Raw genomic sequence first — 55,845 nt, 5'->3', positions numbered from 1 at the left:
GCCGATGCACACGCGGCTGTTGAAGCGCGCCGCGAGCTATCCCGAAGTCGAGCGCATCCTGGTCAATCCAGGGATCAAGAAGAAGCTCTGCGACACGGTCAAAGGCGACCGCAGCTGGTTGCGCAAGGTCAGGCCGTTCTGGGGCCACGACTACCACTTCCACATTCGCATCGGCTGCCAGGCTGGATCACCCGACTGCAAGGCGCAGGAAGCGACGGCGCCGGGCGATGGCTGCGACCAGGCGCTGGCCTGGTGGTTCACCGAGGGGCCGTGGCGCCCCAACAAGAACCCGGACAAGCCGAAGGCACGCGACGTGATGACGATGGCGAACCTGCCCAGGCAATGCCAGTTCGTGCTCGACGCGCCGGCTCCGGCCACGGCCGAAGCAGTCACCTACTATGGCGACGGCGTACCGATCGCGGCAGAACCCGCTCTCGCGGCAGAACCTTCGCCGCCGCCGACGGTCGCAGCCGGCGCGGCAGCGCTTCCGGCCTCAGCGAACGCCTTTGTGGCGACCCCCGAGATCGGCATTCCGCTGCCGCGGCCACGACCGGGGCACTGATGCGGGCAGCGTGTTTGCTGTCTGCATCCGTGCATCTCCACTTCGAAAACCGATTTCCCTTTTTGCGGTCATGCGCTAGTCAACGAGAGAACGGCGATACGCGTCGGGAACGGACGAGAGCATGCCAGGCGTAAGCGACGACGACACTCTGTTGCGATTTCCGATCCTGATCGGTGACATAGGCGGCACCAATGCGCGCTTCTCGATTGTGCTCGACGCGAATTCCGAGGCCGGCGAGCCGACGATCGTCCAGACCGCCAACTTCAATACGATAGACGAGGCGATCCAGGCGGCCGTGCTCGACCGCTCGTCGGTCCGGCCGAATTCAGCTGTGCTGGCGGTAGCAGGCCCTGTCGAGAGCGACGAGATCCCGCTTACCAATTGCCCATGGATCGTCAAGCCGAGACAGATGTTCGCCAGTCTCGGTCTCAGCGACGTCGTGGTGCTCAACGACTTCGAGGCACAGGCGCTGGCTGTCGTCGCGCTCGGCGAAGAGCATATGGAAAAGATCGGCGGCGACGAGCCGGAACCGAATTCCGGGCGGGTGGTGCTCGGCCCGGGAACCGGGCTCGGCGTCGCCGGACTGGTCTATGCGCTGCATCACTGGATACCGGTGCCCGGCGAGGGCGGCCATATGGATATCGGGCCGCGCTCGCCGCGCGATTTCCAAGTGTTTCCGCATATCGAGAAGCTCGAGGGCCGCATCTCCGGCGAACAGATCCTGTCCGGGCGCGGCCTGGTCAATGCCTACCGGGCGGTAGCCAAGGCGGACGGCAAGCCGTCGCCCTTCACCACGCCGGCCGAGGTCACCGCCGCGGCGCTGGCAAAGAACGATCCGGTGGCCGAAGAGGCGCTGTCGATCTTCGTCACCTGCCTGGGACGCACCGCCGGCGACCTCGCTCTGGTGTTCATGAGCCGCGGCGGTGTTTTCCTCACCGGCGGCATCGCGCAAAAAATCCTGCCGGCGCTGCGCATCGGCAATTTCCGCGCCGCCTTCGAGGACAAGGCGCCGCACAGCGCCCTGATGCGCAGCATGCCGGTCTATGTCATCACCCATCCGCTGGCGGCGCTTTTAGGGCTGGCCGCCTATGCCAGAAATCCGTCGGTGTTCGGCGTGCAGACGGCGGGGCGGCGCTGGCGGGTCTAGAATACAAGCTGCGCCGCGACGAAGTTTCGCCGTCCTCGGCCATAGGCAAGCCGCCATTGGAGCGTTAAGAGGTTGCCGAATTGCAGCCCGGCCGGACCGAAACCACAAAGCGCTCCAACTTGACACTTCCAGCACCAACTAAAGGGAAAGTCCGTCCCAGCGAGATCGTGGCGGTGATTCGCCGCATCGTCGCCGAGAACAGCCGCGATTATCGCTGGTACTATGCTCTTGCCGTGCTTTGCCTGGTGACGATCGCGGCGACAACCGCCTTCACAGCCTGGATCATGAAGGATGTCATCGATCAGATCTTCTACCAACAGCGCGGCGATCTTATCGCGCTGATCAGCGTGTCGATCCTGGCCGCCTTCATGCTGCGCGGGCTGGCCAGCTACGGCCAGGCAGTGACGCTGGCCAAAATCGGCAACAATCTGGTGGCGCGCTATCAACGCCGCATCTTCGACCACCTGATGAAGCTCGGCGTCAGCTTCTTCAACGACACCCGCTCGGGCCGGCTCGCCGCGCAGATCAACGAGAACGTCAACGGCATCCGCGATCTCCTGTCGATGACGCTGACATCGCTGGCGCGCGATGCCGTATCGCTTGTCGCGCTGGTTGGCGTCATGATCTGGCAGGACCCGATGCTCTCGGCGATGTCGCTGCTGGTCGGGCCGCCCTTGATCTACAGTGTCACCTATCTGATGCGCCGGGTGCGTCGCATCACCCGTGAATCGGTGCAGATCAACTCGCGGCTGATCGGCGCGATGCAGGAAGCGACGCAAGGCATCGCTATCGTCAAGGCCTTCACCCTGGAAGACGAGCTGTCGCGCCGCATCGGCGGCCTCGTCGCGGGCGCCGAGCAGCGGGCAAACAAGATCGCCCGCGTCTCGGAACGGCTGACGCCGATCTCCGAAATGCTGGCCGGCTTCGCCGTCGCCGGTGTCATCGCCTATTCCGGCTACCGGGCGACCGTCGGCGGCCAGCCGCCGGGCGCGGTGTTTGCCTTCATCACCGCCCTGCTGCTTGCCTATGACCCCGCTAGGCGGCTGGCGCGTATGCAGGTCGGCATGGAAAAGTCGCTGGTCAATGCGCGCATGATCTACGAGCTTCTCGACCTCGAGCCGCAGCAGGGTGACGTGCCGGGAGCCGCCGAGGCGAAATTCACCTCTGGCGAAGTGCGCTTCAACAACGTGTCCTTCCGCTATGTCGAAGAGGCGCCGGTCCTGCAGGATTTGAGCTTTGTCGCCGCCGCCGGCAAGGTGACCGCCATCGTCGGCGCCTCGGGCGCCGGCAAGACGACGCTGGTTGCGCTGCTGCAGCGCTTCCACGACGTCGAGTCGGGCAGCATCGAAATCGACGGCCAGGACATTTCAAAGGTCACCAAGCATTCGCTGCGCGGCTCGATCGCCTATGTTTCACAGCAGCCTTATCTGTTCGAAGGCACCATCCGCGACAACATCCGCTACGGCAGGCTGAGCGCCACGGACGCCGAGATTGAACGCGCCGCGCAACAGGCCGCGGCCGACGATTTCATCCGCCAGCAGCCGCAAGGCTACGACACGCCGGTCGGCGAGAACGGCGTGACGCTGTCGGGCGGCCAGCGCCAGCGTGTATCGATTGCACGCGCTATCGTTCGGCAGGCGCCGATCCTGCTGCTCGATGAAGCCACCTCGGCGCTCGACAACGAGGCCGAGGCCCGCGTCCAGGAAGCGCTGACCCATGTCATGGAAGGGCGCACCACCATTGTCATCGCGCACCGGCTGTCGACGGTGGTCAATGCCGACCATATCATCGTGCTGGAGCAGGGCCGGCTGGTCGAACAAGGCACGCATGCCTCGTTGATGGCTGACCCGCACAGCGTCTATGCCCGGTTCCACCGGGTGCAAGGCAGGAAGGGGCTGGGGCTTGTCGATGACGGCGAGCCAATCCAGAGTGCGGCGGAAAATGGTCGCGCGAAAATGGCGGCCGGGAGACATTCATGAGTGACACGCCGACCGTTAGTGAAATGGGCCTGGTGGTGGTGGGCGCGGCCGGCCGCATGGGCCAGGCGCTGATCCGCGCCATCCACACGATACCGGGCGCCCGCGTCGCCGGCGCGATCGAGCGGGCCGGTTCGCCCCATATCGGCAAGGACGCCGGCGAGCTGGCCGGCGTCGGCAGGCTCGAGGTGGCGATCGGCGACGATCCGCTGCCGGCCTTCGCCAAGGCCGACGGCGTGCTCGATTTCACTACGCCGGCGGCGACCGTCGAATTCGCCGGCTACGCGGCGCAGGCGCGCATCGCCCATATCATCGGCACCACCGGCTGCTCGGCCGAAGACAATGCCGGGATCGCGGCGGCGGCACGGCACGCGACGATCGTCAAGTCAGGCAATATGAGCCTCGGCGTCAATCTGCTGGCGGTGCTGGTTGAGCAGGCGGCGCGCGCGCTCGATGCCGACGATTTCGACATCGAGATCCTGGAAATGCACCACCGGCACAAGGTCGATGCGCCATCGGGCACGGCGCTGCTGCTCGGCGAAGCCGCCGCTGCCGGGCGTGGCGTAGCACTTGCCGGCAACGATGTTCGCGTGCGCGACGGCCATATCGGCGTGCGCAAGGCAGGCTCGATCGGTTTCGCCAGCTTGCGCGGCGGCTCGGTGGTCGGCGACCACAGTGTGGTGCTGGCCGGTACCGGCGAGCGCATCACGCTCGCCCATCATGCCGAAGACCGGGCGATCTTCGCCCGTGGCGCGGTCAAGGCCGCCCTGTGGGCGCGCGGCAGGAAGCCGGGACTGTATTCGATGCGGGACGTGCTCGGCCTGACAAGCTGATCCACAAGATTGGCTGATCCACAAGATTTGAAGGAGCAAATATGTCGAGAACTCTCGTGCTCGTGCGCCACGGCCAGAGCGAATGGAACCTGAAGAACCTATTTACCGGCTGGCGCGACGTCGACCTGACCGAACTGGGCCATGCCGAAGCCAAGGCGGCCGGCGCCAAGCTCAGGGCGCGCGGCATGAAGTTCGACATCGCCTTCACGTCGTCGCTGATCCGGGCGCAGAAGACCTGCCAGCATATTCTCGACGCCGTTGGCCAGAGCGAGCTCGAGACCATTCGCGACCAGGCGCTGAACGAGCGCGACTATGGCGATCTCTCCGGCCTCAACAAGGATGATGCGCGCAAGAAATGGGGTGAGGAGCAGGTGCATGTCTGGCGCCGCTCCTATGACGTGCCGCCGCCCGGCGGTGAAAGCCTGAAGGACACCGGCGCGCGCGTCTGGCCCTATTACCTGCACGATCTGCAACCGCATGTGCTGCGCGGCGGCACCGTGCTGGTGGCGGCGCACGGCAATTCGCTGCGCGCGCTGATCATGGCGCTGGACGGCAAATCGGGCGAGGAGATCGTCAAGCTCGAGCTCGGCACCGGTGTGCCGATCATCTACACGCTCAACGCCGATTCCACGGTGGCGTCGAAGGAAGTGCTGGAGCATTGAGCCGGAGAAGGAACGCGGCTTTCAAAAAAGCGCGTTGACACTCATCCCTCGCCCGCTTAATGAGCGCGCACCAGCCCAGATGGCGGAATTGGTAGACGCGCACGGTTCAGGTCCGTGTTCCGCAAGGAGTGGAGGTTCGAGTCCTCTTCTGGGCACCAAATTCCCGCTTCGAACCGATTGATGCGGTTTCAGAGACCCAAGAAAAAGCCCGGTTTGCCGGGCTTTTTCTTGATCCAATGCTCTAGGCTGCCCTACCGTCAGCCATGGCATCCACAAGATATCTAACAATTATCCGTCCGGGTTAGGCAGCGATCTGTCGTTGCGACAGCGCAGCAGCGGAAGGACTTGGCCCGAGATCACTCTGGTGATCTTCTGTTGCTTGGCGTTGGTTACGACGTTCATGCACGCACATCCGTAGCGTGTGGCCCGAACCAGGCACATTGGTCTCGACGAATTGCCGCTCGTCAAAGGCCGGCACATTGTCGATGCCTTTGGGATCCGGGCGTCCCTGCATCTGGATCCACCAATCCCCGTCACTGTCGGTCAGGACGAGGTTGCCGGGTGTCGGGCTGGAGTACCAGCCACAACGGCGCTCGGCATAGGCGGCGGCAGACAAGGACATGATGGTCAGGCAGAAACAGATTGCGAACAATGGGCGCATGAAATCTTCACGTCCCTGAAATAAAGCAGGTCATGCCGTCAACGATCTGCGTTGACGCCGGTAACGAGGCGACATGACTTTGCAGCCCTTATGGCCTTAATTTCGTGTCCACATTTTCTTCAATCAACCCGCAATGAAGCGTCACAGGCTTCCTTTGGACATCACTTAGTGGACCGTCGATGAAATCGCAGCTGAGCAGATTGTCCGGACTGCTCTTGCGCGCCGACGCGACGTTGACGTTGACCTCGGGAGGGCCCGCGAGCCAGTCGAGACGCTTCGTGTCGACCTTTGTGCCGCTGATGCGGGCGTGGCCCGCTGTGCCCGCTATCTCGACCTCTTCGTCCTGCGGCGTGAGATCGATCTGGCCGACTTCGTTGGCATGCTTCTCGGCGCTCCGCTTCGGGTCACCGTAATAGGAGGCGAAGACAACGATCCTCTCTTTGTCAGCCGCGAGCTTGGCGGCTGCTTTCTTGGAAAGCGTGACGTTAACGTCGAAGCTCATGTCAGTCTGGGCTGTTGCCGGCACGGCACATGCCAACAGTACAGATGCCGCAATTGTCATTGCGAGCGACGATCCATAGCGTTTCACAATCCACCTCCCTCAAGTCCCTCACGCAATGATGATGCCCCTCGCATCCTTTCATGTCTGGCGGCGACGTCACGCTCGCCGCCGGCTTCATCGTGATCCGATCAGCTGTGGCATGTGTCAGTTCGCGGCCGGAACAGGGCAGCTCATGTCACCTTCCTGGCATTTCAGATAGCCTTCGAAACCTTTGACACGGGATTGTGTCAGGCCGTCCTTGCACTGCGCGATGAGCATTGGCATCATGCTTCCTCCGGCCGCGCCTGCGGTCTGGAAACTGCACTCCGCGTCGCGAAACTTGCCCCAATCCCGCTGTGCCTGAACAAGAAGCTTCTTGGTATCCGCATCGTCCTTCAGGCGGGCTTCGATCTGCTTGTAAAGCTCATTGAGCTTCTTGTCGGATTTTTGGAACTCGGCACCGAAGCACTGGTTCATGGTGGCCTGATCCTTGGCCTCGGCGCACTTGTCCTTGGCAAGGGCGAATGTCGGCGCAGCCAGAACCGCGGCAGCAGTCAGTATCGCTATTTTCATCGATTTCCCTTTCCGGTTGCAGTCAAGCTCTTAAGTTGCTCAGCCCCGCCTTATGTTCTCTTCAGCTATCCGTCATTGCCACGGTCGGCCGTGCCCATGGCCTGATTATCTGGTTTTCATTGGATCAGCTTTGCCACCTTCGGCGACCGTGACGGTGCCGACCTTTCCTGAGCCGGTCAGTCTGCCGCCCTCCTTGACCGTGACTTTGCCGGAGACCTCCCCGTCAACGACAAGCAGTCCCGAGACGGAAACGTCACCAGTCAACAATCCGGTCACGCGCAACTCCGCCCCAGACGCCACTTCGGTTATGCCCGAATATTTGTTCTTTCCGCTCAGCGTCAGCTTGCCGCCGGCGACCACGAGGCCGCCGCTGTCGCCGGCGTCATCATAGTTCGCGATGGTTCCATCAAATTGCCCGTCGGCTTCTGTCAGGATCAGTCTGCCCGCACCCAGATAGACCTCGCCTTTACCGCTAAGGTTGCGAATGGCCGTATCGTTCAGGGAGTGCGCCACCCCCCAGGGCTTCAGATAGTTTCCTTTCTGATCGATGTTGAGCACACCGTCGACCATGACGCGCGAGGAATGCTCGATGCTGCCCGGCCCGGCCAGAGTAAGATACCCATCGGCCGCGATATGGGTTGTGCCGGTGTAGGTATTGGCCCCGGTCATACGCACGTCCGCATCCTTCTCGATCGTGAAGTCGCCGGCGCCGGAGACGATGCCGGCCAGTCCGAGCCATCCGTTGCTTCCAGCATCGCTGGTCGCGCGATTCAACTGCACTTGATCCTTGGCAGCCGCGTCTGTCGTAAAGTTAGCACCGCTGACAAAATAGGGTGAATATGCGGTCGTCCTGTTTTCCAGATCATTCATTATTGAATTGGACTCGAAGAATGGCAGACCGAGAATGAGACCGCCGACTTTCATCTCATCGCTTTGGCGGAGAATGTTGACATCATCATATTCACGGTTATTTATACCATCATCGAATCCAAAAAACTTGAAGTCGACTATCTCATCACCAAATTCAGCAATATGAAATCCTCTCGACTGAAGCTTATTCAAAATAGATTCTGTTGTAATATAAATAAAGCTTGTCGTTCCTGTATCCAATAAAACAGGTCCACTGAAATCAACCGATTGCTTCTTTCCCTTATGGTCAAAGGAAATTTTATAACGGTAAGACCCTTCGTACTGACTGGATGCATTCGCGCCTGATCGCGGGAAGCGTCTCTGGAGGAATTCGTAATCCAGTTCGCCCCACGGTATCAGGGCCGTAAACTGGGATCTCAGACTGGGGGACAAATTCAGCGTCAGGCAGGGAGCGCAGCCCGGTGTCGTCCTCTTTCCAAGATTTGCATTGGCGGAGACCACATAGCCGCTTTGCGTCTGACTGCCAGGAGCGGCGGTCTGGTCCCCCTTGTCGATAAAATCGCCGGCTCCAAAGACGCCGTAAAACGGCGCCTCGTTACCGGGTTCGCCATTCTTCATGCTCTTGCGCGCATCAAGATCCGCATAAACCGGCGTATCGCCATGGTGGCCCACGGGCTTTTGCGTCACATTCGCATCCTCGAAGTCGCCGAAATCCTTGGTGAAGACGTAATCCACCACCCGACCTACGCTAAAGCCGCCGTCAATGGTTACGGCAGGCTCCGAGGGATCATCTGGATCGTAATAGGACAGGCTGTCGACCCGGGCCTGTTGTACCCAACCTCCGTAGGTGCCGTTTCCATAGGGGTACATTTCGGGCTTGCTGCCGCGCACCGGCTCTACGCCAGGGACACTCGAATCGATCTCAGCGTTGAACTCATCCGACCCGGTGTCGAATTCGAACAGACGAGGCTTGGCACCATTGATGCCCATCACGATCCCGAGTTTGTGGTAGATGACTTCATCACTGCCGGTTCCGAGGTGCCCAACAACATGTTGCAATGGAATGGGTATCGGGTCGGCAGCCTGGGCAAGGCCGGTCTGGCCGTTCTCCTCGGCCACGGCAGGTACGGCATGTGATGTGTTCGCTGCCGGAACGGGGCAGCTCGCATCGCCTTTCTGGCAATTCAGGTATCCCTCGAAATCTTTGACACGGGATTGCGTCAGGCTGTCCATGCACTCCGCGATGAGCGTTGGAATTGCGCTTTCTCCGGCCGCTCCTGCGGTCTGGAAACTGCACTCTGCGTCGCGAAATTTGACCCAATCCCGCTGTGCTTGAACGAGAAGCGTCCTGATATCCGCGTCGTCGTTCAGCCGGGTTTCGATCTGCTTGTAAAGCTCGTTGAGCTTCTTGTCGGATTTCTTGGACGCGGCATCGGCGCACTCGTTCGGGTCGGCCTGGTCCTTGGCGGCGTCGTAGCATTTGTCCTGGGCAAATGCGAAAGCCGGCATGGCCAGAACGATGGCAGCGGTCAGCATCGCGGTTTTCATCGATTGTCCTCGGTCTAGAACTGCCGGCACGGTCGGCCGTTAGTTGGCATCGTCATCGTCCGATCCGTCAGCGTCGTTACTGTCATCCGACGCATCGTCATTACTGTCGGTGCTGTTTTCGTCATCACCATCTGCCGACGGGTCGTCATCGTCATTCTGATCGCTGGAATCGTCCTGATCATCGGAATCATTGTTGTCAGTGCTGTCATCCGACGCATCGTCATCCGTGCTATCGTCGTCGGTGTCGGTGCTGTTCTTGTCATCATCACCGTCTGTTGAGTTTTCATCGTCGTTCTGATCGCTCGAATCGTCCTGATCGGAACTGTTGTCGTCGGTACTGTCGGCCGGGTTATTGTCGTCAGTGTCGGTGCTGGTATCGTCGTCGTCAGCATCGGGAGAAGACACATTTGCGTCCGGATTGGCGTCGCCAGGCTGCGAGTCGTCCGCGCGATAGCTCGTGTCATTGAGGCCCGTCTCCATCTCGTCGTCATACTCATCGACGATCTGTGTCCACACCTCTCGATTGTCGACGCTCGTCCATTGCGAAATATTGTCGACCGAGATGTTGGTGTTGAAGTTGTTGACGGTGATGTTGGTGTTGACCTCGACGACATCTGCGACTTCTGTCCCGCGGTTCACGCCAAACAGGAAACTGGTGGCACTCACGGCAAGGGCGGCCCAAACGAGTCTGTCGACATCAACCGGCGTCGAAATCGGTTGATGCCGCACTGTGGCAAGCACGTCACCCGGTCGGATGCCTTGCCGCGCGGCAACGCCATGGGGTGCAACGGCCAAGACATACACCCCGCGAAGCTTGGGCGGGATCTGGTAGCGGTGCCGAGAGGCGTGGTTGATGGGTATCAAAACCGCGTTAAGAGCCCGGGAAACATAGGGTTTCGGCAGATCATATTTGCTGGCATACGCAACATTGATCGTGTGCGGGACAGCTACACTCACAACAGCCGTCATTTTCACTGAAGTTGCCAATGCACGGGCGAACTGCATTATCAGTCTGGATTTTCGAACGGTTTGCATTTTGCACGTCCTGCAGCTGATGATTGGAGTCGATCTCAGAGCCCCGGCGCCCCGGAGCGCTCACCAATCATTCTCCCCCTGCACCAACGGTCAGCGGCAATCTCAATCGATCATCACCGTCGTTCCGTAACTGTCTCGGCAAAACACTTTGCCAGGTCTTGCGGCGCTCCGAGCTTCTTCGCCCAGGATACCAGTTCAGGTTTTTCCGACGGCTCGGCATAGCCGCCCCACACGTCGCGAAACTGCTTCTTTCCGTCGACTGTCTGGAAGAACATCACGCCGTCGTCGCTCACGGGCGTGGAGACGTAGGCGGCGCTCCAGCTGCCGCTCTCCATGATCGTGAAGAACTTTGCCTGAGCGGGCTTGAACTTATTGGTCATCGCCGAGACGACGAGAGGGGCATATTCCTGCTTGCGCGCCTTCGTCACTTCGACCTTTATACCGTCACAGGCGTTATTCGCAGCGAAAGCGGACGTCAGCGCCACTCCCAACCCCGCAAGGCCGACCATGACGATTTTGACACGTCGACGGATGAGACCGTTCAATTCAGACATGAGTGGCTATCCTCTTCGTTGTTCGCTGCAGGGGCCATTAATCGGAATCGTCGTCGTCTGATGAACTGTCGTCGTCCGGTGTATCGACCTCGCAGCCGATGCCGCGGCAGCCTTGGTAATTGCCTTGCATGTCGAAGTTCGGATTGCCTTCTCTGTCGTACTGCGGTCTGTCGTCGATGCTTTGATCCCCGTCATCAGGATCGTCGACTTTACATCCGAGCCCATGGCAGCCGATGTAACGGCCCCTGGTATCGAAGTTGGGATTGCCGCTCCTGTCGAACTGCGGCCGGTCATCAATCTTTCGGTCCCGTTTATGAGGCCGATCAACCAGGCAGCCCGATCCGCGGCAGCCATCGTAGCCGTCGTCGGTGGTACAACCGGCGATCGCCACCAAAGCCGTGACCAGGGTCGCATAGATTACGAATTTCATTGTTCATTCCTCCGACTGCCTGGCGGCGGACATCGTCCATATCGGAAGGCCATTGCAGGCGGCGATCCCCGCCTTTGCCGCGAAGGCTGGCGCCAATCGGAGGAGTGCAAAGCTTCGCCGGCCATCAAACGAGAGCTAGGCTGTGGGCGATGCATTCGACGACTTCGCCGACGGTTGCCGTAATCTCTTACGTGGGAGGGAACGCTCCCAGCGGGGGCCGCCGCATTAGCGAGTGTCAATATTCCTCTCCATGCTTAGTGCCCCGTCCGCCCAAGCATGTTTCAACGATCCGCTGACGCGGCTGTGCTTCCAAGAAATGCATCCGAGTCAGCCTATGACAAGGACAAATCCCAATATCGCAGGATTGAATTTTGCAAATGCTTAATAATTCGGAATCAACACGGACTATCTTAGCATATACTGAAATGTGATCAGTAGCACGATTTCGGAATGCTTCCTTAGTTTTGTTCTCATTAAGCCGAGTTAGTACAAGTAATATTCTATGTTGTTGTGAATTTTGTGCCAGCTCTACAAAAAAGGCGAGACGATACCACACCTTATACGATCGCCCTAATCGCGATCTATTGTGGTATTTTTTCGAACCCAGCCAACCGTTGCGAGGGCCGAAAGAAACGCGCCCCTTTGCCCGACTTTTCAACGCTGCGGCGTGCCAAATAGGGGCGCAGTGGGGGCGCCGCGGCCGCGTTGTGAGCATCTTCCCAGTCGGATTGTCATCGGGTAGCGTGCAGGGGCGGCACGTGAAGGCGCTCTCTTTGGCGAATGCACTGCTGCACCTTCAGCAGTTGCCCGTCAGAAGATGGGGCTGGTGTCACAACCAGGTGCTTGCCGCGACAGATTGTTCCCGTCGCGGTTCATTTCAGCACCGAAGCGAGGGGGAAGAGATGCACAACCGATTTCGGCAGTGCCTGCGGAAAGTGTCGCTGGCGGCATTGACGATGCTGGCGCTAAACATCCCGGTCCACGCGGCTGATCTCGTCATTGCAATGCCGAACTGGCCGTCGGGCCAGGCGACGGCAAATATCCTCAAGGTCAGCCTGAAGGAAAATTTCGGGCTCGATGCCGACGTGCGCGAGATGGGGACGCTTATTGCCTTTGCCGGTCTCAATTCTGGTGAGGTGGATATTCATCCCGAAATCTGGCTGCCCAATCTGGACAATCTGGTGAAGAAGTATGTGGACGGGGCCGGCACGGTGGCCATCAGCCCTATCGGTGTGCCGGCATGGCAAGGCATATGCGCTACGCGTGAGGCAGCCGACAAATTTGGAATTCACGACGTTTCCGACCTCAGCGATACGAAGAAAACCGCCGCGTTGGATACTGATGGCGACGGACGTGGCGAACTCTGGATAGGCGCTGAGGGTTGGTCCTCGACCGCTATCGAGCGCGTCCGCGCCAACAGCTATGGTTATGCCAAGACGATGACCTTGCTGGAGACGCCCGAGGATGCCGGAATGGCGGCTGTCGATGCCGCGGTCGCCACGGATCATCCAATGGTGTTTGCCTGCTACGCGCCGCACTACGTCTTTGAGCTGCACGACATTGTCCGGCTTACCGAGCCGCCCTTTGATCCGGCAAAGTGGAAGATCGTACTGCCGTCAGAGGACCCGCTCTGGGTCTCGAAGTCCAGCGCGCCGGTATCATGGGATACCGCACATTTCCATATCGCCTACGCCACCTCGCTACGCAATAAATATCCGAAGGTGGTGGCGTTCCTGGAACGGTTCGAGCTGAAGCCCGAGGAAATCACCAAGACGAGTTATGCGCTCCAGGTAGAGCGTCAGGATCCTTACGAATACGCCAAACAATGGGTTGCCGCACAAGGCGCACGGGTGCACGGGTGGGCAAATCCATGAGCGGAATCCTATGTTCGCGGAACGCGGCACCGTCCGGCGGCGCTCCCTCACGGCAGTCGTCGCCGCGGCGTTCGGTCTTGTCGCGGTGGCGGCGCTGGCTGCGGGAACACAGGTTTTCGACCCGAAAAGCCACAAATGGGTGGCCTACGATCGCACCAAGGCGCGCAAATACTACGCCGCGCATAATGAGGTGCCCGAGGCATTTCGTCCGCAGATGGTCAAATTCCGCACCGCGGAAGTGCCAGGCACGATCATTATCGATGGCAATCAGCACTTTCTCTATCTTGTGCAGCCGGGTCAGCGGGCCATGCGCTACGGCATCGGCGTGGGCCGGGAAGGGTTTGGATGGGCCGGCATCGTGCGCGTTGGCCGCATGGCGGAGTGGCCGACCTGGACACCTCCGGCCGAAATGGTCGCTCGCGATCCGAAGGCGGTGAAATACGCCGGAGGCATGGAGGGAGGGCCCGACAACCCGCTCGGCGCAAGGGCGCTCTATCTCTATGAGCGCGACCAGGACACGATCTACCGGATACACGGCACCCCGGAGCCCTGGACGATCGGGCTCGACGTGTCGTCGGGGTGTATCCGGATGAGGAACGACGACATCGTCGATCTCGCGTCCCGCGTCAAGGTTGGAGCCAAGGTTATCGTTCTCATGCAGGGGGCGGCACTTTACAAGGGTGTGTGAAGCGGCATTCGGAGAGGGACAAGCAATGTCGGCAAAAGATGCAGTGAGAAATTCGATCCTGGTGACGGCAATCGGATTCCTGGCTGGAGCCGTTAGCGCTTGCGTCAGCGCGCCGCCTCCTCAGAACCAGATGTCCAGGACCAAGGTCGAGACTGCCCCGGCGGACCTTCAGCTGCTTTGCGCCAGTGCAGTCGCCAAGGCGAGCGGCGTCGACAGCACGAAGATACTTCCGGTTTCGTCGAGCAAGCTCGATTCCAGGACCTATCAGGTCGAACTCGATGCCAGTGGCAAGAAGACAAGCTGCCTCGTGGATACCGACGGCAACGTCAAATCGGTTGAGCCCGTCTGATCCGCTCTGGTCGACGAATTCGCAACCAACCTCACGATGCGCCCTGGCTGCAGACATGACGATGTTTGGGGCGGCCAGCCGCGATGAGCGGTTTGGAGAGCCTGGCAAACCGCGCGCCTGCCTCACCCCAGCCCGATCCGCTTGGCGCCTTGCCGGAACAGCGCCTCGGCGTCCGGCTCGAAGCGAAAGGTGCCGATGAAATCGTCGGCGCAGTAGTTCGGCAGCATCTTGCGCAGCGCAGCGGCGAAACTTCGTGCCTCGTCCAGCCGCCCCGCCAGCGCAAGGCAATGCGCGGCAATCGCGAGGATGATGGCGTGGGCATTGGGACGCGCGGCTGCTTTCAGCGCCCATTCGGCGGCTTCGTCGAACTGGCCGAGCCGGACATGCGACATCGCCCTGGCGCCCAACATACCGAACAGCAGCGGATCGAAGGGGCTCAGATGCCTGGAATGGTCGGATGAGCCGATCGCAGCCTGCGGGTCGCCGGACTGCGAATGGACGAAAGATAGCGCATAGTGGCCGAGCGCGAAATTCGGGCTGAGGTCTACGGCGCGTTCCAGCTCGATGAGGGAGCCGTCCTGCTCGCCGCGCAGCCACAGCGCCCGCCCCATGGCCCAGTGAGCGGCCGGATTGTGATCGTCGACGAGCAGGCTCTGGCCGGCTGCCTCGAAGGCCAGGGCGCTTTCGTGGTCGCGGTCGCCCCAGCGCTGGAAGGCATTTTGCCAATGGGTGAAGGAGAGGCCGGCATAGGCGCGGGCGAACGTCGGATCGAGCTTCAAGGCTATGTCGAAGAAATGCCGGGCCTGCTCGTTTTCCGCGCGGGTGAAGCGATACATGTGCCAGAGACCGCGGTGGTAGGCTTCCCAGGCGTTCAGCGAATTGGGCGCCTTCAACATGGCGCGGTTGCGCTCGACCGTCTCGATCTCGGCCGAGATCGACGAGACGATGCTGTTGCCGATGTCGTCGAGCACGGCAAAGATGTCGTTCGGCTTGCGCTCGAACGTCTCGGCCCAGACGATCCTGGCCGTGCGCACTTCGACCAGCTCGACCGCGACGGTGACGCGGCCGGCCTGGCTGCGTACCGTGCCGGTGGCGACATAATCGACATTGAGCCGACGGCCGGCATCCTCCGGCCCAATGTTTTTTTCGGCGAGCGCAAACACCGAACCGCGCGCGATGACGAAGAAATCCCTGAGCTTGGCCAGGCGGGTGATGATATCGTGGGTCAGGCCATCGGCGATGCCTCCGCGTGGGCCGCCGTCAGCCGTCTCTTCGGCAAACGGCATCACCGCAAGCGAAGCCTTCTGCGATGCAGCAGTGTCGGAATTGGGAAGCACAATTGACGCGTGAGGGGCCGCGGGTACGAGTGACGGTCGCGCCCAGAGCGTAGCGGCAGGTCGTTCGTTGCGGATCGTGCGCCATGCCTCACGAACGGGTCCGAAATCCAGATCCTCCGAAGCAAACAGCTGCGCTGCGGAAGCGAGATGTTCCTCGCACGCATCAAACTGGCCGCGCTGCGCCAGCCCTTTCAGAAGAGCCACATGCGCGCGCCCGTCGAACGGAGCGAGTTCCAGCCATTTGTCCAGATGCGAAGACATTCTGTCGGCATCCACCGGAAGCTTGTTGACGAGATGTTCCAGGATTGCGGCGTGCCAAGAGCCGAAGCGGCGGCGCTGAGCGATCAGCCAGCTGTTGAAATGCGGGCTGCGGTCGATCTCCAGCCCATCGAGAAAGTCGCCGGCGAACATTCCGGAAAGAGCCTGCAGCCGCTCTAGACCGAGCGTCTCAACGCCCTTGGCGGCGGCCGAGGCTATGTCGACAGCGTCGACGGAAGCACCTCTCAGATCAAGCGCGATCGTGTCGCCTGGTGTCTCGACCCTGCGATGATGCGGTTCATCGAGGATGCCTCTAAGCTTGCTCAGGCACCAGCGAAGCTCGCCGCGCGGGTCGTTCGGCACATCCCACAAAAGCTCGCAGAGGCGGCTGCGGCCGACCGGATGCGGCGCCAGCGCCAGATAGGCGAGCAGCGCACACAGCTTGCGCGATTTTGGGAGCTGGATGATGATGCCGTTGCGTGCGATCGTCAGCGGTCCGAGCAGACGCACGGAAAAGCCGGCCACCTCGCCGTGGAGGCTCGATCGGGCGGATTCCACGTAAGTTTCCACGCCTGCTCCCACGCTGGCCAGTCGGCCTTTGTTTTATCACCAAACGCGACACGGTGCATCCGGCAGCGAATTCCCGCGCCGGATGCTGGCATTGCCGGGGGCAAATGTAGCGCGGCAAGGTCTCGAAACCTCGCCGCCCAAGCCACCGGTCTGTAACCGGCCCATGACGAAAAGAGACAACGACAAAGCGAGGAGATCGACATGTTGCATCAACAGAAAATCAGAACCACCGCCGGGCGCGGCCGCCTGTTCGACAGCATTCTCGACACGGTCGGCGATACGCCGGTGATCCGCATCAATAATCTCGGACCGGACCATGCCACGATCTACGTGAAGGCCGAGTTCTTCAATCCCGCCGCCTCGGTGAAGGACCGGCTGGCGCTCAACATCATCGAGGAAGGCGAGCGCAGCGGCGCTCTAAAGCCTGGCCAGACCGTGGTCGAGGCGACCAGCGGCAACACCGGCATCGGACTTGCCATGGTTTGCGCCCAGAAGGGCTATCCGCTGGTGGTGACGATGGCCGACAGTTTTTCCATCGAACGCCGCAAGCTGATGCGCATGCTGGGCGCCAAGGTGGTGCTGACGCCGCGCGCCCAGAAGGGTTTCGGCATGTACAAGAAGGCGGTGGAGCTCGCCGAAGCCAATGGCTGGTTCCTGGCCCGCCAGTTCGAAACCAAGGCCAACGCCGCCATTCACGAAGCGACGACGGCGCGCGAGATCATCAACGATTTCGCCGGCTCGCGGCTCGACTGCTTCGTCACCGGCTACGGCACGGGCGGCACCGTCGCCGGCGTCGGACGCGTGCTGCGCCGCGAGCGGCCGGAGACCCGGATCGTGCTCGCCGAACCGGCCAATGCGCAGCTTATCGGCAGCGGCAAGCCGCAGCAGCGCGGCACCGGCGGCGCGCCTGCCGCCAGCCATCCGGCGTTCGAGCCGCATCCGATCCAGGGCTGGACGCCCGACTTCATTCCGGACGTGCTGCAGGAGGCGATAGACGCAAGCCTCTATGACGAGGTGGTGCCGATTGCCGGGCCCGAGGGCATGAAATGGGCCAAGGCGCTGGCGCAGAAGGAAGGGATTTTCACCGGCACCTCCGGCGGAGCGACCTTCGCGGTGGCGCGGCAGATCGCGGAAAAGGCGGCGCCCGGCTCGGTGATCCTGTGCATGCTGCCCGATACTGGCGAACGCTACATGACGACACCGCTGTTCGACGGCATCGAGGCGGAGATGGACGCCGAGGAGACCGCGCTTTCGCAGTCGACGCCCGGCTGCCAGTTTCCGGCGTGACGGCGGCACATCGGGAGCGGCCTGCATGGACACGAAGCCTGGACTGGCCGTCACGGCCACCGAGGAAACGCTTGACCCCTCGAACTGGGCCGACGTGCAGGCCCTGTCGCATCGGATCGTCGACGATGCCGTCGCTTACCTGCGCGATGTCAGAGAGCGTCCGGTGTGGCAGGAGATGCCGGTTGATGTGAGGACCTTCTTCACATCGCCGCTGCCGCGTTCGCCGGCGCCGCTGGCAGAAATCTATGGCGACGTCACCAGGAGCTTGATGCCCTATCCGATGGGCAACATCCATCCGCGCTTCTGGTCCTGGTATATGGGCTCGAGCAATTTCACCGGCGCGCTCGGCGATTTCCTGGCGGCGATCCAGGGCTCCAACCTCGGCGGCGGCAACCATGCCGCCGCGCTGATGGACAACCAGGTCGTCGACTGGTGCAAGCAGATGATGGGCTTTCCGCAATCGGCCAGCGGCACGCTGGTCAGCGGCGGCTCGATGGCCAACATCATCGGGCTGACCGTGGCGCGCAACGCCAAGGCCGGCATCGACATACGCGAGCACGGCGTTGCCGGCATCGACAAGCCGCTGCGTTTCTACGGCTCCGACCAGCTTCACTCCTGTCACCGCAAGGCGATGGAAGTGCTCGGCCTCGGCAACCGGGCGCTGCGTCGCATCCCGAGCGATGCCGGGCTGCGGATCGACATCGCTGCGTTACGGGCGGCGATCGCCGAGGACCGCGACGCCGGCTTCAAGCCGGCCTGCGTAATCGGTACGGCCGGCACGGTGAACACCGGCGCAATCGACGATCTGCAAGCGCTGGCTGATCTGGCGGCAAAAGAGGATCTGTGGTTTCACGTCGATGGCTGCATCGGCGCCTTGCTTGCGATTGCGCCAGACAATTCGCATCGCGTTGCCGGCATCGAGCACGCCCACTCGATCGCGCTCGATCCGCATAAATGGCTGCACGCGCCATTCGAGGTCGGCTGCGCGCTGATCCGGGATGCCTCCGTGCATCGCGGCACGTTCGCGGTGACGCCGGAATATCTGGAATCGACGCCGCGCGGCCTGGCCTCCGGCCAATGGCTGCACGATTACGGCCTGCAGACGACGCGCGGCTTTCGCGCTCTGAAGGTGTGGATGGCGTTGCGAGAGCACGGCATCGAAAAGTTCGGCCGGCTGATCGACCAGAACATCGCGCAAGGGCATTATCTCGACGCGCTGATCGCGGCCGAACCGGCACTCGAACTGGTAGCGCCGGTGAGCATCAACATCGTCTGCTTTCGCTACCGCGCGGACGGACTGGGCGGGGAGCGCCTGAAAGCGCTCAATACCGAGATCATGCTGAGGCTGCAGGAAGAAGGCATCGCCGCCATTTCCGACACGACGGTGCATGGCCAGCATAGCCTCAGGGTGGCGATCAACAACCACCGCACCCGGCGCGACGATCTGGACCTGCTGGTGCGGGAAACGGTGCGGCTTGGACTGGAGATTTCAAGGCCTGGCGTGGCTCTTCCTTCTCCCCTTGTGGGAGAAGGTGGACGCGAAGCGGCCGGATGAAGGGTGTTCCAGCTTGATACTGACGGCACTCCGTCCGCACCCCTCAACCGTCTTGGCGCTGCGCGCCAATCCACCTTCTCCCACAAGGGGAGAAGGAAGAAGGAGCGGCGCTGGCCCCGACAATTGGTCGTCTGCAAGGCTACGCCTCGAGCCAAACCTTCTCGAAATGCTGCTCGAGCGACTGGTGCTGCTCGCAGCCATGCACGCCCTTGCGGTAGGTGCGGTAGACCGAGCGCCAGTAGGGCTGGATGATGACGCCGGAATCGCGCAGATTCTGTTCGATCTTGGCCATGAGCTCCTTGCGGGCGCCGGGATCGGGCATCGCCAGCGCCTTGTCGAGCAGACTGTCGAATTCCGGATCGGCGTAGGCGCTCTCGTTCCACGCGGCGCCAGACTTATAAGCGAGCGCCAGCACCTGGACGCCGAGCGGCCGGCCGAGCCATTCCGTGCAGGAGAAAGGATATTTGCTCCAGTCGTTCCAGAAGGTCGCGGCCGGCAGCACGGTGCGCTTGATCTTCAGCCCGGCCTCGCGCATCTGCGCGGCGATGGCGTCGCCGGTGCTCTTCTGCCAGTCGACGTCGACCGAGATGAGTTCGTATTCGTGGTCGGCCTTGCCGGCCTCGGCGAGCAGGGCCTTGGCTTGATCAATGTTGCGGACGGCCGGGCCGATATCGGCATATTCGGGATGCATCGGCCCGACATGATGGTTCTCGGCAGGCTTGCCGCGGTTGTCCATGCCGATCTTCAGCACGGCGGCGTTGTCGACGGCGAGCTGGGCGGCGCGGCGCACCTTGATGTCGTCATAGGGCGGATTGCCGATATTGAACCGCGCGACGATGGTCGAGCCGGTGGCGATTTCCGAATTGCTCAGGCCCATGGAGTCGGTCTGCGCAACCGTGTCGGAGGCGGTTTCGTGGTCGGTGTCGATCTCGCCCGATTCGAAGGCCGACAGCATCGCATTGGGGTCGGAGCCGTAGTCCACCCATTTGATGCCGTCGAGGTAGAACTCGCCCTTCCACCATGGCTTGTCTTTGCGGCGGACTTCGGCGCCGACCTCGGCGTCCCATGCCACGAGTTCGCAAGGCCCGGTGGTGATCGCCAATGCCTTCAGCGGATCGCCGTCGCCTTCATAGCTGCGGTGCATGATCAGCGCCGGGTAGTCGGCCATGCCGGCGATCAGCGAAATGTCGGGCTTCGGCAAATTGAGCCGCACGGTGACGTCGTCGACGCGCTCGATGCCGCCGTCGACGGGCTTCTTGGTATCGGCGTTGACCAGTGCGCCCATGCGCGCGGCGACCGAATTGCCGGCGACGGACGCATCGCACCAGCGCGTCAGATTGTGGATCACGTCGTCGGCGTTGAAGGTGTCGCCGTTCGACCAGGTGATGCCCTTGCGGACATGCAGCGTCAGCACGCGGGCGTCGTCGCTGGTTTCCCAGCTCTCGAGCAGCCATGGCTCGAAGGTGAAGTCGCGCTTCCAGCGCACCAAATATTCGTTGCACTGGCCGGCGACGTTGGACATCTCGACGCCGTCGAAGGTGCGCGGATCCTTCCAGCCCTTGACGTTCATGGCGACGCGCAAGATGCCGCCGCGCTTCGGCTCCTCGGCCCTGGCCGGTGACGGCGCAAGCCCGCCGAGCGCCAGCGCGCCGGTAGCGCTGACGCCGAGCGCAGCCATGGTCGCGAGATATTCGCGCCGGTTCATCTGGCCTTTCTTGAAGCCATCGGCGACGGGCTCGGCCTGCGGATGCAGTTTTCGATCGGTCAGCATGAACTTCATTGTCGTCATTCCCCTGTTGTTGGGCACCTCTGCCGATCGCCAAACGCGGGGGACGGATGCGATCGCCGGAGCGCCATTGCTTCGGGGATGATAGGGCGAGCTCCCGTGGGGGAGTGTTCGGACTTCCGCAGTTCTTGTGCGCTGTTCCGCAAACGGAAGGTCCCCCTCACCCGGATTGCCAACCGAATTACGAAGAGCAATTCGGGGCAATCCGACCTCTCCCCCCGGGGGAGCGGAGGTCGCCAGCGTTGATGCCAGCCTCTTCTCCCCAGCGGGGAGAAGGTGGACGCGAAGCGGCCGGATGAGGGGGCCTTCGCAACCTCAGTAAGGCCAGTCGCCTTTGCCGAGCGCGGCGATGGCCGCAATGATGCGCCCGAAGGCTTCGCCGGCTCGCGGCACGGTCTTGCGGGCGCGTAGAAAGCCATGCACGAGGCGCGGCTCCTCATGCCACCAGGCGCGACCGCCGGCGGCCAGGATGCGGTCGCGATAGGCCTCGCCTTCCGAGGACAGCGGGTCGCATTGCGCGGTGACGATGACCGTCGGCGGCAGCCCGGAGAAGTCGGTGTCGCTGAGCGGCGAAAAGGTCGGGTCGTCCTGCGACTGTCCCTTCGCCGACCGGATCTGGCGATAGAACTCGATGTCGCGCAACGTCAGCAGCGGCGCTTCGGCGTGCTCGACACAGGAGCCGGCGCTCTCTTTGCCAACTGGTTCCGGGCCGCCCAACTCGGGATAGATCAGCACCTGGCCGATCGCATGGCGAGGATGGCGGCGTGTCGCCTGCGCCACTGCTGCGGCCAGGTTGCCGCCGGCGCTTTCGCCGCAGAGGACGATCGGCAGGCCGGCCGTCGCCGCGGCCCATTCGAATACGGCCAGCGCATCGTCGAAGGCGGCCGGATGCAGATGCTCGGGCGCCAGCCGGTAATCGGCGGACAGCACGGCAAAGCCGGTGCCGGCGCATATCTCGGCGCAGATGTCGTCATGACTGTCGAGCCCGCCAAGGACGAAGCCGCCGCCGTGATAATAGACAACCATCGCTTGCGGCGCCGTGCCCGCCATCTGGTAACGCCGGACCGGGATCGCACGGTCGCCGGCAGGAACCGCGCTGTCGCTGGCCTTGACGCCGGGTGGATAGGGCTCGCGAAACGCCCGGCACATGGCAAGACCGCCCGCTGCCTGTCGATCGGCATGTAGACGATTTCGGGCGGATACCACTCGTTGACCCGATCGATATAGGCCCACAGCTCCGGATCGAGCAGCGTTTGGTATTTTCCGCGCCCTCTCGTTCCGGGTCGCTCGGCCTCGGTGGTCATCGCTGCGCGATCCCGCTCAGAGCTCGGCGTAGAGCCGGGCAGCATTTTCATAGCTGAAGCGCAGCGGCACCGAGCCCTCGACCTGCCAGGCTTCGACCGTCTCGCCTGCCAGCAGCCGGCAGGCGCCGTCGGTGGTGGTGACGGCACCGCCATAGAGCCGGTTGGCAAGGTTGAGGACGGCCGTCTGGTGCATCGCCGTGCTGCCGCTGCCGCAGGCATCCTTGACCAGCAGCACTCGAAACCCGAGCGCCACCGCATCCTTGACGGTGGCATCGATGCAGGCCTCGGTCCAGACGCCGGCAACGACCAGCCACTCGATGCCGTCGGCCTTCAGCCGCTCGGCGGCAGGCCCCGTGCGGAAGGCGCTGGCATCGGTCTTGACCAGCATCATCTCGCCTGTCGCCGGGCCCACTTCCGCGCAGATCGCAGTCAGCGGATCGTCCTTGTCGGAAAACGCCGACTTGCCGCTGGCCTCGACCGGGTGGAGCGGCCGCGCCGTGGCGAGATCGACGATATAGGCCCAGTGGTAAAGGGGCACATTGTTGGCCCGCGCCGCCTCCTGCAGCCGCTGGACGTTGGCGAGGATGTCGCCATAGCCTTCGACCAGATAGCGCTTGTCCCGCCGATGCTCCTCCTGGAGATCGATGAACACCGCCGCCACCTTGCCGCGCTTGATCGAGATCGGGCTTTTCATGCAAAACTGCCTGTCAACACTCAAACATGCCTGTCAAGGAAAACATCCTCATAGGGGAAGCGCGACAGGAGCTCGGTGCCGGTCTCGGTGATCAGGATCTCGTCTTCCAGCTTGACGCCCTCGCGGCCGCCCTTCTCGCCGATATAGCTTTCGACGCTGACCACCATGCCGGGCACGATGACACCGTCGCGGCCATAGGTCTCGTAGTCCATGGCGTGCGCTATGAACGGCGTTTCGCCATGCATGCCGACGCCGTGCATGACCGAGGTATAACGCTGGTCGACGAAGCGGTCCGGTATCTTCCAGGCCCTTTCGGCAATCTCGCGAAACGCCATGCCCGGCTTGACGACCCCGATATTGTGCTGAACCTGGTCGTGCGCCATGCGGTAGAGCGACTTCTGATAATCCGTCGGCTTGCCCGGTCCGCAACGGAAGGTGCGCGAAAAGTCCGAATAATAGCCGTAGCAGCCGATCGTATCGGTATCGAGCGCCAAGAGTTCGCCCGGCCTGATCTTGCGGCCGCTCGCCTCGTTGAACCACGGATTGGTGCGCTGGCCCGAGGTCAGCAGCCGGGTCTCGATGAACTCGCCGCCTTGCCGGATCACCTCACCATACATGATGGCGAACAGCTCGTTTTCGGAAACGCCAGGCTTGATCGCCTCGCGCACCGCATAGACCGCAGCCTCGGCACCAGCCATCGACACCTGCAGGCATTTTACTTCCTCGGGCGTCTTGACCGCGCGCACCGCCAAAATCTCGCCCTGGCAATCCCGCACCTCGCAGCCGCGCTTTTCCAGCGCCAGTGCCTGCAGATGGCTGCAGCGGTCAAGGCCGAGCTTCATCGAGCCGCCGCCATGCGCCTTGAGCAATTCGGCGATCTCATCGGCGAACGGGCCGGCGGTCTCGTCGTCGCGGCCCGACACCGATGACCAGACCAGCTTGGACGGACGCGCCTCGTCGATCGTGTCGAGCACCATCGAGACATGGTAGCTCTGCGGATATTCGAACAACACGATCGGCCCTTCGGTGGGGATGAAGAAGTAGCGCGTCGAGTTGCGCAGGAAATAGCCGAACATGTTGCGCGAGCCGGTGGCGTAGCGCTGGTTGTAGGGGTCGAACAAAACGACGCCGCCATAGCCGGCCTCGCGCATCCAGGCGCGCAGCCTGGCCAGCCGGCCCTTGCGCAGCGCGTCGGCGTCGATGAAGGACGGCTCGGTGTCCGACAGCCACATGCCGCCGGCCGGATCCGCCGCCGCCGGATGGCGCATGCGGTCCTTGAAGTCGACATCCTCGGTGCTGTCGGGGTCAAAAACGACAATGCTCATGGGGTGCCTCCTGAAGCGGGGAAGATGAGCCATACGTCGTTCAGAGGCTGTGCGCGATACCGCAGATGTTGTGCGAAATACCGCTTGAAGTCGTTCCGTAGCGTTCTACGGCGCCCCCCTCTGTCCTGCCGGACATCTCCCCCTCAAGGGGGGAGATCGGCTCGTCATCGCCGCTTTCGTGAATTTCCACCGTCGCAGGAGGAGCGGAGCATCGAAGCTGCCAATCTCCCCCTTGAGGGGGAGATGCCCGGTAGGGCAGAGGGGGGCGCTGTCCCGCCAACATCCGAAATACCTACTGCCTCCGCATCACCTTCGGCGCATGGCCATGCTCCTCCCGGAACGCCCGCGCAAAGCTCGACATCGAGGCGAAACCGCAGGCCAGCGCGACGTCGCGCACCATCAGCGTCGAATGCGCCAAGAGGTCGGCGGCACGCTTCAGCCGCAGGCGGCGGTAATAGCCGTTGGGCGAGATACTGAGTTCGGAGCGGAAATTCCGTTCGAGCTTATCGGAGGAGACACCAAGTCGCCCCGCCAGTTCCGCCATGCCGAGCCGCTCCTCCACCGCATCCTCCATGATGGCGATGGCCGACAGCACCAGTTCGTTCTGCACGCCGGTCCGCAGCCTGAGCGGCATCAGCTTGCGGTCGACGCTGGAGCGTAGCGGGCTGTGCACAAACCATTCGGCGACGCCGGCGGCCAGTTCGGCGCCATAATCGCTGGTGATGATCTCCAGCATCATGTCGAGGCTGCCGACGCCACCGGCCGAAGTGAAGCGCTTGCGGTCGATGACGTAGAGATCGCGCCTCAGCTCGATATCCGGAAACGCCTCGGTGAAGGCGGCCTGGCTGGTCCAGTGCAAGGTGCAGGCATGGCCGTCGAGCAGGCCCGCCCGCGCCAGGAAGAAGGCAGCGTCCGCCACCGCGCCGATATGGGCGCCGTCGCGCAGGCTCCTGCGGATCCAGCTCACCGCATCGTGCGCGACGAGATGATCGGCATCGCCGCCCGAGCAGACGACGATGCGATCGACCTTCGGCGCGTCATGGGCGGAAAAGCCGGGCTGGATGACGACGCCGTTCGAGGCCTCCACCGGGCCTTCGGCGGCGCCGACGATGATCCAGCGGTACCAGTCCCGCTTGGCCAGCACGTTCGCCGCGCGCAGCGGCTCGATCACCGAGCTGAACGCCATCATCGGAAAGCCGGGGAAAACCAGCACGGCGAAGGTGAGGGGCTCGGTAGGTTTGGGTGCGTCGCGCGTGGCCATGGGGGTCCGGAGCCGGGAGGGTTGCGGCGCTACAATTCGGGCAGATGGGGCTTGGGGTCAACGGGGTTGGCGTGATCACGAAGCGCCGGCGCTGCCCCTCACCTGCCTGCCGGCATCCTCTCCCCGTATAGTGACGGGGAGAGGAGCGCTCTCATCGACGGGTTCGCCAATCGCCAACATTGCAAAGAGAGCGGCGGCGTTGCGGCCATTTCCCTTCTCCCCGTCCCTATACGGGGAGAAGTGCCCGGCAGGGCGATGAGGGGCAGCGCCAACATTGGCGGTCGATCGCCTTTGGTCGGGCGCTTTCTAACTCGCCAGCGCCTGATCCAGATCCGCGATCAGATCGTCGCCGTCCTCGATCCCGGCCGACAACCGCACCAGCGAATCCGAAATCCCGATCTCGGCGCGTTTTTTCGCCGGGATCGAGCCGTGCGTCATCAGCGCCGGGTGCTCGATCAGGCTTTCGACGCCGCCGAGGCTTTCGGCCAGCGTGAACAGTTGCGTATGTTCGAGGAAGCGTTTGGTGCCGGCGAGGTCGCGGTCGAGCTCGACCGTGATCATGCCGCCGAAGGCGTGCATCTGCCGCCTGGCGATGGCGTGCTGCGGGTGGCTGGGCAGGCCGGGATAGATGACACGGCGGATGTCGGGACGGGTCTCCAGCCAGTGCGCGATCTTCTGGCCGTTCGACGAATGACGCTCCATCCTCAGCGCAAGCGTCTTCAGTCCGCGCAGCGCCAGGAAACTGTCGAACGGCCCTGAAATGGCGCCGATGGCGTTCTGCAGGAATTTCAGCCGGTCGGCGAGATCCTTGTTGTCGCCGACCACGGCGACGCCGCCGACCATGTCGGAATGGCCGTTGAGGTATTTCGTCGTCGAATGGACCACGATGTCGATGCCGAGCTCCAGCGGCCGCTGCAGATAGGGGCTGCAGAAAGTGTTGTCGGCGACTGAGAGCACGCCTTTGCGCCTGGCAAGTGCTGCGACGCCTTCGAGGTCGACGACACGCAGCAGCGGGTTGGTCGGCGTCTCGACCCAGAGCATTTTGGTTTCCGGGCGGATCGCCGCCTCGACCGCGGCAAGGTCGGTGAAGTCGACGAAGTCGACCTGCAAATTGGCCGAGCGCTTGCGCACCCGTTCCAGCAACCGGAACGTGCCGCCATAGATGTCGTCGGTCGCGACGATATGCGCGCCTGAATCGAGCAATTCGAAAATGGTTGCGATCGCCGCCAGCCCCGAAGCGAAGGCGAAGGCGGCTGTGCCGCTTTCGAGGTCGGCCACCGCGCGCTCGAAGGCGAAGCGGGTCGGGTTCTGGCTGCGGGCATATTCAAAGCCCTTGTGCACGCCCGGGCTCTGCTGACCGTAGGTCGAAGTGGCATAGATCGGTACCATCACCGCGCCCGTCGTCGGGTCGTGGCTCTGGCCGCCATGGATGGTGCGCGTCGAAAAGGCGAGGCGGTTTTTGCCCGATACGGTGGCTTTGACGGTCATCGGGCGCGCCTCAGATGGTTGATCAGGTCGATGCGTGTTATCAGGCCGATGAATTCGTCGCCATCGAAGACGATGGCGACCTCGTTGCGATCGAAGACCGGCAGCAACGCGTCCAGCGTCTGGCTGGCTTGCAGCGTGTGCAGGGTAGAGGTCATAGCCGTACTGACCGGGGCCTTGAAGCGGTCCCAGCGGCTGTCATAGGGGCCTTCGACCTTGGCGAGGATATCGCTTTCGTCGATGATGCCGACGAGCTTGCCCTCGTCCAGCACCGGCAGCTGCGAGACATCCGATCGGCGCATGCGGCCATAGGCGTTGAGCAGGCTTTCGTCCGGGCCGACGGACACGACATCGCCGGTGCGGAGCGTGCGCATGACCAGGTCGCGCAGGTCGCCATGCTGCTCCTGCTCGGCCAGGCCCTGCTCGACCAGCCAGAAATCGTCGAAGACTTTCGACAGGTACTTGTTGCCGCTGTCGCAGACGAAGGTAACGACGCGCTTCGGCACGGTCTGCTCGCGGCAATAGCGAAGCGCTGCCGAAAGCAGCGTACCGGACGACGAGCCGGCGAGAATGCCTTCCTTCGAAAGCAGGTCGCGCACCGCAAGCATGCTCTGCTTGTCGGGGATGGAATAGGCCTTCCTGACCAGCGACAGATCGGCATTGGGCGGCACGAAATCCTCGCCGATGCCTTCGACGGTCCAGCTTCCGGCCTCTACCATCTTGCCGGTCTTGATCAACGGGGCCAGCACCGAGCCGACCGGATCGGCCAAAATCATCTCGGTCTTCGGCGAGACTTTCGCAAAATAGCGGCCAAGCCCGGTCAGCGTGCCGCCGGAGCCGACGCCGACGACCACCGCATCGACATCGCCTCCGAGCTGTTGAAAGATTTCCGGCCCGGTCGTGGTTTCGTGGGCCAGCGGATTGGCCGGGTTGGCAAACTGGTTGGCGTAGAAGGCGCCGGGCAACTCGGCGGCGATCTTTTCGGCCATGTCCTGATAATATTCGGCATGGCCCTTGCCGACATCGGAACGCGTCATGCGCACTTCCGCGCCGAGCGCCCGCAGATGCTGGATTTTTTCGCGCGACATCTTGTCGGGCACGACGAGGATGATGCGGTAGCCCTTGGGGATGCCGACCTGGGCGAGACCAAGACCGGTATTGCCGGCGGTCGCCTCCACGATCGTCCCGCCGCGTTTCAGTTTGCCCTGTTTTTCGGCGGCGGCAATCATCGACAGCGCGATGCGGTCCTTGATCGAGCCGCCGGGATTCTGGCTTTCGAGCTTGATGAACAGCCGGCACTTGCCGATGTCGAATTTGGTCAGCTCGACGACCGGCGTCTGCCCGATCAGGTCGAGAACCGAGGCATAGGGCGGGCGCAGGCGGGACGATGCATCGTCCGGTGCCACGATCTTGTGCTTGCTCATGTCAGATGCTCCGTTGCCAGAATGAGCAACCGCCCTGGAAGACGGCAACCTACCGTCTTTTCCAGCCGTTTGCAGTTGGAAAGAAGATAGATCGTGCCAATCCGGCCGCCAGCAGGGGAATGGAATTTCGCGAAAGCTTCGTCGGCCTGCAGGCAGGGCAAAAGATTTGCAGAACCCGCTTAGGGTTCAGGCGATCGCCGCCTGGGCTTCGATCTCGATCAGAAAATCCGGATTGCCGAGGCCGGCGACGCGCAGCACCTTGATGATCGGCGGCGCGCCACGGTTTGCCCAGAAGGCCATCCAGGCGCCGAAGGCCGGCCCTATGTCCAGGTCGCCGGCGATATAGACCGAGAGGCTGACGAGGTCTTCAGGCTTTGCCCCACCGGCTTCGAGCACCTTTGCCACGTTGGAAAGCGCCTGAGCGGTCTGTGCAGGGAGATCGTCCCTGGCGACGATCCGGCCTTGCGCGTCGACGCCATTCTGGCCGCCGACCAGCACGATGCGCGCGGATGCCGGCAGCGACACGCCTTGCGAATAGGCCGGATTGCTGTGCATGCCCTCGGGGTTCAGCCTCACCGCGCTTTTCCTCCTCTTCAGCAAAAATTATCCCGTGGCCGCCCGGCCGCCCATAGGGATCAACGGCAATCGTGCGGCCGTTTCAACGCACCATCTCGTTCGTTGCGGCCGCCGATTCCGCCATGCTACCCGGCGCTGGGCGAACAGCAATGCAAGGAATGGCCGATGAAGATTCTTGCCTATGACAATTTCAAGCCCGGCGTCACGCTCGACGATTTGCGGCCTTATCTGCGCGACGAAGTGTCGAATGTCTGGCGGCTCTGGAAGGCGGGGATCGTGCGCGAGAATTATGCGCGCGGCGATATTGGCGGCGTCATCATCGTCTTCGAGCTCGACAGCGTCGCGGAAGCGAGGCGCTACACCGAGGACTTCCCGCTGTCCAAGGCCGGGATGCTGGAATGGCACTTCATCGCCTTCGACGCGCCATTGCCGCTGGAATTCCTGTTCGACCCGACGGTCGATATCGCCAAGCCATGGGACCGGACGGCGGCATGATCCGGTCGAGCGACGGGATCGAAATTTCGGCCAGCCTGGCTGAGTGGTGCGATCCGCGCCGCACGGCGCTGGTGGTCTACGATATGCAGGTCGGTATCTGCCGCCAGGTGGCCGGCGCCGCGACCATCGTCGAGTGTACCGGCACGGTGCTGGAAGCGGCGCGCGGGGCCGGAATGCGGGTGGCGTTCACGCGCCATCTGTCGCTGCCGCGCAAATGGATGGGCGCGACGCAGCTGCGCACCGCCATGGCCTGGCAGCGGCGCGACAGCCCCGACATGGTCGAGCCGTGGTTCCCGCGCGACGCCGAAGCGACGCGGATCGTGCCCGAGCTGGAACCCCGCGATGACGAGGCGGTGTTCGACAAGCTCACGATGTCGGCCTTCGATTCCACCGCGCTCGGCTTTGCCTTGCGCGATTGCGGCGTGCGCACGATAGCGCTCGCTGGCATCGCCATGGAGATCGGCATCGAGCCGACCGTTCGCCAGGCGACCGACAATGGCTTCGTCGCCATGGTAATCGAGGACGCCTGTGGCTTCGGAAACCGCGAAGCGCGCGACCGCTCGATGGCGACGCTACGCTTCCTCGGCGAAGCCGTCGTCACCGACGTCGCAAGCTTCTGCAGCGCGCTTGCCGGCGCGGGTTGAGGGCAATCGGCTTGCCGCGCGACCCACCGTTTCACGGCAACGCCGAACCGCTCCATCGCTTTGTCTTCACACATTGCGGACGGAAAACCGCTCCGCGCTTTTCCCGGAATTGATCTAGGTGGTGGCTGCGCTGTCGGTGCGAAAGCGCACACCCTCGGCGCGGCCATGCACGCTGCCCCAGTCATAGAGCGCCTGCAGCGCGGCGGCGAGATCACCGCCGCGCCCGGTCAAGGCGTAGCGCCCCTTGCCGTCCGGCGACGTCTCGAGCGTGACGAAGCCGATCTCGACAAGCTCGGCCAGGCGCTGCGTCAGCATCTTGTCCGAGAGTGAGGGGATCAGCCGGCGCAGGTCGGAATAGCGCATCGGCTGTTCCTTGATCCGCGCCAGGATCACCGTCTTCCATTTGCCGCCGAGCGCGTCGAGCGCGAACTCGACCGGACAGCCGTACAGTCTTCCGCGTTGGGTCATGCGCCAATGCTAGGCAAGGCACGGTGACAACGGAAGCAGAATTTGCCCGGTCATCTGGCCAGGGTCGCGGCTCACGGCCTGGCCGGCTACAAAATCCATGGAGGAGAACGAAGATGGGCGTCCGCGACACCAATACGGTCAATGCGAGACAGCCGAAACGTGTGGCGTCATCGCCTGGCTGTCTCGACCACCACGGGCTGGCCGGTCGGCTCTGGTGGAGCGAGCTCCCGCACCCCTGGTTCGTCTTCAGCGAACGCGTTTATGCCGTCGAGGTCTTTTCACCCAACGGCGGCGGTCTTGCGTCCGAATTGCGCCAAGACGAAGGGAGCCTCATCCGAGCAAGCGCTTGCTCAGCCGCGCGCACTGCACGCGAATATCGGGAATGGCGTCGATTTCGAAGAAGGTGCCGCGCGTCAGTGGCCCGACGGCGAGGATCTTGGCGGATACCGTGCCGTCGCCGGCGATGACCTCGCAGTTCGCGGTCACGTCGAGGCCGAGGCGCAGCGGATCCGGCCGTGCCAGCCCACGCTCGACCAGCGACCGCACCACGCTGTTCGAGGTGGTCGAGATGTCCCTGGCGATGCCTGTGCAATCATAGATGCGGGTGACGTCGAACCTTTCGAGCTGCTGCGTGTGGCGCGACTGGACCTGTACGCTGAAGCCGTCGCCGGCGGCGATCTCGACGACGCGCCCGGCGACAAGGCGGATGCGGCCCGCTTGCACCGCCTCGGCAACGCGGGTGTAGACTTCCGGCGCCATGCGATGGCGGTGGATGTCCCACCAGGCCTTGGTGTGCTCGACGAAGCGGCGCTTGGCCGAGGACGGCCAGTTCTGCCAGATCTTCTGGTTGAAGGGTCTCAGACCGTCGACGACGTCGCGCCAGTCGATGCCGGCCTTCTGGTTTTCCCGGATCAGGTCGCGGAACCAGCCGACGAAATAGGAAAGCTGGGTGCCGAGCGGAATGTCGGCAACGTCGAGCTTGATCGGATTGCCCTTGCGATGCGGCGAAGGCAGCAGGCCGCGCCGCGACACCGCGACGATCGCGCCGCGGTGGCCGCGCTGCTCGAGCGACAGGAAGGCATCGACCATGCTCAAGCCGGTGCCCAGGACCAGGACTCGGGCTTCGGGGTCGAGCGCAGTATCCGCCTCGGATCCCATCCTGATCGCATGCCCCTGCCCCGCCCCCGGCTCTTCGTCGTGGCCGGTGGCGAGCACGGCAAGATGCGCAACCACGCTGGTGCCGTTGGCCAGCGCCACTTCGACGCCTGACGCGGTCGGCGAGATCGACAGGCTCTCCTCGCGGATTAGGCGCAGCCGGCCCGTCTGCTGCTCACGCGCCTCGAGCTCGTCGAGAAGCTCCTTGAGATAGCGGGCGTAGACGCTGCGCGGCGCATAGACCGGCGCCTGTTCCGGCGTTGCCAGGCCGCGTTCAAGCAGCCAGCGCGAGAAATTGCCGGGATCGTCGGCATAGGCGCTCATGCCCGACGCGCTGACATTCAGCACATGCGCCGACAGCAGCGTTGAATAGGCCATGCCTTGCCCAAAATGAGGGCGTTTTTCGATCAAGCTGACACGTAGATCGGGATTGGGCGACTTCAGCAGATGCGCGGCAAGCACGACGCCGCTTGCACCGCCACCGACAATGATGATCGAACTTGGCGTAGCGCGCACGGTCATGCGCACACCAGCTGTCCTGGCGATCGTCGCCGGCTCAGGAGAGATTGGTTCAGGCCTGGATTTTCAACGCCGCCGAAAAATCCTCGTCGCCGGCGATGTCGCGCATTTCGGCGAGGCTGCGCTGGTCCAGCACCTCGGCGATGGCCTGCCGGACCTCCAGCATCAGGTGTCGGACTTGGCATGTCGCCTCGTTGCAGTCTTCGCAGCGCTGATACTGGGTGCGGCTGGCGCAAGGAATGGGGGCAAGCGGTCCGTCGAGCACGCGCACGACGTGGCCGACCTTGATCTCGTCCGCCGGGCGTGCCAGCCGGTAGCCGCCCTCCTTGCCCTTGCGGCTCTGAACGAAACCGGCATTGCGCAATTCGCCAAGGATGGCATCGAGGAACTTCTTCGGAATATTGTTTCCTGTGGCGATGTCGTTGACGAAGGCGAGCTGTCCAACCGGCAGGCGTGCCAGATGGACGAGCGCCTTGAGGCCGTATTTACCTTTTTTTGTGAGCATAACCCGAACGTTTCTCTGTCATGCGATGGCGCAAGGCCACCGGTTGCGAAACGCCTGGCGTGCCTCCCCGCCGCGTCCAAGCTGTCACTACAGATAAATTCTAGTGACATGATATACAAGCCGAGAAACGTTGATTTTGCTTCGTTTTCACGCCGCAATGGCCATTTTGGCCGGGGCTTGTGCTTTTGGAAGCACAGAAGCCGCCGCCAATGGCGTACCGCCAAACTGGCCGGCGGCAGGAATGTCCCCATCGGCGAGAATACCGACAGCAGTTTCTGCCCCTGAATTTGAAGGCCAAAGCATGCCGCGCGCGGCAACAAGGAGGGTGGCGTCGCTCATCGTCCTCTCCAATCCTTCAATGTCGATAAGGATACTAGACTTAACCGCGAACACAGGGAACTTGTTTCCAATTTCTTGGCTACTCGCAGCATGGTTTGCCGATGCAGGGGCGAAAACGGGAAAATCCTTGGTGCGCGCATGGACGACGTGGAAGAGGTTCCCCGGGCAAGGACGATGGTTCTCACCCGGGCCGTCCCGTCACCCAGAAGCGTGCGAATGTGCAACTGCCATAGCCAGATGACTTTTTCTAACAAGACCGAACCGATTGGAAGGATTTAACTCTACAAGAACGATAGAGTTAGGTGACTATGAAACGCAATCCGGGTTTTTCTCGTTTTCCAAGGAGCCTTTCATGTCCACCATTTCGCGACGTATCGTTCTCTTGTCCTCGGCGGCCTTGGCTGGTGCGGCCTTTCTCGGCCCAGCCGATGCGCAGGACCTCAAGATCACTATCGGCTACCAGACGGTCGTCGAACCCTCGAAGGTGCCGCAGGCCGACGGCGCCTATGAGAGCGCGACCAAGTCGACAATCGACTGGCGGAAATTCGATTCCGGCGCCGACGTGATCGCGGCGATCGCTTCCGGTTCGGTCGACATCGGTTATGTCGGCTCGAGCCCGCTGGCGGCGGCGGCGAGCCACGAGCTTCCCATCCAGACAATCTTCATTGTCGGGCTGATCGGCGAATCCGAAGCCCTTGTCGCCCGCAACGGCGCCGGCATCGAGAAGGCCGCCGACCTTGCCGGCAAGAAGGTGGCGGTGCCCTTCGTTTCGACGACGCATTACAGCCTGCTTGCCGCGCTGAAGCATGAGGGTGTCGACCCGAAGTCGGTCGATATTCTCAATCTACGGCCACCGGAGATCGCGGCGGCATGGGCGCGCGGCGACATCGACGCCGCCTATGTCTGGGATCCGGCACTCGGCCAGATCAAGACGACGGGCAAGGTCGTGCTGGATTCCTCCCAGGTCGCCGCCTGGGGCGCGCCGACCTTCGACGCCTGGATCGTGCGCACCGACTTCGCCGAAAGGAACCCGGAAGCGGTGCGCGACTTCGTCAAAGTGACGGGCGCTGCCTATGCCGACTTCCTGGCCAAGCCGGATCAATGGTCGGTGTCCTCGCCGCAAGCGGCCAAGATTGCCAGGATCACCGGGGCCAAGCTCGAAGACGTGCCGCAACTGCTGAGGGGCTATGTCTTCCCGACGCTCGAGGAGCAGGCCTCGGACAAGTTCCTCGGTGGCGGCACGGTCAAGGCGGTCGAGGCGACATCGGCCTTCCTCAAGGAGCAGGGCAAGATTGACGCCGTGCTGCCGGATTATTCGAAATACGTGTCGTCGAAATATGTCAGCGAAGCGCTTGCCTCGAACTGACGCCAACGCGCGCGGTTCTCCTTCCCTGACGCCGCGTGCTCCCTGCCCCGAACCGCTTGCGAGGAGCGGCTTCGGGGCAGACAGATTCGGAATATCGGCGAGGTTCCCATGACGCATCTCGTGCTCGACAAGGTCTCGGTCCACTATGACGGTCAGCCGGCGCCGGCGGTCGAAAATGTGTCGATTGAAATCGCCAAGGATGACTTCGTTGTCCTGGTCGGCCGCTCCGGCTGCGGCAAGACCTCGTTGCTCAACGTCGCTGCGGGCTTGGTCGAGCCTGTGCGCGGACGCGCCACGATTGGCGGCAGGCCGGTCACGGCGCCAGGCTCTGACCGCGCCGTCGTGTTCCAGAACGACGCGCTGTTTCCGTGGCTGACCGCGCGGGAAAATGTCGCCTTTGCGCTCAGGCTGCGCGGTGTCAGGGCGGCTGAACGGGCGCGGCGCGCCGACAAGCTTCTGGCGCTGGTGAAGCTCGACGGCGCCGGCGATAAGCGCATCTGGGAGCTTTCCGGCGGCATGCGCCAGCGGGTCGGCCTGGCCCGGGCGCTGGCGGCCGAGCCGCAATTCCTGCTGCTCGACGAGCCGCTGGGCGCGCTCGATGCGCTGACACGCGAACGCATGCAGACAACGCTGCTCGATCTGTGGACGGCAAGCCAGGTCGGCGTGCTGATGGTCACGCACGGCATCGACGAAGCGCTGGTTCTTGCCACCCGCATCATTGTGCTCGCTCCCGGCCCTGGCCGGGTGGTGCAGAGCTTCGAGACCGGCTTCAGCCGGCGCTATGCAGCCGGCGAGGCCATTCGCAGCATCAAGGCCGATCCCGCCTTCGCCGCGGCGCGCGGCGAGCTGACCGACGCGATCTTCGAAGGGGAGGCAGCATGACCGTTACCTCCTATACCGAGCGGCCGCAGCGCTCCAAGGTCGACGACGGAGCCGACGGGTTGTCGGTGCCATGGTCGCGGCCGCGGCCGAGACGCAGCCGCGTTTCGGCCCGCGTGGTTAGCGCGATCACCATTCTGATGATGCTGGCGGCGTGGACGGCATCGGCCCGCCTGCAATTGGTGTCGCCGGTTTTCCTGCCGTCGCCTGTCGCAGTCTGGAACAAATTTGTCGTCGTCGCCCGTGACGGCTTTGTCGACGCGACGCTGCTCCAGCATATCGCCGCCAGCCTGTGGCGGGTGTTTGCAGCGCTGATCGCGGCCGTTTTCGTCGGCGTTCCCATCGGGCTGGCTATCGGCATCAGCACGATCGGGCGCGGCATCTTCGATCCGCTGCTCGAATTCCTGCGGCCGATCCCGCCGCTCGCCTATCTGCCGCTGATCATTATCTGGTTCGGCATTGGCGAGCCGTCCAAGATCCTGGTGATTGCCATTGCCATGCTGGCGCCAGTTGCGCTGTCGACGGCATCGGGTGTTCGCGGCGTATCGAAGGACCGCATCAATGCAGCGCGCTCACTTGGCGCCACGCGGCGCCAAGTGATCAGGCACGTCATCCTGCCCAGCGCGCTGCCCTCGATCCTGACCGGCCTGCGCATCGCGCTTGGCGCCGGCTGGTCGACGCTGGTTGCCGCCGAGCTGGTGGCCGCGACGCGCGGGCTCGGATTCATGATCCAGTCCGCTGCCCAGTTCCTCGTCACCGACGTGGTGGTGATGGGCATACTGGTGATCGCGGCCATTGCCTTCGTGCTCGAATTCATCATCCGCAGGATCGAGCGGGTGCTGGTCCCGTGGGCGGGGCGGGAGTAACCGGACCGGAGACGTGACGATGCCCCATTCCACCGCTGTATTGTTTGCGCATTTCGGCCATTGGCTCCGCCTGATCAAGGCCGGAGACAAACAGCCGCCTGACGACGAACGCAAAACGCCGACGCCGGTGCATCTGGACGCGGAGCGCAACCGCTTACCGCCGCGCGACGAAAGTTTCTACTGGGGCTGGCAGTACTGGTCGCGGTGACCGGGCTGCCACGGTCCGCTGTGTGCTGCTCCGGCCAATGCCTGAGGATCGACGCCTGCTCAACCACGCGAGCGGTTCGCCCAGGCCAGCCCGGCCAACCAGCGCGGTGACGATGCCGACATAGAGCCATTGCGACTGGCCGGTCATGAAGCTGCCACCGATAAGGCCGATGCCTTGCAATGACCACAGCACGCCGGTGGCGAGCACAATCAAGGCCAGCAGATTTTTGATCAATCTCATTGCTGAAACTCCTTTCCAAGTCGATCGTCAGCCGCGTTCCGGCCGGAATGGAACAGCTAAAAGAAGCGGTTCGGTCACGCCAACTTCTACTTGGATGCTAACCTCTGATCCTGCGCAAGACATGCGGAGATCGGTGCAACGATCATCAAAGAAGCTGTGTCGTGCTGCGGAAACTCTCTGACAAATTGTTTCGCACCGACTCCAAACGTGTAACATTGTCATGGAACCGACAGATCATTGCCGCATTTGCTGCCTCATTCGCCCCTAACCGCTGCGGGTCTGTCAACGGAGCCAGTCCCCAACACATGAACAAAAGCAACCGGACCGCGCTTGTCGCGGCCATGACCGCGGCTGGCCTGATGGTCGGCGCATCCAGTGCCAGCGCCGCCGCGCAGTGCGGCCGTGCCTCCTGGTACTCACTGCATTCCAGAACCGCTTCCGGCGAACGCATGAACCCGTCGGCGCTGACCGCAGCGCATCGCAGCCTGCCGTTCGGCACCAAGCTGAAGGTGACCAACCGCAACAATGGCCGCAGCGTCGTCGTGCGTATCAACGACCGCGGCCCGTTTATCAGGGGCCGGATGCTCGATCTGTCGAAGGGCGCCGCCAGCCAGCTTGGCTTCATCAGCTCGGGTCACACCGCTGTCTGCATGGCACGGGTCTAACGGCCGCCACGGCCGGACACCGCCTCCGACGCTCATCCCCAATAGCCGTGCTGCTTGCCAGGCCTTCGCAGGTGCACATTGAGCCGGCTGTTGCCGTTCCAGGCGGATTCTCAACGCCTTGGACGAAAGAACGAGCATAAATCACGCAAGTTGACGTATTGCATCGCAGCAGATTGTTGCTAACTTCCCCGCAAGGCATTCAAGGCTCGGCGCTGCTCGTCGGCCCTTCGATCGCAGTCGGCAGCGGGGTTCTCGATGTTCTACCAGCTCTACGAACTGAACCACGCCGCCTTGCAGCCGGCCCGCCTCTATGCCGATGCGATGCGCCTGTTCTACTCCAATCCGCTCAATCCGGTTTCACACACGTCCTGGGGCCGCTCGGTTGCGGCAACGGCCGAACTGTTCGAGCGCACGACGCGCCGCTACGGCAAGCCGCAATTCGGCCTGACCAAGACCGTGGTCGACTGGAAAAACGTCGAGGTCAGCGAACGCACCGTCTGGTCGCGGCCGTTCTGCAACCTGGTTCGTTTCGAGCGCGCGGTTCCGGCCGGGCGCCGGCCGGATCCGAAGCTGTTGATCGTCGCGCCGATGTCGGGCCACTACGCGACGCTGCTGCGCGGCACGGTGGAGGCGATGCTGCCCTATGCCGACGTGCATATCACCGACTGGGTCGACGCCCGCATGGTGCCGCTGGCCGACGGCAGCTTCGATCTTGACGACTATATCGACTACATCGTCGACATGCTGCATGCGCTGGGCCCCGACACCCATGTGATGGCGGTGTGCCAGCCTTCAGTGCCGGTGCTGGCGGCGGCGGCACTGATGGAAGCCAAGGGTGATCCGTTCGTGCCCTCGACGATGACGCTGATGGGCGGGCCGATCGACACGCGCCGCAATCCGACGGCGGTCAATCTGCTGGCGCAGGAAAAGGGCATCGACTGGTTCCGCGACAACGTCATCATGCGCGCGCCCTGGCCGGTGCCGGGCTTCGGCCGCGAGGTCTATCCTGGCTTCCTGCAGCTTTCGGGGTTCATGAGCATGAACCTCGACCGCCACATCATCGCCCACAAGGACTTCTTCATGCATCTGGTGAAGCATGACGGCGACAATGCCGAGAAGCACCGCGAGTTCTACGACGAATATCTGGCGGTGATGGATCTGACGGCGGAATTCTACCTGCAGACCGTCGACACCGTGTTTGTCCGCCAGGCCTTGCCCAAGGGCAAAATGACGCATCGCGGCGTGGCGGTCGACCCTTCGGCGATCCGCAATGTCGCCCTGTTCACGGTCGAGGGCGAGAACGACGACATCTCCGGCCTTGGCCAGACCAAGGCTGCGCACGACCTGTGCATCAACATCCCGGCTGACAGGCACGCCCATTACATGCAGCCGGCGGTCGGCCATTATGGTGTGTTCAACGGCTCGCGCTTCCGCTCCGAAATCGTGCCGCGCATCGTTGATTTCATTACCAGCTATGGCCGTCAGAACCGCGTTGCGGTGAAGCCGAAACTGGTCCGGACCGGCAAGAAATAGGCGACCAGCGATGATGCCGCGCCCGCGACCTCGCGTCAGGTCGGCCAACGCTAAAATTACCGGTTGGAATCGGTGTAGTCCATCCGAGCTGTTGCACAATAGTCGCGTTGGCGCCACGCGGGTAACCATGCCGCAAAATCAATCCATCCTCATAATTGACACGGACTGTAAATACCCCTTAACGTTTCGTTAACAACAAGGGACAAGCGGGGACAATGATTTCCTCACCAATGGCGAGAACGCTGCGCCTGTGCGCGCTGGCCGGACTTACTGTGGCGGCAGGTTGGGCCGGTTCGGCCTCGGCAGCCAGCCCGATGATAACAGGTGGCCCGACCTCGCAGCCGATCGGCCATTATGATTTCTGCAAGAGCTACGCGTCCGAATGCTCGATCCGCCCGAAGGATCTGTCGCCCGCCAGCCTGACAGGCTCGCTGTGGCGCAAGCTGCTCAGCGTCACGGCAAGGGTTAACGCCGCCGTCAAGCCGGAGAGCGACTTCGACATCTACGGCGAGGACGAGGTCTGGGCCTATCCCGACAAGGGCGTCGGCGATTGCGAGGACTATGTCCTGGAAAAGCGCCGTGAGCTGAACCGGCTGGGCGTCTCGTTTTCCGATCTGCTTATGACCGTCGTGCGCAAGCCGGATGGCGAAGGCCACGCCGTGCTGACGGTGCGCACCGACAAGGGCGACTACATCCTCGACAATCTGACCGACCAGGTCCGCTCCTGGGACCAGACCGGCTATCGTTTCCTCAAGCGGCAGGCGATTGACAATACCGGCCGCTGGGTCTCGATCCGCGGCGGCCAGCAGGTGCTGGTCGGCTCGGTCCAGTAACAAGGCAACTCATTTCGGCTGTGCCAGCGCGGCGCGGATCGACGCAATGATGCGGCGAAGCTCGGCTTCGTCGAGCTTTTCGATGTTGTCGGCCAGGAGATTGGCAAGCTCGGTCGCCGCCGGGCTAAGACCCGACGTGTCGAGCTTGACGCGCGGATGCGAGGTTTCGGCCAACCGCGCCAGTTCCTCGGCCTCGTCCCAGATGATGTTGAAATAGCCGATGATCTTCTGGATCAGCGTCCAGCTCGGCGCACCGCGGCGGCCGTGTTCGAGCGCCGAGAGATAGGCCGCGCTGACGCCGATCGCCTTGGCCATGTCCTTCTGGCTGACGCCGCGCTCGTTTCTCAGCACGCGAAGCTTTTCGCCGAATGGGGTCACAAGCGCACCTTCATGGGTGCATCCTCATAGATGCGTCCCTCATGGGCGTGTCCTCATGAGCGCGCCCGCCGCAAGCGGATATAGAGCGCACCCGAGCCGCCATGTTTGCGGGCGGCATGGTCGTGGTTGGAGACGAGGGGCCGGAAGGCGGGTGTCGACAGCCATGACGGCACGGCGCGCCGCAAGACGCCATCGCCGCCCGACGAGGAACCCTTGCCGGTGATCACAAGGACGTAGCGGATGCCGCCGGCATGCGCCCGGCACAGGAAGGAAAACAGCAGGGAATAGGCTTCAGCCTGGGTCAGGCCATGCAGGTCGACGCGGCCCTCGATCGGCAGCCGGCCCTTCGACAGCTTGTCCAGCGTCGGTTCGTCGAGTGCGTGGGAGACATGCTGCGCCTTCGGCTTTGCGGCCGTGGCAGCATTGCCCGCGACCTGTGCCGGCGGCGGCGCCTGCCTGGTCTCGTCGATCTCCGGCCCGACGTCTGGAATTTCGACGGCGGTTTTGCCCTTCAGCGGCTTTGCCGTGCGCGCCACCAGGTTCCACAGCACCCGGTCGTCCTCGCTCAGCCTGTCGATGCGCCGGGTCATCGGCCTGCTCCTGAAACAAGCGACCGGGGGATCAGCGCATAAAAATCGGCGGCGTTGCGGATAACGCCGGCGATCTCGCCGGCCGCATCGCCCGACCCGGCAAACAGATCGCCGCGGGCCGGCCCGGTGATCGCCGAGCCGGTGTCCTGCGCGATCATCAGCCGCCGGAACGGTTTTCCGTCGAAAGCGGTCAGCGACGGCGCATCGATATGGAAGGGCGTGCCGAACGTGTGCAGCAGCCGGTCGACGGCGATCGAGCGGCCGGGTGTCAGCGCCACCTTGGCGGCAGCGATCGGGCCGAGCTCTGGGTCGTCGACGCCCATCTCGCGGAAGAAGATGTAGGAGCGGTTGCGCCAAAGGATCTCGTCGACGCGTTCCGGATGCGCCTTGAACCAGGCACGGATCGACTGCATCGTCACTTTCTCCAGCGGGATCTCGCCTTCCTCGCTCAGGATCTGGCCCGGTCCGGTAAAGCGCTGGCCGGATTTGGCGGCATAGGTGATGCGGCGAAGCCTGCCGTCGGTCATCTTGAGCCGCGCCGCGCCCTGCACGTGAATGAAGAAGGCGTCGACCTTGTCGGCGAGCCAGGCAATTTCCAGCCTTTTTCCGGCAAGCACGCCGCACTCGATCTCGCCGCGGTCGAAATATTCGACCGGGCCGTTCGGCGCCGCACGTGCGAAGGCGAGATAAGGATCCATGCCGGAAGGACGATTGCCGTCGTCGACGTCGACAAGATCGGCCGGGCGCGACAGCAACGGCACCGAAAACCGTTGCGTGCGTACCGGCGAGGCTTCGACCTCCGGCTCGTAAAAGCCGGTGACCAGGCCGGGACCACCACCTTCGGCATCGATACGGGCCGGCACGAAGTGGCGCTCGAAAAAGCTTCGGGCCTGCAACCGATTCGCCGGCGAAACGGTGCGCGCTTCGGCATAGGCGTCGGCAAAGCCATTGTAATCGACGCCGAGCGCGCCGGAGCGGTAGGGTTTCGTCAGGATATGAAAGGCCGAGCGGCGAAAGGCGTCAAAGGCAGGGAGATGGTCGTCCTCGCCCCAGCCCGGCAATTCGCCAAAGGATTTTTCGCTGAAGGCTCGAGAAAGCGACACGACAGCCTCCGCCGCCGTCCAGTTCAGTCTTCTTCTTCGGTGGCGACGAGCTTCCAGTTCGGATCGCGCGAGCGCGCGTCACGAGCGAAGGTCCAGACATCCTTGACCTCGGCGACGGTTTCGGGATCGCCGTCGATGACGGCGCCGGCCTTGTCGCGGGTCGCCGAAATCAGCTCGCTGACAATGCGCAGCGTGATGTGCGCCTCGCTGCCCTTCATCTCGGCCGAAACGATGTCGGCCTTGTCGATGCCGACGAAGGAGGACTGGATCTTTTCGGCTTTCGCCTCACGGTCGCCGATGGCCGCGACGAAGCCGTCATAGACCTCGCGCGACAAAAGGTTCTTCAGCGTTTTGCGGTCGCCATCGGCGTAGGCCATGACGATCATCTAGTAGGCCATCTTGGCGCCGTCGACGAAGGTCTTCGGATCGAAGGTCGGATCATTGTCCTTGATCGCCCGCAGGCCCCGGTTGAGATCGGTGTCCGGCTTGGCAAAGGCATCGATCGCCACATAGGCATCGGCCGCCGGCTCTCCCGCCAGGCGCTTGCGCGGCAGCGAGACCACGTTCTCGGGTTTCTGGGCGGCATCCTTGTCGTTTTTGCGCGCTGCCGTATATGGATCGAAGGGTGGGCGCTCGTTGCCCGTGCGTCGGCCAAGCACGTTGCGCAGCTGGAAGAAGATCACCACCGCCGCAATCAGAAAGAAAATCGTGCCGAAGTCGAAGAAGCCCATATCTTGCGCCAATCAATCCCTGCTTTGGCCGGACCAGCGGCCAAGCAAGGGCCGCGATCACATAGCGTTCGGTATCCAAAGCATATAGAACGCATGGCGCAATCATTCAAATCAAAGGCAGCCATACCTATCTAACAGCTCTGGTGCCAGCGGCGATTGCTCGCCGGCCGGCAAAACATCGAAACGATCGGTCAAGATTTGCGTATCTCGCTGTTTCCCCTGTTCATTCTAACGCTTCCGCTGCTGGAGATAGCCGGTTTCGTCATTGTCGGCCGCCAGATCGGCGCGCTGGCGACGGTCGGGCTGGTGCTGGCCTCGAGCATTGCCGGCGCCTTGCTGCTGCGGCACCAGGGTTTTGGCGTGATGGCCAGGGTCCGTGCCGAAATGGATGCCGGGCGTGATCCGAGCGGCCAGCTTGCGCATGGCGCCATGATCGTGCTGGCCGCGATCCTTTTGATCATCCCCGGCTTCATCTCGGATATTTTCGGCCTTCTGCTGTTCCTGCCGCCGGTGCGCGATCTTGCCTGGCGGATGCTGAAAGGCCGCATCGTGCTGGCCACCGATTTCAGCAGTGATTTGCGGGCAAGGCAACGCGGCAAGACCATCGATCTCGACGACGGCGACTATTCGCGGGCCGACGACCATACGCGCGGACCGGGTTCTCCCTGGCGCCGCCTCAAGGACGAGTAGCTGCAAGGCAACCGGCGTCTTTTGCAAACTTGTCTTGTCGGGCCGGCCATGATAGCGAACGCCCGAATTTCAATCCGGTCAGCAACGCTGCCCAGGCAAAAGGACCACAGCTTATGGCCAGCAACGACGACGCGCCGACCGGCGCAGCCAACGGTAATGGAAATGCGGCGCAGCCTTCGCTCAACGTGCTTGCGCAATATGTGAAGGACCTGTCCTTCGAAAGCCCGGGCGCACCGAACTCGCTGCGCGGCCGCGACAAGGCTCCGGGCATCGCCATCAATGTCAACGTCAACGCCAATCCGCTTTCCGACAAGCAGTTCGACGTCAATTTGACGCTGAACGCCAAAGCGTCGTTCGACCAGGAAGTGCTGTTCAATGTCGAACTGGTCTATGGCGGCGTCTTCTCCATCAGCGGCTTCCCGCAGGAGCACATGCTGCCGATCCTGTTCATCGAATGCCCGCGGCTGCTGTTCCCGTTCGCCCGGCAGATCATCGCCGAGGCAACACGCAATGGCGGCTTCCCGCCGCTGATGCTAGACCCGATCGATTTCGCGCAGATGTTCCAGCAGAAGTTGGCCGAGGACCAGGCTGCCGCCAAGGTCAAGGTGAGCTGAAGCGGTTGTCTCGCTAGCGTTTGGAAAAACCCGGCCTTGCGCCGGGTTTTTTATAATGATGTCCCGCCCGAAAGGCTGAAGGCCAATCGGACGCAAGCGTCGATGGTTCTCTTCAGCGGCAAGTCGAATATCTTCGAGATTAGCCGAATATCACCACGTCTTCGTCATCCCAGGGCGGAGCAGGAGCGAAGCGACGTCGCGGAGACCCTGGGATCCATGCCGTTACATCAGCCGAAGAATACAGCGGCTCAGAACGGCGCTTGTATCCGCAACTGTGCCAGCTACCCTTCAGCCATGACCGGCTATACCCACATGACCGCTAGCCAGAAGCGCGGCACGATCTACATCGGCGTCACCAACGATCTCGGCCGCCGCATGCCGGAGCACAAATCCGGCCAAGGTTCGCGCTTCACCGGCCGCTACGGCGTGCAGCGCCTGGTCTGGTACGAGGAACATTTCGACATTCGTGACGCCATTCAGCGCGAGAAGTCGCTGAAGCGCTGGCCGCGGCAGTGGAAGATCGAGCTGATCGAGAAGACCAATCCAGAGTGGTTCGAGCTTTTTCGCGGAACGGGGTGGTAGTTCGGTTCTGGTCCGCAGGCGCACTGCCGCGTGGTAACGGCATGGATCCCAGGGTCTGCGCCGCGTCGCTTTGCTCCTTGCTCCGCCCTGGGATGACGAATTGGAGGGATATTTCAGCCAATCTCCAAGGTTTGCGATTTGCCACTGAACGGAACTATCGACGTTCGCTGCCGATGACCGCAACCTGTCAAAATCACTATGCGGCGGAACTCGCTTCCGGGGGGACGCGCAGCCAGAGCGCCTTTTCGCCCAATGTGCCAACCATGCCCGCGTGCGCGGTGCGCTCGGCGTCGGTCAGGCGCGATGGCAAGGCGATCGGCCGCACACCGATCGAAATATCGATGTCGTCGACATTCTGCCTTCCGCCCGCCGGAGTCAGGATGCTGTCGAGGATGAGGCTTGCCTGCTTGCCGCCGATAAGCTCGATATAGACCTCGGCCAGCAATTCCGAATCGAGCAGCGCGCCGTGCTTGGTGCGGCGGCCGTTGTCGATGCCGTAGCGGCGGCAGAGCGCATCGAGCGAATTGGGGCCCATCGGATGCTTGCGGCGCGCCAGCGCCAGCGTGTCGACAATCCGTCCCGGATCGATGGCCGGATGGCCAAGCCGGCCGAATTCGAGATTGAGGAAGCCGATGTCGAAACCGGCATTGTGCGCGACCAGCTTGGCCCCGTCGATGAAGGCGAGGAACTCCTCGGCGATCTCCATGAAAGTCGGCTCGCCCTGAAGATCGGCGGCGCTGATGCCGTGCACGGCCTGCGCTTCGTGATGGATCGGGCGGCCTTGCGGGTTGATGTATTTGTGGAAGGTGCGGCCGGTCGGAAAGCGGTTGACCAGCTCGATGCCGCCAAGCTCGATGACGCGGTCCTCGCGCGTGTCGAGGCCGGTGGTTTCCGTATCGAAGATGATCTCACGCATCGAATCAGTCCACTGGTTCCGGCATCATTCTAGCCGAATCACACCAGGAACAAAATGGCAACAAGTAATGTGGGTCTGCAAGCCTCTTAACCAGGCCTGGCTGCCTTATCCACGACTAGTTCGGCGATGATCGCCTTGACGGCCGCGCGAGCGGCGTCAAAGCCCTGACCGGTGTCGATGACGAAGTCGGCGCGCCGGCGCTTTTCGGCGTCGGCAACCTGCCTGGCCAGGATCGACGCCAGTTTCTCCTCGTTCATGCCCGGCCGCGCCAGCACGCGGGCGCGCTGGACTTCAGGCGGCGCGGTGACGACCACGACCTTGTCGACGCGATCACGGCCGCCGGTCTCGAACAGCAGCGGTATATCGAGCACGGCAAGCGGCGCGCCGGCGGCACGATTTTCAGCCAGGAAGGCATCGGCGTCGGCACGGACCAACGGATGGATGATCGCTTCCAGACGTTTCAGGGCGGCGGCGTCGCCGAGCACCCGTTCGGCCAGCTTTGTGCGATCGACCGCACCGGATCGGGTGGTCCCGGGAAAGGCCGCCTCGACCATGGGGGCGGCCTGGTCGGCATAGAGGCGATGCACCGCCTCGTCGGAATCATGGACCGGCACGCCGGCCTCGGCAAACATCTTTGCGGTGGTCGACTTGCCCATGCCGATCGATCCGGTGAGGCCGAGCACGATCATTTTATCGCGCCGATATCGGCGATGATCATTTGCCGCAGTTCGGCGGTGACCTGCGGCCTGGTGCCGAACCAGCGTTCGAAGCCGGGCACCGCCTGGTGCAGCAGCATGCCGAGCCCATCGACGGTTCTCAGGCCGCGCGCTTTGGCCGCGGCAAGGAGCGGCGTCTCCAGTGGCACGTAGACGATGTCGGTGACGATGGCACGGCTAGGCAGTCTGCCCGGGTCGGCGGACAGGCCTTCATTGCCGTGCATGCCGAGCGCAGACGTGTTGACCAGCAGGCCGGCATCCTCGAGCAATTCGCCGGTCGCCGCGAGGTTGTGGGCGGAAACGCCTGCACCGAAGCGGTCGCGCAGGTCCTGCGCCCTCGCAAGCGTCCGGTTGACGATGCGGATATCGTTGATGCCGCGTTGCTTCAGCGCATGGATGACCGCGCGAGCGGCGCCGCCGGCACCGAGCACCACGGCGGGGCCGTTGGCCGCCCAGCCCGGTGCATATTCGTCCAGATTGGCGGCAAAGCCATGGGCATCGGTGTTGCCGCCGCACAATTCGCCATCCTCGAACCACAGCGTGTTGACCGCACCGATCTGTTCGGCGTCGGCGTCACGCCGCTTGGCCAAAGCGAAGGCGGCTTCCTTGTGCGGGATGGTGACGTTGCCGCCGCGATAGCCTTGTGCCTGCAGCGTCTGCAGGAATTCGGCAAACGCCTCCGGTGCAACGTCGATGGCCTCGTAGACGCCGCCGATGCCGTATTTCGCCAGCCAGTAGCCGTGGATCTTCGGAGACCTGGAATGCGCGATCGGGTGGCCCGCGACAAACGCCTTTTTCGTGGCCTCAGCCATCGATCGCCCCGAACTCACGCAGCTTGGCCAGCACCGGCAAAAGTGGCAGGCCGACAATAGTAAAATAGTCGCCTTCGATTTTTTCGAACAGCTGGATGCCTTCGCCTTCGATCTGGTAAGCGCCGACGCTGGACAACGCCTTGGCGCCGACGCGCGCAAGATGGCGGCCGATGAAGGCCGGATCGAGCTTGCGCATGGTCAGGCTGGCGATGCCGACATGCCGCCACAGAACCTGGCCGTCACGGCCGAGCACGACGGCGCTGTTGAGATGATGCGTCTTGCCCGACAGCGCCAGCAGATGACGGCGCGCTCCTTCCATGTCGGCCGGCTTATGGAACAGCTCGTCGCCGAGCGACAGCGTTTGGTCGCAGCCGAGCACTAGGGCGCCGGGCTTGCGCTCGCTGACGTCGGTGGCCTTGGCTTCGGCGAGCACCAGGGCGACGTCCTCCGGCGATACGCCACTATTCTGCAGCGGCGCCTCGAGCGCGCGCTCATCGACAGAAGCCGGAACCGCTTCGACAGTGACGCCGGCATTGACGAGCAGCGCCTTGCGGAACGGGCTGCCCGAGGCAAGGATGATTTTTTCAGCCATTTTTTTCGCCTGATCTTTCCTTCTCCCCTTGTGGGAGAAGGTGGATTGGCGCGCAGCGCCAAGACGGTTGAGGGGTGCTGGACGGAGTGCAGGTGATGCCAAGCTGGAACACCCCTCATCCGACCGAGCTTCGCTCGGCCACCTTCTCCCACAAGGGGAGAAGGTAAGGACCACCCACAGCACAAGCGCCCAAACCCTACCGCGTCTTGCCGCGCAGGGCAACGATTGCCGCCGCCGTCTCCTCGATCGAACGGCGGCTGACGTCGATCATCGGCCAGCCGTGCCGCGTGCATATCTGGCGGGCATAGGTGAGCTCTTCCGCGATCGCGGCACGGTCGACATAGTCGGTCGGCTCATAGGCGCTGGTGCCGAGAATGCGGTTCTGCCGAACCTGCGAGATCCGTTCGGCGGTGGCGACCAGGCCGACGATCAGCGGCCTCCTGGCATTGACCAGGGTTTCGGGCACCGGCACGCCGAGCACGATCGGGATGTTGGCGGTCTTGATCCCGCGATTGGCGAGATAGATGCTGGTCGGCGTCTTCGAGGTGCGGGAGATGCCGACGAGCACGATGTCGGCATCGTCCATATTGGCCGGCAGCTGACCATCGTCATGCTCCATGGTGAAGTTGAGCGCGTCGATGCGGCGGAAATATTCGGCGTTCAGCACATGCTGGGCGCCGACGCGTCGGCCGGCAGGCGTGCCGAGATAGGACTGGAACACCGTCAGCACCGGCTCCAGCACCGAGACGCAAGGCAGGCCCATGGCCGCGCAGCGTTCGTCGATACCGCGGGCAAGCTTCTGGTCGACCACCGTGTAGAGGATGATGCCCGGCTCCTCCTCGATGTCCTCGAACACCTTCGTCACCTGCTTTTCGGTGCGGATGAGCGGGTAGATATGTTCGATGGCGCGCGCATCCTTGTATTGCGCGGAAGCCGCGCGGCCGGCGGCCAGCAGCGTTTCGCCGGTGGCGTCGGAAATCAGATGAAGGTGAAAGAAGCTCTGCGGTTTGTTCACAGGATACATTCCAGGCTGTGGGCCGATGTGGATAAGCCGGGCGGAAAACTCGGCCACCGCAAAGCGACTGTATCAGATGCCGGTTTGTCCACAATTCGATGTGCTGTCGGCTTCTCCGGGCGGTTGGGGACAAGTCCGGGGACGGAGCTTTTTGCCTTCGCTTCATCCACAGGGGCAATTTCCCTGGCGTGGCGGCAACGCATTGACTCCAGTCGTAAATTCCCGATTTTCCACAAAGTCCTGCAATCCCGCTGGAGAAGCGCGCGACAATATGCTGGCTGGTCTTTTCGAGGGCAAAGCGGGACAGGAGACAACCACCACAACCAACAGACTCTTAGAATCATAAGATTCCTAAAAATAGAATATTTAATTATAGGGAAGCCTGGAAAGGCGAGCGCTCAATGCCTCAAGACCGGATCGTGCTGGACGTGTTGAGAGGCAAAGCGGCGTTTCCGCCGCCGCTCTGGATGATGCGCCAGGCCGGCCGCTATCTGCCGGAATACCGGGAGACGAGGAGACGGGCCGGATCCTTCCTCGATCTTTGCTACGACCCGGATCTCGCCGTCGAAGTGACGCTGCAGCCGATCGAACGCTTCGGCTTCGATGCATCGATCCTGTTTTCCGATATTCTTGTCGTGCCGCATGCGCTCGGCCGCGACGTGCGCTTCGAGGAAGGACGCGGCCCGCTGCTGACGCCGATCACGGCTGCGGAAATTGCGGCTCTCGACGGCGAAACGTTTCACGTGAATCTCGAGCCGGTCTACGAGACGGTGCGGCGGTTGCGCGCCAGACTGCCTGATGAAACGACGCTGATCGGCTTCTGCGGTGCGCCCTGGACGGTGGCGACCTACATGATTGCCGGCCACGGTACGCCCGACCAGGCGCCGGCCAGGCTGTTCGCCTATCGCGAGCCGGCGGCCTTTCTTAGGCTGCTGAAGGTGCTGGCCGATCATTCGGGTGCTTATCTGATCCGCCAGATCGAGGCCGGCGCCGACGTGGTGCAGATCTTCGATTCGTGGTCAGGCGTACTCGACGAAGCGTCTTTCGAGTTGTTCTGCGTCGACCCGGTGGCCTCGATCGTCCGGCAAGTGAAGGCTGCCCATCCCAATGTTCCGATCATCGGCTTTCCCAAGGGCGCGGGAGATCACTATCGAAGCTATCGCCAGAAGACCGGCGTGACCGGGCTGGGCCTCGACTGGACCGTGCCATTGTCGACGGCGAAGGAATTGCAGCGTGACGGCGCCGTGCAGGGCAATCTCGATCCGCTGAGGCTTGTAGCCGGCGGCAAGGCGCTTGACGACGGCGTGGGGGCGATCTTGAAGGCGCTGGGCGACGGGCCGCTGATCTTCAATCTCGGCCACGGCATCACGCCGGAGACGCCGCTCGCTCATGTCGAGCGGATGGTCAAGCTGGTGCGGAGCGCATCGTGACGATGATGGGCGCGGACAATGCGAACGGCACCAACACCGGTAAGGGCGCGATGCGCCGCGCGGCAATCGCGATCGCCATTTTCCTGGTGCTGGCCGGGCTGCTGTTGCTGTTCGGGCCCGATGATTTCTATCCTTGGGCGAAGGCGATCCATGTGATTGCCGTCATCTCCTGGATGGCGGGCATGCTCTATCTGCCGCGCTTGCTGGTCTATCATGCCGATGCCGAAAAAGGCTCCGTCCAGTCGGAGACCTTCAAGGTGATGGAGCGCCGGCTGCTGCGCGGCATCATCAATCCGGCAATGGTGATCACCTGGGCATTCGGCCTGTGGCTTGCCTGGAAAGGCTTTGGTTTTCAAGGCGGCTGGCTGCATGCCAAGATCGCTGCGGTGGTTGGCCTGTCGGCCGTGCATGGCTATCTCGCCGGCGCCGTCCGGAAATTTGCCGAAGACCGCAATGAAAAATCGGCAAGGCACTGGCGGATCGTCAATGAGATCCCTACATTGCTGATGATCGTCATCGTCGTCCTGGTTATCGTGAAACCGTTCTGACGTCTTCGGTTGCCCGCAAAAGGCGGCTTGCTCTTTCAACCGACCGACGATAAAAGACGGGTCTTCCTTCCCGTCATGCGCCGCCCATTTATCGCTTCGGCCGCGCCCGGCATTTGTCGCATCCCGCCGATATTTTTCCCAAAGCTTACTCAGAGTCCGTCTAATGATGCAAGAAATGAAACTCACAGAGTTCAAGAACAAGAAGCCGCCAGAGCTGATCGCTTATGCGGAATCGCTCGAAGTCGAGAATGCCAGCGTCATGCGCAAGCAGGAGCTGATGTTCGCGATCCTGAAGAGGCTGGCGACCCAGGATATCGAGATCATCGGCGACGGCGTCGTCGAAGTGCTGCAGGACGGCTTTGGCTTCCTGCGCTCCGCCAATGCCAACTATTTGCCAGGTCCCGACGACATCTATATTTCACCGTCGCAGATCCGGCGGTTCTCGCTGAAGACCGGCGATACGGTCGAAGGGCCGATCCGCAGCCCGAAAGAGGGCGAGCGCTATTTCGCGCTGCTCAAGGTCAACACGATCAATTTCGACGACCCGGAAAAAATCCGCCACAAGATCCATTTCGACAATCTGACGCCGCTTTATCCGACCTCGCGGCTGAAGATGGAGATGGAGGTTCCGACCTCCAAGGATATTTCGGCGCGCGTCATCGACCTGGTGGCGCCGCTCGGCAAGGGCCAGCGCGCGTTGATCGTGGCGCAGCCGCGCACCGGCAAGACGGTGCTGCTGCAGAACATCGCCCATTCGATCACCACCAACCATCCGGAATGCTATTTGATCGTGCTTCTGATCGACGAGCGGCCGGAGGAAGTCACCGACATGCAGCGCTCGGTGAAGGGCGAGGTGGTGTCCTCGACCTTCGACGAGCCGGCGGTGCGCCACGTCCAGGTCGCCGAAATGGTCATCGAAAAGGCCAAGCGCCTGGTCGAGCACGGCCGTGACGTGGTCATCCTGCTGGACTCGATCACCCGCCTCGGCCGCGCCTACAACACCGTCGTGCCGTCGTCCGGCAAGGTGCTGACCGGCGGTGTCGACGCCAATGCGCTGCAACGGCCGAAGCGCTTCTTCGGTGCTGCCCGCAATATCGAGGAAGGCGGCTCGCTGACCATCATCGCGACAGCGCTGATCGATACCGGCAGCCGCATGGACGAGGTCATCTTCGAAGAGTTCAAGGGCACCGGCAATTCGGAAATCGTGCTCGACCGCAAGGTGGCGGACAAGCGCATCTATCCGGCCATGGACATCCTCAAATCCGGCACCCGCAAGGAAGACCTGCTGGTTCCGCGCCAGGACCTGCAGAAGATCTTCGTGCTGCGCCGCATCCTGGCGCCGATGGGAACGACCGACGCCATCGAGTTCCTTATCGACAAGCTCAAGCAGACCAAGACCAACGCGGATTTCTTCGATTCGATGAATACGTAGGGGGTTGGCCGGCGCCGTCCTTCCCTTCTCCCCTTGTGGAAGAAGGTGGATTGGCGCGCAGCGCCAAGCCGGTTGAGGGGTGCCGGACGGAACTCCGTCGGCGCCAAGCTGGAACACCCCTCATCCGACCGAGCTTCGCTCGGCCACCTTCTCCCACAAGGGGAGAAGGGGGAGCCGCGTTGGACTCATTGCCGGTGCAACAGCCGCTCAAGCTCCTCGGCACTAGTCACCACCGGCAGGCAGACCTGCCCCGTGCAGAGCCAGGCGCCGGGCTCGGCCGTTGGCGGCATGACGCCGCCTGGCAAGGCCGGCAGATTTGTCGCCGAGCCAACAGGCACGACGATGTCCACCCGGCGCGGGTCTGGATTTCGATTCGCAACCGGAACAAGCCTTGGATTCTCCGGTCTATCCACGATCACCAGCTTCAGCGGTTCAAGCGCCAAGGCACAGGCATTGACTATACCCGCCTGGCCATAGCCCTGGTGCTCCGCCCGCCCGCCCGCGTGCTCTGCGACTGTCCAGGCTGTTTCCCAGAGATCGAGATCGCCCGAAAGCGACGACAATCGGACCAGGGCTTCGATGATCTGGCCGGTAGCGGAAGGATTGGCTTCGTCGACATCGCCGCGGATGCGGATCGGCACATCCGCGCTGTCGGACGCGGTCAGATAATAGCCGGTCTTGTCGCTGTCCCGGTGCCAAAGATCGAGTTGCTCAATGAAGTTCTCGGCGCGATCGATATAGTCGGGATTGCCGGTCGCCTCGAACAGTGAGATGGCGGCGTTGGCCATGGCGGCATAGTCGCTCGACAGAGCCGGAAACAGCTTCTTTGCGCCGAGCATCGAATGCGGCAGGCGGCCGTCACGTCCGGCAGCCGCAATTGCGGCAAAGGCCGCTGCCGCCGCTTCGATCCAGTCGGATCGGCCAAGCGACCGTCCGGCCTCGGCAAGGGCTGCGATCATGAAGCCGTTCCAGTCGGTCAGCGCCTTGCCGTCACGCCCGGGCCGCACGCGCTGTTCCCTCGCTGCCAGCAGCCTTTGCTTGAGCGGAACCAGAAGGTCACGATCGACGACGCTCTGCGCCAGTTGAGCATCAGTCTGGCAAATGATCGGCTTGCCTTCCCAACCATGCGGACCGGCAAGCGTGAAGTATTTGAAAAACAATGCTGAATCGTCGCCAAGGGCTGCTTCGAGCTCATCCCTGCTCCAGGTGTAGAACAACCCCTCCTCGCCCTCGCTATCGGCATCAAGGCTGGCGGCAAAGGCATCGCCCTCGACTCGCATTTCGCGCAACAGCCAGGCAATCGTCTCTTCGATTCGCAGCCGGAACAATTCCTTGCCGGTTGACGCATAGGCCCAATTGCACAAGCGGATGAGCTGGGCATTGTCGTAGAGCATTTTTTCGAAATGCGGGACCAGCCATTCGGCGTCGGTCGAGTAGCGGCTGAGTCCGCCGCCAATATGGTCATAGATGCCGCCGGCCAGCATCTTTTCGAGGCTGAGGAGAACAGCGTCGCGGTGGGATGCGGTGCCGTCGCGCAGCCAGGACAGCCAGAGGCTCTGCATGAATGGCGCGTTGGGGAATTTCGGCGCGCCGCGCAGGCCGCCCAAATCGCGGTCGATCATGCCGTCAATGCCATTGGCGAGGTTCGCCAGCATGCCGCGGTCGAGCACGGCCTTGCCATGGCTGCCCGCCAGCCGCGTCTCGACATGCGTGGTCAGGCCGTCGGCACTCTGGTTAACGCTTTCTTTCTTCTCCCGCCAAGCCTTGTCAACCGCCTCCAGCACCTGGACGAAACCCGGCCGGCCGTAGCGCGCCTCGCGCGGAAAATAGGTGCCGCCCCAGAACGGCTTGCCGTCGGGGGTCAGGAACATGGTCAGCGGCCAGCCGCCTTGCTCGCCCATCGAGGACAGTGCCGCCATATAGATCTGGTCGATGTCGGGGCGCTCCTCGCGGTCGACCTTGATATTGACGAAGAGACGGTTCATGACGGCGGCGACGTCGTCGTTCTCGAAGCTCTCATGCGCCATGACATGGCACCAATGGCATGCGGCGTAGCCGACAGAGAGCAGGATCGGACGCTGCAGCACCTTTGCTTCGGCCAGAGCGGCGGGCGACCATGGCCGCCAGTGCACGGGATTGCCGCTGTGCTGCTGCAGATAGGGGCTGGCCTCTTCGGCAAGCAGGTTTTGTGCAGGCAATGTCACGGCACTACTCGATGCGGATTGAACAGGCATAGCTAGGGCGCTTCGGCAGAGCGGGCAAATGATTTCAAAAGACTCCATCGTGGCGCTGTCGAGCGGGCGCCTGCCGGCCGGCATTGCGGTGATCCGGATTTCCGGGCCGCATAGTCGATTCGCTGTCGAAACGATTGCGGGATCGAAGGTGCCAAACCGCGTTGCCACCTATCGCAAGTTCCGGGCGCCCGACGGATCGGTGCTGGACAGCGGCCTTGCCGTCTTCTTTGCCGGTCCCGACAGTTTTACCGGCGAGGACGTTGCAGAGTTCCATGTGCATGGCGGGCGCGCCGTTGTGGCGAGGATGCTGGAAACGATCGCCTCCTTCGACGGTGTCAGGCATGCCGAGCCTGGCGAATTCACCCGCCGCGCCTTTCTCAACGGCAAGCTCGATCTGGTCGAAACCGAGGCGCTGGCCGATCTCATCAACGCCGAAACCGAGGCGCAGCGGCGCTTTGCCGTTCACAACGCCCAAGGCGTGCAGAGCGAACTCTATCTGGGCTGGCGCCGACGGCTGATCCACGCCCGCGCGATGATCGAGGCCGAGATCGACTTTGCCGACGAGGATGACGTGCCGGGCTCGGTCGCCGATACAGTCTGGTCCGATGTCCGGGCGATGATCGGGGAAATAGAGCGCCACGTCGCCGGCTTCCGCGCTGCCGAAATCATTCGCGATGGGTTCGAAGTGGTAATCCTCGGCGCGCCGAATGCCGGCAAGTCCAGCCTGTTCAACGCCTTGGCGCGGCGCGAAGCGGCCATCGTCACCGACGAGCCGGGCACGACCCGCGACCTGCTCGAGGTGGCACTGGACCTGGAAGGGGTGCGGGTCAGGGTAACCGACACCGCCGGTCTGCGCGAGGCGCCCGGCAAGATAGAGGCGATCGGCATCGAGAAGGCCAGGACCAAGGCGCACAGCGCTGATCTGCTGTTGCTGCTGGAGGATCTGGCGGAGCCAATCGCGATCGGTGTGCTGACGAGCGACATTCAGGCGCTGAGGGTCGGAACAAAAATTGACCTGTTGGGGGGCAAATCGCCCTCGCCCGCGGTGCGCTATGATTTCGCTATCTCGACGCGGGACGGCACGGGTCTGGCCGAACTGCTGGACGAGATCGGGCGTCGTGCCGCAGTCCAGATCGGCAAGGCCGGCGATATCCTGCCGTCGCGGCTGCGGCACGTCGAGCTGCTCAACGAGACGAAACGCTTCCTGCTCGCAGCAGTGGCCAGTGGTGATCGCGGCCAGGAACTGCAGGCCGAGGAGCTGCGCCTGGCGGCGGATCGGCTCGGACGAATCGTTGGGTCGGTCGATGTCGAAGACATGCTCGATGTGATTTTTTCGCAGTTTTGTATTGGGAAATGACTCACGTGAAACATAGGGGAAGGAGCACCGGCGGTGATTCACGTGAAACACGGGCCCAGGAATAGGGGGGACTGTTTCACGTGAAACGATCCTGCTCGCAGCGTCTCCCCTTCTCCCACAAGGAGACCTTTGCACAGAAGCCGATCGGTGATTCTGTGATGATGGTCGAAGCAGGGAGATTCGGGATGGCGGATCGTGTTCTGGGTCAGTTGAGTCTGGCGGACG

Annotated in this window: 54 protein-coding genes, 1 tRNA gene and 3 pseudogenes (1 of these 58 only partly in view); 27 read left to right on the top strand and 31 right to left on the bottom strand. The window is 62.8% G+C overall.

Going from position 1 to position 55,845, the window contains the following annotated elements; translation table 11 throughout:
• The 6 genes from mepA to NKI29_RS28330 all read left to right on the top strand — a co-directional run.
• Window positions 1-562, top strand: the 3' portion of a protein-coding gene (gene mepA, locus NKI29_RS28355) for a penicillin-insensitive murein endopeptidase (protein ID WP_031212369.1). 530 nt of this gene lie to the left of the window's left edge; the window shows 562 of its 1,092 coding nt (coding positions 531-1,092); the start codon falls outside the window, past its left edge; its stop codon occupies window positions 560-562.
• A gap of 121 nt (window positions 563-683) precedes the next feature.
• Window positions 684-1,709, top strand: a complete 1,026-nt coding sequence (locus tag NKI29_RS28350; RefSeq protein ID WP_352570181.1) for a glucokinase — start codon at window positions 684-686, stop codon at window positions 1,707-1,709.
• 119 nt (window positions 1,710-1,828) lie between these two features.
• Window positions 1,829-3,688, top strand: coding sequence for an ABC transporter ATP-binding protein (locus tag NKI29_RS28345; protein WP_352755896.1), 1,860 nt, complete (start codon window positions 1,829-1,831; stop codon window positions 3,686-3,688).
• On the top strand, window positions 3,685-4,518 hold the full coding sequence (gene dapB / locus NKI29_RS28340; RefSeq protein WP_352570177.1) for a 4-hydroxy-tetrahydrodipicolinate reductase: 834 nt from the start codon (window positions 3,685-3,687) through the stop codon (window positions 4,516-4,518). Before NKI29_RS28345 ends, dapB begins: the two co-directional genes overlap by 4 nt.
• A gap of 41 nt (window positions 4,519-4,559) precedes the next feature.
• Entirely contained in the window at window positions 4,560-5,180 is a 621-nt protein-coding gene (locus NKI29_RS28335) for a 2,3-bisphosphoglycerate-dependent phosphoglycerate mutase (RefSeq protein ID WP_352570175.1), read from the top strand.
• Between the two features lie 73 nt (window positions 5,181-5,253).
• Window positions 5,254-5,338, top strand: a tRNA-Leu gene (locus NKI29_RS28330).
• A gap of 130 nt (window positions 5,339-5,468) precedes the next feature.
• On the opposite strand, the gene NKI29_RS28325 is transcribed toward NKI29_RS28330, so the two are convergent.
• The 8 genes and pseudogenes from NKI29_RS28325 to NKI29_RS28290 all read right to left on the bottom strand — a co-directional run bounded on the left by NKI29_RS28325 (window position 5,469) and on the right by NKI29_RS28290 (window position 11,392).
• Entirely contained in the window at window positions 5,469-5,582 is a 114-nt protein-coding gene (locus tag NKI29_RS28325; RefSeq protein ID WP_352798005.1) for a hypothetical protein, read from the bottom strand.
• 85 nt (window positions 5,583-5,667) lie between these two features.
• Window positions 5,668-5,802: pseudogene (locus tag NKI29_RS28320) on the bottom strand (DUF4087 domain-containing protein); the annotation flags it as partial.
• A 127-nt stretch (window positions 5,803-5,929) separates the two neighbouring features.
• Window positions 5,930-6,430 (bottom strand): hypothetical protein, encoded by a 501-nt coding sequence (locus NKI29_RS28315; RefSeq protein ID WP_352570171.1) that lies wholly within the window; start codon window positions 6,428-6,430, stop codon window positions 5,930-5,932.
• A 117-nt stretch (window positions 6,431-6,547) separates the two neighbouring features.
• Window positions 6,548-6,955, bottom strand: coding sequence for a lysozyme inhibitor LprI family protein (locus tag NKI29_RS28310; RefSeq protein WP_352570169.1), 408 nt, complete (start codon window positions 6,953-6,955; stop codon window positions 6,548-6,550).
• 105 nt (window positions 6,956-7,060) lie between these two features.
• Window positions 7,061-9,373: a lysozyme inhibitor LprI family protein gene (locus NKI29_RS28305; RefSeq protein ID WP_352798002.1), complete on the bottom strand. Its 2,313-nt coding sequence runs from the start codon at window positions 9,371-9,373 to the stop codon at window positions 7,061-7,063.
• 39 nt (window positions 9,374-9,412) lie between these two features.
• A complete protein-coding gene (locus NKI29_RS28300) occupies window positions 9,413-10,408 on the bottom strand; it encodes a PDZ domain-containing protein (RefSeq protein WP_352797999.1) in 996 nt (331 codons plus the stop codon).
• 113 nt (window positions 10,409-10,521) lie between these two features.
• On the bottom strand, window positions 10,522-10,962 hold the full coding sequence (locus tag NKI29_RS28295; protein WP_352787818.1) for a hypothetical protein: 441 nt from the start codon (window positions 10,960-10,962) through the stop codon (window positions 10,522-10,524).
• Between the two features lie 37 nt (window positions 10,963-10,999).
• Window positions 11,000-11,392 carry a hypothetical protein gene (locus tag NKI29_RS28290; protein ID WP_352797997.1) on the bottom strand — a complete coding sequence of 131 codons (393 nt, stop codon included), beginning with the start codon at window positions 11,390-11,392 and terminating at the stop codon, window positions 11,000-11,002.
• 584 nt (window positions 11,393-11,976) lie between these two features.
• Between NKI29_RS28290 and NKI29_RS28285 the strand changes: the two genes are divergently transcribed.
• The 3 genes from NKI29_RS28285 to NKI29_RS28275 are packed head-to-tail and all read left to right on the top strand — an operon-like array spanning window position 11,977 to window position 14,303.
• Window positions 11,977-13,266 (top strand): ABC transporter substrate-binding protein, encoded by a 1,290-nt coding sequence (locus tag NKI29_RS28285; RefSeq protein WP_352797996.1) that lies wholly within the window; start codon window positions 11,977-11,979, stop codon window positions 13,264-13,266.
• 10 nt (window positions 13,267-13,276) lie between these two features.
• On the top strand, window positions 13,277-13,954 hold the full coding sequence (locus NKI29_RS28280; protein ID WP_352797994.1) for a L,D-transpeptidase: 678 nt from the start codon (window positions 13,277-13,279) through the stop codon (window positions 13,952-13,954).
• 25 nt (window positions 13,955-13,979) lie between these two features.
• On the top strand, window positions 13,980-14,303 hold the full coding sequence (locus NKI29_RS28275) for a hypothetical protein (protein WP_352797991.1): 324 nt from the start codon (window positions 13,980-13,982) through the stop codon (window positions 14,301-14,303).
• 122 nt (window positions 14,304-14,425) lie between these two features.
• Here the strand turns inward: NKI29_RS28275 and NKI29_RS28270 are convergent, their stop codons facing one another.
• Entirely contained in the window at window positions 14,426-16,456 is a 2,031-nt protein-coding gene (locus tag NKI29_RS28270) for a transcriptional regulator (RefSeq protein ID WP_352797989.1), read from the bottom strand.
• A gap of 213 nt (window positions 16,457-16,669) precedes the next feature.
• Here NKI29_RS28270 and NKI29_RS28265 point away from each other — a divergent pair, with 213 nt between their 5' ends.
• A complete protein-coding gene (locus NKI29_RS28265) occupies window positions 16,670-17,755 on the top strand; it encodes a PLP-dependent cysteine synthase family protein (protein WP_352797986.1) in 1,086 nt (361 codons plus the stop codon).
• A 25-nt stretch (window positions 17,756-17,780) separates the two neighbouring features.
• Window positions 17,781-19,310 (top strand): pyridoxal phosphate-dependent decarboxylase family protein, encoded by a 1,530-nt coding sequence (locus NKI29_RS28260; RefSeq protein WP_352797984.1) that lies wholly within the window; start codon window positions 17,781-17,783, stop codon window positions 19,308-19,310.
• A 139-nt stretch (window positions 19,311-19,449) separates the two neighbouring features.
• Here NKI29_RS28260 and NKI29_RS28255 read toward each other — a convergent pair whose 3' ends face one another.
• The 8 genes and pseudogenes from NKI29_RS28255 to NKI29_RS28220 form a co-directional block, all read right to left on the bottom strand.
• Window positions 19,450-21,090 carry an ABC transporter substrate-binding protein gene (locus tag NKI29_RS28255; protein ID WP_352797982.1) on the bottom strand — a complete coding sequence of 547 codons (1,641 nt, stop codon included), beginning with the start codon at window positions 21,088-21,090 and terminating at the stop codon, window positions 19,450-19,452.
• A 321-nt stretch (window positions 21,091-21,411) separates the two neighbouring features.
• Window positions 21,412-22,400, bottom strand: a pseudogene (locus NKI29_RS28250) (alpha/beta hydrolase).
• 16 nt (window positions 22,401-22,416) lie between these two features.
• The gene (locus NKI29_RS28245; protein WP_352797980.1) at window positions 22,417-23,094 is read right to left on the bottom strand and encodes an isochorismatase family protein; all 678 of its coding nucleotides are present in this window, start codon (window positions 23,092-23,094) and stop codon (window positions 22,417-22,419) included.
• Between the two features lie 20 nt (window positions 23,095-23,114).
• Window positions 23,115-24,419 (bottom strand): M24 family metallopeptidase, encoded by a 1,305-nt coding sequence (locus NKI29_RS28240; RefSeq protein ID WP_352570146.1) that lies wholly within the window; start codon window positions 24,417-24,419, stop codon window positions 23,115-23,117.
• Between the two features lie 292 nt (window positions 24,420-24,711).
• Window positions 24,712-25,680: a GlxA family transcriptional regulator gene (locus tag NKI29_RS28235; RefSeq protein WP_352697398.1), complete on the bottom strand. Its 969-nt coding sequence runs from the start codon at window positions 25,678-25,680 to the stop codon at window positions 24,712-24,714.
• Between the two features lie 306 nt (window positions 25,681-25,986).
• Entirely contained in the window at window positions 25,987-27,168 is a 1,182-nt protein-coding gene (locus tag NKI29_RS28230) for a cystathionine gamma-synthase (RefSeq protein WP_352570142.1), read from the bottom strand.
• Window positions 27,165-28,589, bottom strand: coding sequence for a pyridoxal-phosphate dependent enzyme (locus NKI29_RS28225; RefSeq protein ID WP_352570140.1), 1,425 nt, complete (start codon window positions 28,587-28,589; stop codon window positions 27,165-27,167). Before NKI29_RS28225 ends, NKI29_RS28230 begins: the two co-directional genes overlap by 4 nt.
• A 186-nt stretch (window positions 28,590-28,775) precedes the next feature.
• Window positions 28,776-29,165, bottom strand: a complete 390-nt coding sequence (locus NKI29_RS28220) for a RidA family protein (RefSeq protein ID WP_352797978.1) — start codon at window positions 29,163-29,165, stop codon at window positions 28,776-28,778.
• Window positions 29,166-29,330: 165 nt separating this feature from the next.
• On the opposite strand from NKI29_RS28220, the gene NKI29_RS28215 reads away from it, so the two are divergent.
• Window positions 29,331-29,660 (top strand): hypothetical protein, encoded by a 330-nt coding sequence (locus NKI29_RS28215; protein ID WP_352570136.1) that lies wholly within the window; start codon window positions 29,331-29,333, stop codon window positions 29,658-29,660.
• Window positions 29,657-30,304 (top strand): cysteine hydrolase family protein, encoded by a 648-nt coding sequence (locus tag NKI29_RS28210; RefSeq protein WP_352570134.1) that lies wholly within the window; start codon window positions 29,657-29,659, stop codon window positions 30,302-30,304. Before NKI29_RS28215 ends, NKI29_RS28210 begins: the two co-directional genes overlap by 4 nt.
• A gap of 114 nt (window positions 30,305-30,418) precedes the next feature.
• Here NKI29_RS28210 and NKI29_RS28205 read toward each other — a convergent pair whose 3' ends face one another.
• The 4 genes from NKI29_RS28205 to NKI29_RS28190 form a co-directional block, all read right to left on the bottom strand.
• Entirely contained in the window at window positions 30,419-30,772 is a 354-nt protein-coding gene (locus tag NKI29_RS28205; RefSeq protein ID WP_352570132.1) for a winged helix-turn-helix transcriptional regulator, read from the bottom strand.
• Between the two features lie 330 nt (window positions 30,773-31,102).
• A complete protein-coding gene (locus tag NKI29_RS28200; RefSeq protein WP_352697401.1) occupies window positions 31,103-32,449 on the bottom strand; it encodes an FAD/NAD(P)-binding protein in 1,347 nt (448 codons plus the stop codon).
• 49 nt (window positions 32,450-32,498) lie between these two features.
• Window positions 32,499-32,951: an RrF2 family transcriptional regulator gene (locus tag NKI29_RS28195; protein ID WP_023675902.1), complete on the bottom strand. Its 453-nt coding sequence runs from the start codon at window positions 32,949-32,951 to the stop codon at window positions 32,499-32,501.
• A 147-nt stretch (window positions 32,952-33,098) separates the two neighbouring features.
• Window positions 33,099-33,290, bottom strand: a complete 192-nt coding sequence (locus tag NKI29_RS28190) for a hypothetical protein (RefSeq protein ID WP_352570128.1) — start codon at window positions 33,288-33,290, stop codon at window positions 33,099-33,101.
• 352 nt (window positions 33,291-33,642) lie between these two features.
• On the opposite strand from NKI29_RS28190, the gene tauA reads away from it, so the two are divergent.
• The 7 genes from tauA to NKI29_RS28155 all read left to right on the top strand — a co-directional run bounded on the left by tauA (window position 33,643) and on the right by NKI29_RS28155 (window position 39,880).
• On the top strand, window positions 33,643-34,656 hold the full coding sequence (tauA, locus tag NKI29_RS28185) for a taurine ABC transporter substrate-binding protein (RefSeq protein ID WP_352570126.1): 1,014 nt from the start codon (window positions 33,643-33,645) through the stop codon (window positions 34,654-34,656).
• A gap of 108 nt (window positions 34,657-34,764) precedes the next feature.
• Entirely contained in the window at window positions 34,765-35,538 is a 774-nt protein-coding gene (locus tag NKI29_RS28180) for a taurine ABC transporter ATP-binding protein (protein ID WP_352570124.1), read from the top strand.
• Window positions 35,535-36,401, top strand: coding sequence for an ABC transporter permease subunit (locus NKI29_RS28175; protein WP_352697403.1), 867 nt, complete (start codon window positions 35,535-35,537; stop codon window positions 36,399-36,401). The genes NKI29_RS28180 and NKI29_RS28175 overlap by 4 nt, the downstream gene beginning before the upstream one ends.
• Window positions 36,402-36,420: 19 nt before the next feature.
• Entirely contained in the window at window positions 36,421-36,609 is a 189-nt protein-coding gene (locus NKI29_RS28170) for a hypothetical protein (protein WP_352575418.1), read from the top strand.
• Between the two features lie 545 nt (window positions 36,610-37,154).
• On the top strand, window positions 37,155-37,514 hold the full coding sequence (locus NKI29_RS28165) for a septal ring lytic transglycosylase RlpA family protein (protein WP_352570118.1): 360 nt from the start codon (window positions 37,155-37,157) through the stop codon (window positions 37,512-37,514).
• A gap of 255 nt (window positions 37,515-37,769) precedes the next feature.
• A complete protein-coding gene (locus NKI29_RS28160; RefSeq protein ID WP_352570116.1) occupies window positions 37,770-39,047 on the top strand; it encodes a polyhydroxyalkanoate depolymerase in 1,278 nt (425 codons plus the stop codon).
• A gap of 215 nt (window positions 39,048-39,262) precedes the next feature.
• Window positions 39,263-39,880, top strand: a complete 618-nt coding sequence (locus NKI29_RS28155) for a transglutaminase-like cysteine peptidase (RefSeq protein WP_352797976.1) — start codon at window positions 39,263-39,265, stop codon at window positions 39,878-39,880.
• A 9-nt stretch (window positions 39,881-39,889) separates the two neighbouring features.
• Here the strand turns inward: NKI29_RS28155 and NKI29_RS28150 are convergent, their stop codons facing one another.
• From NKI29_RS28150 to NKI29_RS28135, 4 genes and pseudogenes are all read right to left on the bottom strand, one after another.
• The gene (locus tag NKI29_RS28150; RefSeq protein WP_352570112.1) at window positions 39,890-40,258 is read right to left on the bottom strand and encodes a helix-turn-helix domain-containing protein; all 369 of its coding nucleotides are present in this window, start codon (window positions 40,256-40,258) and stop codon (window positions 39,890-39,892) included.
• Between the two features lie 53 nt (window positions 40,259-40,311).
• The gene (locus NKI29_RS28145) at window positions 40,312-40,848 is read right to left on the bottom strand and encodes a Smr/MutS family protein (protein ID WP_352797974.1); all 537 of its coding nucleotides are present in this window, start codon (window positions 40,846-40,848) and stop codon (window positions 40,312-40,314) included.
• Entirely contained in the window at window positions 40,845-41,951 is a 1,107-nt protein-coding gene (gene mltA, locus NKI29_RS28140; RefSeq protein ID WP_352570110.1) for a murein transglycosylase A, read from the bottom strand. Before mltA ends, NKI29_RS28145 begins: the two co-directional genes overlap by 4 nt.
• A gap of 23 nt (window positions 41,952-41,974) precedes the next feature.
• Window positions 41,975-42,682 (bottom strand): annotated as a pseudogene (locus NKI29_RS28135) (Tim44/TimA family putative adaptor protein).
• A gap of 198 nt (window positions 42,683-42,880) precedes the next feature.
• Here NKI29_RS28135 and NKI29_RS28130 point away from each other — a divergent pair.
• The 3 genes from NKI29_RS28130 (at window position 42,881) to NKI29_RS28120 (ending at window position 44,568) form a co-directional block, all read left to right on the top strand.
• Window positions 42,881-43,372: an FxsA family protein gene (locus tag NKI29_RS28130; RefSeq protein WP_352570108.1), complete on the top strand. Its 492-nt coding sequence runs from the start codon at window positions 42,881-42,883 to the stop codon at window positions 43,370-43,372.
• Window positions 43,373-43,485: 113 nt separating this feature from the next.
• Window positions 43,486-43,986 carry a protein-export chaperone SecB gene (gene secB, locus NKI29_RS28125; RefSeq protein ID WP_023675917.1) on the top strand — a complete coding sequence of 167 codons (501 nt, stop codon included), beginning with the start codon at window positions 43,486-43,488 and terminating at the stop codon, window positions 43,984-43,986.
• Window positions 43,987-44,280: 294 nt separating this feature from the next.
• Window positions 44,281-44,568: a GIY-YIG nuclease family protein gene (locus NKI29_RS28120; protein WP_352798016.1), complete on the top strand. Its 288-nt coding sequence runs from the start codon at window positions 44,281-44,283 to the stop codon at window positions 44,566-44,568.
• 196 nt (window positions 44,569-44,764) lie between these two features.
• Here the strand turns inward: NKI29_RS28120 and dnaQ are convergent, their stop codons facing one another.
• The 5 genes from dnaQ to NKI29_RS28095 all read right to left on the bottom strand — a co-directional run bounded on the left by dnaQ (window position 44,765) and on the right by NKI29_RS28095 (window position 48,619).
• The gene (gene dnaQ / locus NKI29_RS28115) at window positions 44,765-45,484 is read right to left on the bottom strand and encodes a DNA polymerase III subunit epsilon (protein ID WP_352570107.1); all 720 of its coding nucleotides are present in this window, start codon (window positions 45,482-45,484) and stop codon (window positions 44,765-44,767) included.
• Window positions 45,485-45,570: 86 nt separating this feature from the next.
• Window positions 45,571-46,173, bottom strand: coding sequence for a dephospho-CoA kinase (coaE, locus tag NKI29_RS28110; protein WP_352797971.1), 603 nt, complete (start codon window positions 46,171-46,173; stop codon window positions 45,571-45,573).
• Window positions 46,170-47,012 carry a shikimate dehydrogenase gene (locus tag NKI29_RS28105; protein WP_352570104.1) on the bottom strand — a complete coding sequence of 281 codons (843 nt, stop codon included), beginning with the start codon at window positions 47,010-47,012 and terminating at the stop codon, window positions 46,170-46,172. Before NKI29_RS28105 ends, coaE begins: the two co-directional genes overlap by 4 nt.
• Entirely contained in the window at window positions 47,005-47,604 is a 600-nt protein-coding gene (locus NKI29_RS28100) for a Maf-like protein (RefSeq protein ID WP_352458815.1), read from the bottom strand. Before NKI29_RS28100 ends, NKI29_RS28105 begins: the two co-directional genes overlap by 8 nt.
• Window positions 47,605-47,800: 196 nt before the next feature.
• On the bottom strand, window positions 47,801-48,619 hold the full coding sequence (locus tag NKI29_RS28095) for a pyruvate, water dikinase regulatory protein (RefSeq protein ID WP_352570103.1): 819 nt from the start codon (window positions 48,617-48,619) through the stop codon (window positions 47,801-47,803).
• A gap of 401 nt (window positions 48,620-49,020) precedes the next feature.
• On the opposite strand from NKI29_RS28095, the gene hemE reads away from it, so the two are divergent.
• From hemE to rho, 3 genes are all read left to right on the top strand, one after another.
• Complete coding sequence (gene hemE, locus NKI29_RS28090; RefSeq protein WP_352570102.1) at window positions 49,021-50,049, top strand: uroporphyrinogen decarboxylase; 1,029 nt, start codon at window positions 49,021-49,023, stop codon at window positions 50,047-50,049.
• A 2-nt stretch (window positions 50,050-50,051) separates the two neighbouring features.
• Window positions 50,052-50,597: a protoporphyrinogen oxidase HemJ gene (gene hemJ, locus NKI29_RS28085; protein WP_031211566.1), complete on the top strand. Its 546-nt coding sequence runs from the start codon at window positions 50,052-50,054 to the stop codon at window positions 50,595-50,597.
• A 166-nt stretch (window positions 50,598-50,763) separates the two neighbouring features.
• Window positions 50,764-52,029 carry a transcription termination factor Rho gene (gene rho, locus NKI29_RS28080; protein ID WP_023675925.1) on the top strand — a complete coding sequence of 422 codons (1,266 nt, stop codon included), beginning with the start codon at window positions 50,764-50,766 and terminating at the stop codon, window positions 52,027-52,029.
• 185 nt (window positions 52,030-52,214) lie between these two features.
• Here rho and NKI29_RS28075 read toward each other — a convergent pair whose 3' ends face one another.
• On the bottom strand, window positions 52,215-54,233 hold the full coding sequence (locus NKI29_RS28075; protein WP_352570101.1) for a thioredoxin domain-containing protein: 2,019 nt from the start codon (window positions 54,231-54,233) through the stop codon (window positions 52,215-52,217).
• A 58-nt stretch (window positions 54,234-54,291) separates the two neighbouring features.
• On the opposite strand from NKI29_RS28075, the gene mnmE reads away from it, so the two are divergent.
• Window positions 54,292-55,620, top strand: coding sequence for a tRNA uridine-5-carboxymethylaminomethyl(34) synthesis GTPase MnmE (gene mnmE / locus NKI29_RS28070; protein ID WP_352570100.1), 1,329 nt, complete (start codon window positions 54,292-54,294; stop codon window positions 55,618-55,620).
• The last annotated feature ends 225 nt before the right edge of the window (window positions 55,621-55,845 follow it).

The sequence above is a fragment of the Mesorhizobium sp. M0678 genome (assembly GCF_040320505.1).
GTDB lineage: Bacteria > Pseudomonadota > Alphaproteobacteria > Rhizobiales > Rhizobiaceae > Mesorhizobium.
This window is presented reverse-complemented; position numbering and strand designations above follow the sequence as displayed.

What these genes read in the sequence shown, in the direction of transcription:
- NKI29_RS28350 (WP_352570181.1), top strand. Translation starts at nt 684, where the DNA reads ATGCCAGGCGTAAGCGACGACGACACTCTGTTGCGATTTCCGATCCTG.
- dapB (WP_352570177.1), top strand. Translation starts at nt 3,685, where the DNA reads ATGAGTGACACGCCGACCGTTAGTGAAATGGGCCTGGTGGTGGTGGGC.
- NKI29_RS28335 (WP_352570175.1), top strand. Translation starts at nt 4,560, where the DNA reads ATGTCGAGAACTCTCGTGCTCGTGCGCCACGGCCAGAGCGAATGGAAC.
- NKI29_RS28325 (WP_352798005.1), bottom strand. Translation starts at nt 5,582, where the DNA reads ATGAACGTCGTAACCAACGCCAAGCAACAGAAGATCACCAGAGTGATC.
- NKI29_RS28310 (WP_352570169.1), bottom strand. Translation starts at nt 6,955, where the DNA reads ATGAAAATAGCGATACTGACTGCTGCCGCGGTTCTGGCTGCGCCGACA.
- NKI29_RS28305 (WP_352798002.1), bottom strand. Translation starts at nt 9,373, where the DNA reads ATGAAAACCGCGATGCTGACCGCTGCCATCGTTCTGGCCATGCCGGCT.
- NKI29_RS28300 (WP_352797999.1), bottom strand. Translation starts at nt 10,408, where the DNA reads ATGCAAACCGTTCGAAAATCCAGACTGATAATGCAGTTCGCCCGTGCA.
- NKI29_RS28295 (WP_352787818.1), bottom strand. Translation starts at nt 10,962, where the DNA reads ATGTCTGAATTGAACGGTCTCATCCGTCGACGTGTCAAAATCGTCATG.
- NKI29_RS28290 (WP_352797997.1), bottom strand. Translation starts at nt 11,392, where the DNA reads ATGAAATTCGTAATCTATGCGACCCTGGTCACGGCTTTGGTGGCGATC.
- NKI29_RS28280 (WP_352797994.1), top strand. Translation starts at nt 13,277, where the DNA reads ATGTTCGCGGAACGCGGCACCGTCCGGCGGCGCTCCCTCACGGCAGTC.
- NKI29_RS28275 (WP_352797991.1), top strand. Translation starts at nt 13,980, where the DNA reads ATGTCGGCAAAAGATGCAGTGAGAAATTCGATCCTGGTGACGGCAATC.
- NKI29_RS28265 (WP_352797986.1), top strand. Translation starts at nt 16,670, where the DNA reads ATGTTGCATCAACAGAAAATCAGAACCACCGCCGGGCGCGGCCGCCTG.
- NKI29_RS28260 (WP_352797984.1), top strand. Translation starts at nt 17,781, where the DNA reads ATGGACACGAAGCCTGGACTGGCCGTCACGGCCACCGAGGAAACGCTT.
- NKI29_RS28255 (WP_352797982.1), bottom strand. Translation starts at nt 21,090, where the DNA reads ATGAAGTTCATGCTGACCGATCGAAAACTGCATCCGCAGGCCGAGCCC.
- NKI29_RS28245 (WP_352797980.1), bottom strand. Translation starts at nt 23,094, where the DNA reads ATGAAAAGCCCGATCTCGATCAAGCGCGGCAAGGTGGCGGCGGTGTTC.
- NKI29_RS28240 (WP_352570146.1), bottom strand. Translation starts at nt 24,419, where the DNA reads ATGAGCATTGTCGTTTTTGACCCCGACAGCACCGAGGATGTCGACTTC.
- NKI29_RS28235 (WP_352697398.1), bottom strand. Translation starts at nt 25,680, where the DNA reads ATGGCCACGCGCGACGCACCCAAACCTACCGAGCCCCTCACCTTCGCC.
- NKI29_RS28230 (WP_352570142.1), bottom strand. Translation starts at nt 27,168, where the DNA reads ATGACCGTCAAAGCCACCGTATCGGGCAAAAACCGCCTCGCCTTTTCG.
- NKI29_RS28225 (WP_352570140.1), bottom strand. Translation starts at nt 28,589, where the DNA reads ATGAGCAAGCACAAGATCGTGGCACCGGACGATGCATCGTCCCGCCTG.
- NKI29_RS28215 (WP_352570136.1), top strand. Translation starts at nt 29,331, where the DNA reads ATGAAGATTCTTGCCTATGACAATTTCAAGCCCGGCGTCACGCTCGAC.
- NKI29_RS28210 (WP_352570134.1), top strand. Translation starts at nt 29,657, where the DNA reads ATGATCCGGTCGAGCGACGGGATCGAAATTTCGGCCAGCCTGGCTGAG.
- NKI29_RS28205 (WP_352570132.1), bottom strand. Translation starts at nt 30,772, where the DNA reads ATGACCCAACGCGGAAGACTGTACGGCTGTCCGGTCGAGTTCGCGCTC.
- NKI29_RS28200 (WP_352697401.1), bottom strand. Translation starts at nt 32,449, where the DNA reads ATGACCGTGCGCGCTACGCCAAGTTCGATCATCATTGTCGGTGGCGGT.
- NKI29_RS28195 (WP_023675902.1), bottom strand. Translation starts at nt 32,951, where the DNA reads ATGCTCACAAAAAAAGGTAAATACGGCCTCAAGGCGCTCGTCCATCTG.
- NKI29_RS28190 (WP_352570128.1), bottom strand. Translation starts at nt 33,290, where the DNA reads ATGAGCGACGCCACCCTCCTTGTTGCCGCGCGCGGCATGCTTTGGCCT.
- tauA (WP_352570126.1), top strand. Translation starts at nt 33,643, where the DNA reads ATGTCCACCATTTCGCGACGTATCGTTCTCTTGTCCTCGGCGGCCTTG.
- NKI29_RS28180 (WP_352570124.1), top strand. Translation starts at nt 34,765, where the DNA reads ATGACGCATCTCGTGCTCGACAAGGTCTCGGTCCACTATGACGGTCAG.
- NKI29_RS28175 (WP_352697403.1), top strand. Translation starts at nt 35,535, where the DNA reads ATGACCGTTACCTCCTATACCGAGCGGCCGCAGCGCTCCAAGGTCGAC.
- NKI29_RS28170 (WP_352575418.1), top strand. Translation starts at nt 36,421, where the DNA reads ATGCCCCATTCCACCGCTGTATTGTTTGCGCATTTCGGCCATTGGCTC.
- NKI29_RS28165 (WP_352570118.1), top strand. Translation starts at nt 37,155, where the DNA reads ATGAACAAAAGCAACCGGACCGCGCTTGTCGCGGCCATGACCGCGGCT.
- NKI29_RS28160 (WP_352570116.1), top strand. Translation starts at nt 37,770, where the DNA reads ATGTTCTACCAGCTCTACGAACTGAACCACGCCGCCTTGCAGCCGGCC.
- NKI29_RS28155 (WP_352797976.1), top strand. Translation starts at nt 39,263, where the DNA reads ATGATTTCCTCACCAATGGCGAGAACGCTGCGCCTGTGCGCGCTGGCC.
- NKI29_RS28145 (WP_352797974.1), bottom strand. Translation starts at nt 40,848, where the DNA reads ATGACCCGGCGCATCGACAGGCTGAGCGAGGACGACCGGGTGCTGTGG.
- secB (WP_023675917.1), top strand. Translation starts at nt 43,486, where the DNA reads ATGGCCAGCAACGACGACGCGCCGACCGGCGCAGCCAACGGTAATGGA.
- NKI29_RS28120 (WP_352798016.1), top strand. Translation starts at nt 44,281, where the DNA reads ATGACCGGCTATACCCACATGACCGCTAGCCAGAAGCGCGGCACGATC.
- dnaQ (WP_352570107.1), bottom strand. Translation starts at nt 45,484, where the DNA reads ATGCGTGAGATCATCTTCGATACGGAAACCACCGGCCTCGACACGCGC.
- coaE (WP_352797971.1), bottom strand. Translation starts at nt 46,173, where the DNA reads ATGATCGTGCTCGGCCTCACCGGATCGATCGGCATGGGCAAGTCGACC.
- NKI29_RS28105 (WP_352570104.1), bottom strand. Translation starts at nt 47,012, where the DNA reads ATGGCTGAGGCCACGAAAAAGGCGTTTGTCGCGGGCCACCCGATCGCG.
- NKI29_RS28100 (WP_352458815.1), bottom strand. Translation starts at nt 47,604, where the DNA reads ATGGCTGAAAAAATCATCCTTGCCTCGGGCAGCCCGTTCCGCAAGGCG.
- hemE (WP_352570102.1), top strand. Translation starts at nt 49,021, where the DNA reads ATGCCTCAAGACCGGATCGTGCTGGACGTGTTGAGAGGCAAAGCGGCG.
- hemJ (WP_031211566.1), top strand. Translation starts at nt 50,052, where the DNA reads ATGATGGGCGCGGACAATGCGAACGGCACCAACACCGGTAAGGGCGCG.
- rho (WP_023675925.1), top strand. Translation starts at nt 50,764, where the DNA reads ATGCAAGAAATGAAACTCACAGAGTTCAAGAACAAGAAGCCGCCAGAG.
- mnmE (WP_352570100.1), top strand. Translation starts at nt 54,292, where the DNA reads ATGATTTCAAAAGACTCCATCGTGGCGCTGTCGAGCGGGCGCCTGCCG.